General features: G+C 64.6%; 52 protein-coding genes (3 of these 52 only partly in view). 22 read left to right on the plus strand and 30 right to left on the minus strand.

Features of this window, described 5'->3' with window-relative positions:
- Positions 1 to 1,179: the start of an XrtA/PEP-CTERM system TPR-repeat protein PrsT gene (gene prsT / locus CLU90_RS04495; protein ID WP_100427296.1), read on the minus strand. 1,605 nt of this gene lie to the left of the window's left edge; 1,179 of the gene's 2,784 nt are visible here — the first part of the coding sequence; its start codon is at positions 1,177 to 1,179; its stop codon lies beyond the left edge, outside the window.
- Between the two features lie 241 nt (positions 1,180 to 1,420).
- Between prsT and CLU90_RS04500 the strand changes: the two genes are divergently transcribed.
- Positions 1,421 to 2,728: a nucleotide sugar dehydrogenase gene (locus tag CLU90_RS04500; protein WP_100427297.1), complete on the plus strand. Its 1,308-nt coding sequence runs from the start codon at positions 1,421 to 1,423 to the stop codon at positions 2,726 to 2,728.
- Positions 2,728 to 3,951, plus strand: coding sequence for an SDR family oxidoreductase (locus tag CLU90_RS04505; RefSeq protein WP_232731070.1), 1,224 nt, complete (start codon positions 2,728 to 2,730; stop codon positions 3,949 to 3,951). The genes CLU90_RS04500 and CLU90_RS04505 overlap by 1 nt, the downstream gene beginning before the upstream one ends.
- A 144-nt stretch (positions 3,952 to 4,095) precedes the next feature.
- On the opposite strand, the gene CLU90_RS04510 is transcribed toward CLU90_RS04505, so the two are convergent.
- The 3 genes from CLU90_RS04510 to CLU90_RS04520 are packed head-to-tail and all read right to left on the minus strand — an operon-like array spanning position 4,096 to position 8,740.
- Positions 4,096 to 5,565, minus strand: a complete 1,470-nt coding sequence (locus CLU90_RS04510; RefSeq protein ID WP_092707974.1) for a SpoVR family protein — start codon at positions 5,563 to 5,565, stop codon at positions 4,096 to 4,098.
- Positions 5,562 to 6,779: a DUF444 family protein gene (locus CLU90_RS04515; protein WP_100427298.1), complete on the minus strand. Its 1,218-nt coding sequence runs from the start codon at positions 6,777 to 6,779 to the stop codon at positions 5,562 to 5,564. Before CLU90_RS04515 ends, CLU90_RS04510 begins: the two co-directional genes overlap by 4 nt.
- A 2-nt stretch (positions 6,780 to 6,781) precedes the next feature.
- Positions 6,782 to 8,740, minus strand: coding sequence for a serine protein kinase (locus CLU90_RS04520; protein WP_092707980.1), 1,959 nt, complete (start codon positions 8,738 to 8,740; stop codon positions 6,782 to 6,784).
- A gap of 278 nt (positions 8,741 to 9,018) precedes the next feature.
- Between CLU90_RS04520 and CLU90_RS04525 the strand changes: the two genes are divergently transcribed.
- Together CLU90_RS04525 and CLU90_RS04530 are read left to right on the plus strand one after the other, a co-directional pair.
- Entirely contained in the window at positions 9,019 to 10,200 is a 1,182-nt protein-coding gene (locus CLU90_RS04525) for a S1 family peptidase (RefSeq protein WP_232731071.1), read from the plus strand.
- Between the two features lie 170 nt (positions 10,201 to 10,370).
- The gene (locus CLU90_RS04530; protein WP_139178076.1) at positions 10,371 to 10,703 is read left to right on the plus strand and encodes a hypothetical protein; all 333 of its coding nucleotides are present in this window, start codon (positions 10,371 to 10,373) and stop codon (positions 10,701 to 10,703) included.
- Between the two features lie 90 nt (positions 10,704 to 10,793).
- Here CLU90_RS04530 and CLU90_RS04535 read toward each other — a convergent pair whose 3' ends face one another.
- The 7 genes from CLU90_RS04535 to CLU90_RS04565 all read right to left on the minus strand — a co-directional run bounded on the left by CLU90_RS04535 (position 10,794) and on the right by CLU90_RS04565 (position 18,203).
- Positions 10,794 to 12,230 (minus strand): catalase, encoded by a 1,437-nt coding sequence (locus tag CLU90_RS04535; RefSeq protein ID WP_100427300.1) that lies wholly within the window; start codon positions 12,228 to 12,230, stop codon positions 10,794 to 10,796.
- A 282-nt stretch (positions 12,231 to 12,512) separates the two neighbouring features.
- Positions 12,513 to 13,205 carry a tetratricopeptide repeat protein gene (locus CLU90_RS04540; protein ID WP_092707993.1) on the minus strand — a complete coding sequence of 231 codons (693 nt, stop codon included), beginning with the start codon at positions 13,203 to 13,205 and terminating at the stop codon, positions 12,513 to 12,515.
- Between the two features lie 56 nt (positions 13,206 to 13,261).
- Entirely contained in the window at positions 13,262 to 15,358 is a 2,097-nt protein-coding gene (locus CLU90_RS04545; protein ID WP_100427301.1) for a bifunctional 2',3'-cyclic-nucleotide 2'-phosphodiesterase/3'-nucleotidase, read from the minus strand.
- Positions 15,359 to 15,447: 89 nt separating this feature from the next.
- Complete coding sequence (locus tag CLU90_RS04550) at positions 15,448 to 15,897, minus strand: TlpA family protein disulfide reductase (protein WP_100427302.1); 450 nt, start codon at positions 15,895 to 15,897, stop codon at positions 15,448 to 15,450.
- Positions 15,894 to 16,361, minus strand: coding sequence for a DUF3299 domain-containing protein (locus CLU90_RS04555; protein ID WP_100427303.1), 468 nt, complete (start codon positions 16,359 to 16,361; stop codon positions 15,894 to 15,896). The genes CLU90_RS04550 and CLU90_RS04555 overlap by 4 nt, the downstream gene beginning before the upstream one ends.
- Positions 16,362 to 16,371: 10 nt before the next feature.
- The gene (locus tag CLU90_RS04560) at positions 16,372 to 17,550 is read right to left on the minus strand and encodes an ABC transporter permease (protein WP_100427304.1); all 1,179 of its coding nucleotides are present in this window, start codon (positions 17,548 to 17,550) and stop codon (positions 16,372 to 16,374) included.
- Positions 17,547 to 18,203: an ABC transporter ATP-binding protein gene (locus CLU90_RS04565; protein WP_100427305.1), complete on the minus strand. Its 657-nt coding sequence runs from the start codon at positions 18,201 to 18,203 to the stop codon at positions 17,547 to 17,549. The genes CLU90_RS04560 and CLU90_RS04565 overlap by 4 nt, the downstream gene beginning before the upstream one ends.
- A 137-nt stretch (positions 18,204 to 18,340) precedes the next feature.
- Here CLU90_RS04565 and zigA point away from each other — a divergent pair, with 137 nt between their 5' ends.
- Genes zigA through CLU90_RS04585 form a run of 4 tightly spaced genes read left to right on the plus strand, consistent with a single transcriptional unit; the run spans position 18,341 to position 21,933 of the window.
- Positions 18,341 to 19,567, plus strand: coding sequence for a zinc metallochaperone GTPase ZigA (zigA, locus tag CLU90_RS04570; protein WP_100427306.1), 1,227 nt, complete (start codon positions 18,341 to 18,343; stop codon positions 19,565 to 19,567).
- 19 nt (positions 19,568 to 19,586) lie between these two features.
- Positions 19,587 to 20,585: a CobW family GTP-binding protein gene (locus CLU90_RS04575; protein ID WP_092708014.1), complete on the plus strand. Its 999-nt coding sequence runs from the start codon at positions 19,587 to 19,589 to the stop codon at positions 20,583 to 20,585.
- A complete protein-coding gene (locus CLU90_RS04580; RefSeq protein WP_100427307.1) occupies positions 20,582 to 21,370 on the plus strand; it encodes a HoxN/HupN/NixA family nickel/cobalt transporter in 789 nt (262 codons plus the stop codon). The genes CLU90_RS04575 and CLU90_RS04580 overlap by 4 nt, the downstream gene beginning before the upstream one ends.
- 44 nt (positions 21,371 to 21,414) lie before the next feature.
- Entirely contained in the window at positions 21,415 to 21,933 is a 519-nt protein-coding gene (locus tag CLU90_RS04585; RefSeq protein WP_100427308.1) for a GNAT family N-acetyltransferase, read from the plus strand.
- Between the two features lie 6 nt (positions 21,934 to 21,939).
- On the opposite strand, the gene CLU90_RS04590 is transcribed toward CLU90_RS04585, so the two are convergent.
- The 9 genes from CLU90_RS04590 to CLU90_RS04630 form a co-directional block, all read right to left on the minus strand.
- Positions 21,940 to 22,365, minus strand: coding sequence for a Fur family transcriptional regulator (locus tag CLU90_RS04590; protein ID WP_092708023.1), 426 nt, complete (start codon positions 22,363 to 22,365; stop codon positions 21,940 to 21,942).
- Between the two features lie 103 nt (positions 22,366 to 22,468).
- On the minus strand, positions 22,469 to 23,809 hold the full coding sequence (locus CLU90_RS04595; protein ID WP_100427309.1) for an alpha/beta hydrolase: 1,341 nt from the start codon (positions 23,807 to 23,809) through the stop codon (positions 22,469 to 22,471).
- Positions 23,810 to 23,917: 108 nt separating this feature from the next.
- Positions 23,918 to 24,796 carry a peptidase gene (locus tag CLU90_RS04600; RefSeq protein ID WP_100427310.1) on the minus strand — a complete coding sequence of 293 codons (879 nt, stop codon included), beginning with the start codon at positions 24,794 to 24,796 and terminating at the stop codon, positions 23,918 to 23,920.
- 91 nt (positions 24,797 to 24,887) lie between these two features.
- Positions 24,888 to 25,697 (minus strand): transglutaminase family protein, encoded by an 810-nt coding sequence (locus CLU90_RS04605; RefSeq protein ID WP_100427311.1) that lies wholly within the window; start codon positions 25,695 to 25,697, stop codon positions 24,888 to 24,890.
- On the minus strand, positions 25,697 to 26,641 hold the full coding sequence (locus CLU90_RS04610; RefSeq protein WP_100427312.1) for an alpha-E domain-containing protein: 945 nt from the start codon (positions 26,639 to 26,641) through the stop codon (positions 25,697 to 25,699). Before CLU90_RS04610 ends, CLU90_RS04605 begins: the two co-directional genes overlap by 1 nt.
- The gene (locus CLU90_RS04615; RefSeq protein WP_092708032.1) at positions 26,635 to 28,089 is read right to left on the minus strand and encodes a circularly permuted type 2 ATP-grasp protein; all 1,455 of its coding nucleotides are present in this window, start codon (positions 28,087 to 28,089) and stop codon (positions 26,635 to 26,637) included. Before CLU90_RS04615 ends, CLU90_RS04610 begins: the two co-directional genes overlap by 7 nt.
- 173 nt (positions 28,090 to 28,262) lie before the next feature.
- Entirely contained in the window at positions 28,263 to 29,390 is a 1,128-nt protein-coding gene (locus CLU90_RS04620) for a sensor histidine kinase (RefSeq protein ID WP_175539167.1), read from the minus strand.
- Positions 29,391 to 29,474: 84 nt separating this feature from the next.
- On the minus strand, positions 29,475 to 30,350 hold the full coding sequence (locus CLU90_RS04625) for a hypothetical protein (protein WP_092708038.1): 876 nt from the start codon (positions 30,348 to 30,350) through the stop codon (positions 29,475 to 29,477).
- Positions 30,351 to 30,447: 97 nt separating this feature from the next.
- Positions 30,448 to 32,658, minus strand: coding sequence for a TonB-dependent receptor (locus CLU90_RS04630; RefSeq protein ID WP_100427313.1), 2,211 nt, complete (start codon positions 32,656 to 32,658; stop codon positions 30,448 to 30,450).
- A 233-nt stretch (positions 32,659 to 32,891) separates the two neighbouring features.
- On the opposite strand from CLU90_RS04630, the gene CLU90_RS04635 reads away from it, so the two are divergent.
- The 3 genes from CLU90_RS04635 to CLU90_RS04645 all read left to right on the plus strand — a co-directional run bounded on the left by CLU90_RS04635 (position 32,892) and on the right by CLU90_RS04645 (position 36,328).
- Complete coding sequence (locus CLU90_RS04635) at positions 32,892 to 33,563, plus strand: hypothetical protein (RefSeq protein ID WP_100427314.1); 672 nt, start codon at positions 32,892 to 32,894, stop codon at positions 33,561 to 33,563.
- A 574-nt stretch (positions 33,564 to 34,137) separates the two neighbouring features.
- Entirely contained in the window at positions 34,138 to 35,091 is a 954-nt protein-coding gene (locus CLU90_RS04640; protein WP_100427315.1) for a 2-hydroxyacid dehydrogenase, read from the plus strand.
- 46 nt (positions 35,092 to 35,137) lie between these two features.
- Positions 35,138 to 36,328 (plus strand): low temperature requirement protein A, encoded by a 1,191-nt coding sequence (locus CLU90_RS04645; protein ID WP_100427316.1) that lies wholly within the window; start codon positions 35,138 to 35,140, stop codon positions 36,326 to 36,328.
- A gap of 7 nt (positions 36,329 to 36,335) precedes the next feature.
- Here the strand turns inward: CLU90_RS04645 and CLU90_RS04650 are convergent, their stop codons facing one another.
- Positions 36,336 to 36,866: a GNAT family N-acetyltransferase gene (locus CLU90_RS04650; protein ID WP_100427317.1), complete on the minus strand. Its 531-nt coding sequence runs from the start codon at positions 36,864 to 36,866 to the stop codon at positions 36,336 to 36,338.
- An 80-nt stretch (positions 36,867 to 36,946) separates the two neighbouring features.
- Between CLU90_RS04650 and CLU90_RS04655 the strand changes: the two genes are divergently transcribed.
- The gene (locus CLU90_RS04655; RefSeq protein WP_100427318.1) at positions 36,947 to 37,513 is read left to right on the plus strand and encodes a helix-turn-helix domain-containing protein; all 567 of its coding nucleotides are present in this window, start codon (positions 36,947 to 36,949) and stop codon (positions 37,511 to 37,513) included.
- A gap of 2 nt (positions 37,514 to 37,515) precedes the next feature.
- Here the strand turns inward: CLU90_RS04655 and CLU90_RS04660 are convergent, their stop codons facing one another.
- Complete coding sequence (locus CLU90_RS04660) at positions 37,516 to 38,412, minus strand: LysR family transcriptional regulator (RefSeq protein WP_232731072.1); 897 nt, start codon at positions 38,410 to 38,412, stop codon at positions 37,516 to 37,518.
- 63 nt (positions 38,413 to 38,475) lie between these two features.
- Here CLU90_RS04660 and CLU90_RS04665 point away from each other — a divergent pair, with 63 nt between their 5' ends.
- From CLU90_RS04665 to CLU90_RS04675, 3 genes are all read left to right on the plus strand, one after another.
- The gene (locus tag CLU90_RS04665; RefSeq protein WP_100427320.1) at positions 38,476 to 39,972 is read left to right on the plus strand and encodes an MFS transporter; all 1,497 of its coding nucleotides are present in this window, start codon (positions 38,476 to 38,478) and stop codon (positions 39,970 to 39,972) included.
- Between the two features lie 92 nt (positions 39,973 to 40,064).
- Entirely contained in the window at positions 40,065 to 41,633 is a 1,569-nt protein-coding gene (locus CLU90_RS04670) for an EAL domain-containing protein (protein WP_092708065.1), read from the plus strand.
- Positions 41,630 to 41,983 (plus strand): hypothetical protein, encoded by a 354-nt coding sequence (locus CLU90_RS04675; protein ID WP_139178078.1) that lies wholly within the window; start codon positions 41,630 to 41,632, stop codon positions 41,981 to 41,983. The genes CLU90_RS04670 and CLU90_RS04675 overlap by 4 nt, the downstream gene beginning before the upstream one ends.
- 3 nt (positions 41,984 to 41,986) lie before the next feature.
- Here CLU90_RS04675 and CLU90_RS04680 read toward each other — a convergent pair whose 3' ends face one another.
- The 3 genes from CLU90_RS04680 to CLU90_RS04690 form a co-directional block, all read right to left on the minus strand.
- The gene (locus CLU90_RS04680; protein ID WP_100427321.1) at positions 41,987 to 43,339 is read right to left on the minus strand and encodes a serine hydrolase; all 1,353 of its coding nucleotides are present in this window, start codon (positions 43,337 to 43,339) and stop codon (positions 41,987 to 41,989) included.
- A 124-nt stretch (positions 43,340 to 43,463) separates the two neighbouring features.
- On the minus strand, positions 43,464 to 44,837 hold the full coding sequence (locus CLU90_RS04685; protein ID WP_198511144.1) for a serine hydrolase: 1,374 nt from the start codon (positions 44,835 to 44,837) through the stop codon (positions 43,464 to 43,466).
- A gap of 17 nt (positions 44,838 to 44,854) precedes the next feature.
- Complete coding sequence (locus CLU90_RS04690) at positions 44,855 to 45,820, minus strand: VirK/YbjX family protein (protein ID WP_092708077.1); 966 nt, start codon at positions 45,818 to 45,820, stop codon at positions 44,855 to 44,857.
- Between the two features lie 188 nt (positions 45,821 to 46,008).
- On the opposite strand from CLU90_RS04690, the gene CLU90_RS04695 reads away from it, so the two are divergent.
- Genes CLU90_RS04695 through CLU90_RS04710 form a run of 4 tightly spaced genes read left to right on the plus strand, consistent with a single transcriptional unit; the run spans position 46,009 to position 48,080 of the window.
- The gene (locus tag CLU90_RS04695) at positions 46,009 to 46,617 is read left to right on the plus strand and encodes a hypothetical protein (RefSeq protein ID WP_092708080.1); all 609 of its coding nucleotides are present in this window, start codon (positions 46,009 to 46,011) and stop codon (positions 46,615 to 46,617) included.
- Positions 46,618 to 46,647: 30 nt separating this feature from the next.
- A complete protein-coding gene (locus tag CLU90_RS04700) occupies positions 46,648 to 47,082 on the plus strand; it encodes a DUF1801 domain-containing protein (RefSeq protein ID WP_092708083.1) in 435 nt (144 codons plus the stop codon).
- Positions 47,079 to 47,630 carry a hypothetical protein gene (locus CLU90_RS04705; protein ID WP_139178080.1) on the plus strand — a complete coding sequence of 184 codons (552 nt, stop codon included), beginning with the start codon at positions 47,079 to 47,081 and terminating at the stop codon, positions 47,628 to 47,630. Before CLU90_RS04700 ends, CLU90_RS04705 begins: the two co-directional genes overlap by 4 nt.
- Positions 47,631 to 47,633: 3 nt before the next feature.
- Positions 47,634 to 48,080, plus strand: a complete 447-nt coding sequence (locus CLU90_RS04710) for a GNAT family N-acetyltransferase (protein ID WP_092708089.1) — start codon at positions 47,634 to 47,636, stop codon at positions 48,078 to 48,080.
- A gap of 45 nt (positions 48,081 to 48,125) precedes the next feature.
- On the opposite strand, the gene CLU90_RS04715 is transcribed toward CLU90_RS04710, so the two are convergent.
- Positions 48,126 to 49,148 (minus strand): DNA-binding protein, encoded by a 1,023-nt coding sequence (locus CLU90_RS04715; protein ID WP_232731073.1) that lies wholly within the window; start codon positions 49,146 to 49,148, stop codon positions 48,126 to 48,128.
- Positions 49,149 to 49,369: 221 nt separating this feature from the next.
- Between CLU90_RS04715 and CLU90_RS04720 the strand changes: the two genes are divergently transcribed.
- A complete protein-coding gene (locus tag CLU90_RS04720) occupies positions 49,370 to 50,401 on the plus strand; it encodes a tyrosine-type recombinase/integrase (protein WP_100427325.1) in 1,032 nt (343 codons plus the stop codon).
- A gap of 1,152 nt (positions 50,402 to 51,553) precedes the next feature.
- On the opposite strand, the gene CLU90_RS04735 is transcribed toward CLU90_RS04720, so the two are convergent.
- The 3 genes from CLU90_RS04735 to CLU90_RS04745 are packed head-to-tail and all read right to left on the minus strand — an operon-like array spanning position 51,554 to position 53,752.
- Positions 51,554 to 52,006, minus strand: a complete 453-nt coding sequence (locus CLU90_RS04735) for a PaaI family thioesterase (protein ID WP_070301704.1) — start codon at positions 52,004 to 52,006, stop codon at positions 51,554 to 51,556.
- A 33-nt stretch (positions 52,007 to 52,039) separates the two neighbouring features.
- Positions 52,040 to 52,531 carry a MarR family winged helix-turn-helix transcriptional regulator gene (locus CLU90_RS04740; protein ID WP_100427328.1) on the minus strand — a complete coding sequence of 164 codons (492 nt, stop codon included), beginning with the start codon at positions 52,529 to 52,531 and terminating at the stop codon, positions 52,040 to 52,042.
- 45 nt (positions 52,532 to 52,576) lie between these two features.
- Positions 52,577 to 53,752 carry a citrate synthase family protein gene (locus CLU90_RS04745; protein WP_100427329.1) on the minus strand — a complete coding sequence of 392 codons (1,176 nt, stop codon included), beginning with the start codon at positions 53,750 to 53,752 and terminating at the stop codon, positions 52,577 to 52,579.
- Positions 53,753 to 53,843: 91 nt separating this feature from the next.
- On the opposite strand from CLU90_RS04745, the gene CLU90_RS04750 reads away from it, so the two are divergent.
- A complete protein-coding gene (locus tag CLU90_RS04750) occupies positions 53,844 to 54,386 on the plus strand; it encodes a GNAT family N-acetyltransferase (RefSeq protein WP_100427330.1) in 543 nt (180 codons plus the stop codon).
- Positions 54,387 to 54,408: 22 nt separating this feature from the next.
- On the plus strand, positions 54,409 to 55,433 hold the 5' portion of the coding sequence (locus CLU90_RS04755) for an NAD(P)/FAD-dependent oxidoreductase (RefSeq protein WP_100427331.1). The gene runs 31 nt beyond the window's last position; 1,025 of the gene's 1,056 nt are visible here — the first part of the coding sequence; the start codon lies at positions 54,409 to 54,411; the stop codon falls past the right edge of the window.
- Positions 55,420 to 55,433: the 3' portion of a hypothetical protein gene (locus CLU90_RS04760; protein WP_198511145.1), read on the minus strand. It continues 457 nt past the right edge of the window; 14 of the gene's 471 nt are visible here — the last part of the coding sequence; its start codon lies beyond the right edge, outside the window; its stop codon occupies positions 55,420 to 55,422. The two genes, CLU90_RS04755 and CLU90_RS04760, sit on opposite strands and share 45 nt — an antisense overlap.

The following is a 55,433-nucleotide window of genomic DNA, read 5'->3' on the forward strand; positions in this document are numbered from 1 at the left end:
CGCGGTCGCCTTGTCGTAGCGGCGTGCGCGCAAGTTCGCTTCACCGGCCAGTGACAGCAATTCCACGTCTTCCGGAAAGGCGGCCAGCATCGGTTGCAGCAAGTCGATGGCCGCGTCGGTATTGCCACGCATCAATTCGATCGACGCCATCATCTTGACGGCATACAAGTGTCTGGGATACACGGCGAGGAAGCGCCGCAGGTAGTTTTCCGCCTGGGCCGGCGAGCCGAGCGCCAGTTGCACGGCGCCGGCCAGCAGGATGGACGGCATGTGGTCGGGCGCCGCCTTGAGCACCAGTTGCAAGGCTTGCAAGGCCGCCTTGTTCTTGCCCTGGCGAAAATCGAGCAGGGCCTGAGCTTGCAGCAAGCCCAGGCTGTTGGGCGCCGTCTTGCGCGCCGTGGCCAGCTGCGCGCCCGCTTCCAGATAGCGGTTTTCCACGATATCGAGGTTGGCCAGGTCGATATGGGCCTGGGTATTGTCCGGTTTTATCTTGAGTATCTGCATGTAGGCGAGCCGCGCCGCCGCGTTCTTGCCTTGCAGGCGCAGCAGGTCGCCCTGCAGGCGCAAGGCGTCGAGGCTGGCGGGCGCGCTTTTCAAGGCTTGCGCCAGCAGCAGTTCGGCCGCCGGCACCTGCTGGTCCAGCGCCGCCAGGCGCGCCAGGCCCAGCAAGGCATCGACCTGGTCCGGATGGGCTTCGAGCAGGCGCGCGTACAGGGCGCGCGCCTCGTCCCGGCGGCCCAGCGCCAGCAGGGCGTCGCCGCGCAAGGCCAGCACGCTGGCGGGCTGCGCCGCATCGTCGGTGATCTCGGCCAGGACCTTGTCGAACTGGCCCAGCATCAGCCACGTCTTGCCCAGCAAGGGCATCACCTGCTGCGGCGCCAGGCCCAGCGACTTTGCCCTGCGCAATTCCTTTTCGGCCGACAAGGCCTCGCCCGTGTCGATATAGATGCTGCCCAGCAGCAAGCGCGCGGCCGCGTTGTCCGGCTCCTTTTGCAGCAGGTTCTTCAACTGGATGATGGCGGCCCGCGCCTCGCCTTTCTGCCGGTATTGCTGCGCGTCGGCCAGCAGGGTCTCGCTGCTCTGCGTGCCGTGGCAAGCCGTCAGCAGGGGCAGCAGCAGGGTGCAGCACAGCGCGGCGGCCGGCAGGCTGGGGAAAGGGCGGGGCAGGGAACGGGCCATGGAAGTCTCCGGTAGCGGCGTGCGTGGACGATGAGCCGATTCGCGATGGGCGATGGGCATGGTCTAGCTTAAAAAGATGGCCGCCGCTCTCCTTGATTGCGCTCAACAAGCCGCCGATTGTCCGCGTGCATGCTGGCCGCCGCCCCGTGTTTCTTGTTCCCGCTCAAGAATGGTCAAACCGGCAACCGTAGAATTTCCCGGACGGCGATGCTCGGGCCGCAACCATTCGGAGCACATGCATATGGATAACAAGGCGGATAGCAAGATGGGCAGTGTAGTGGCGGTGGTCGGGCTCGGTTACGTGGGCCTGCAGCTGGCCGTGGCGTTCGGCATGCGCCAGCGCACGATCGGCTTTGATTTGTCGGCACGCAAGGTGGAAAGCTACCGGCGCCATGTCGACCCGACGGGCGAAGTGAGTACGGAACAGCTGCGCGCGGCGCAATGGCTGAGCGTCGGCTGCGACCCGGCCGAGTTGCAACTGGCCGATTTCATCGTCGTGGCCGTACCCACGCCCGTCGACAGCGCGCACAATCCCGATTTTTCGGCCCTGGCCGGCGCCAGCGCGGCGGTCGGCCGCCACATGCGGCGCGGCGCCATCGTCATCTACGAGTCCACCGTGTATCCGGGCGCGACCGAAGAGATCTGCATTCCCATCCTCGAGCAGCAGTCGGGCTTGCGCTGGAAGGAAGACTTCCATGTGGGCTTTTCGCCCGAGCGCATCAACCCCGGCGACAAAGACCATACCTTGCACAGCATCCGCAAGGTGGTGTCGGGCGACGACGACGCCACCCTGGACCAGGTGGCCGCCCTGTACGAAGGCGTGGTCGAGGCTGGCGTGCACCGGGCGTCGAGCATCAAGGTGGCCGAGGCGGCCAAGGTGATCGAAAACACGCAGCGCGACCTGAACATCGCGCTGATGAATGAACTGGCCATCATCTTCGACCGCATCGGCATCGACACCCTCGAAGTGCTGCAGGCGGCGGGCACGAAATGGAATTTCCTGCCATTCCGGCCCGGGCTGGTGGGTGGGCACTGCATCGGCGTCGACCCCTACTATTTGACGCACAAGGCGGAAATGCTGGGCTACCACCCGCACGTGATCCTGGCCGGGCGCCGCATCAATGACGGCATGGCCAAGTTCGTGGCGGAAAAGACGATCAAGGAAATGGTGCGCGCCGGCTTCAAACTGAAGGGTTCGCATGTCAACGTGCTGGGCCTGACCTTCAAGGAAAATTGCCCGGACCTGCGCAACTCGAAAGTGGTCGACATGATCCACGAACTGCAATCGTACGGCGTGCAGGTGCACGTGCACGACCCCGTCGCCGATGGCCGCGAAGCGTTGGAAGAATATGGTCTAACCTTGGAAAGCTGGGAGCAGCTGCCGCAGGCCGAAGCCATCATCAGCGCCGTCTCGCACCAGGCCCTGCTGGCCCGCCCGCTGGCCGACTTTCAGGCCAAGGTGCTGGAAAACGGCTGCTTCATCGACATCAAGTCGCATTTCGACGCCCGTCCGCTGGAAGACGGCGGCTTGCACGTGTGGCGGCTGTGATGGCGGCCGATACCTTCGAGCGGGCGGCCAGCATGGCGCACTCCGTTGGCGGCCCCGCTTCCGGCGCCTACGCGCAAGCCTGCGCGCAGCTGGCGCAAACGCCGCGCCGCTGGCTGGTGACGGGCGTGGCCGGCTTCATCGGTTCGCACCTGCTGGAAACCTTGCTGAACCTGGGGCAGGAAGTGCGCGGCCTCGATAATTTCATGACGGGCCACCGCCACAACCTGGAACAGGTGCGCGCCGGCGTGGGGGAGCAGGCGTGGCGCCGCTTCACCTTCATCGAAGGCGATATCCGCGACCCGCAAGCGTGCGCGCGCGCGTGCGGCGCGCCGGCGCAGGCCGCCAGCGTGGGAGGTGGTGAGGCAGACGGCAAGGCGGACGCTGCCGATGGTGGCGGGGGGAGCGGGGGCAGCCTGGCCGAGCGCGGCGGCCGTGACTATCCGGGCGGGCCCGTCGCCGTCGACTTCGTGCTGCACCAGGCGGCGCTCGGTTCCGTCTCGCGCTCGCTGGAAGACCCCTTGCTGTGCCATGCCGTCAATGTCAGCGGCTTCCTGAACATGCTGGCCGCCGCGCGCGCGGCGGGCGTGCAGCGCTTCGTGTATGCGGCCTCGAGCGCCACGTATGGCGACCATCCGGCCTTGCCAAAAGTGGAACAGCACATCGGCGCACCCCTTTCGCCGTATGCCTTGAGCAAATATGTCAATGAACTGTACGCGCAAGTGTACGCGCGCTGCTACGCCATGCAGACGGTGGGACTGCGCTACTTCAATGTCTTCGGCCCGCGCCAGGATCCGCTGGGCGCCTACGCGGCCGTCATTCCCCGCTGGATCGCCGCCATGCTGGACAACGAGGCCGTGCATATCCATGGCGACGGCGCCACCAGCCGTGACTTTTGCTTCGTGCACAATGCCGTGCAAGCCAATATCCTCGCCGCCACCGGCACCGACCCGGCAGCCGTGAACCAGGTCTACAACGTGGCCGTCAACGCCCGCACCAGCCTGACCGAGTTGCACGCCACCATGCAACAGATGCTGCTTGCGGCCCGCCCGCAGCACGTGCCGCTCGCGCCGCGCTATGGCGAGTTCCGCGCCGGCGACGTGCGCCATTCCCAGGCGGACATCGCCAAGGCGGCCCGCCTGCTCGGTTACGCTCCCACGCACACCCTGGCGCAAGGCTTGCGACAGACCATCGCCTGGTACGTGGCGCAGGCTGGCCGGGCCTGAGACCGGCTGTGACTGGCCTGACACTGGCCTGTGACTGGCAGTGAACCACTGTCGTGCCACATATGCACGCTCGAGCCCGATACACGCACCCGCGGCCAGGCACAGACGCCGTACATTTGCCCCAAGACTCCTGGCGGGCGCCGTTTAACGCCGCACGGGTGGCGCCGTAGCTGCCGGCGGCGCAGGCGGTTCGGGCACGCCATCGCTCTTGCTGCGCAGAACCCGGGGCGTGCCCCGGAAATCGGCCGTATGCAGGGTGACGGGACGGCGCCAGACGCGGGCGATGTAGGCCAGTACCTGTTCCGCCCGCTCCAGGTCGAGGCCGCGCCCATCGCGCTGGTGATCGTGGCGCAGCACGAGGCTGCCGTCGTCGTTGAGCAGGGTGACGGCGATGCACGGCGCGCCATAATTGTATTTGGGCGCCAGGATGGCGTCCCGGATGGCCAGCAAGTCGCGGCTGGCCATCCGCGTTTCGCCGTCGAGCCGGCTTTCATGCACGAACAGGCCCAGGCGGTCAGCCAGTTCCCCGTCCAGGTAGTTGCGTATGAAACTGCAGTCATCGTCATCGCGGCAAATCTGGCGCGCCCGCGCCAGTCCTTCGCGTTCGATGATGTGTTCCCACATGCAAAAGCCCAGGTGATAAGGGTTGACGGCCAGCGCCTGCTGGTGCTCGCCCGCGTAAGGGCGCACCACGTCCGAGTGCGACTTGATGGCGGCCAGGTACAGGGCAGGCGGCAGGAAGTCGGCTTCGCGCAGCAGCCGCGCATGCCAGTACGATGCCCAGCCCTCGTTCATGATCTGGCAGGCGTACACGGGATAGAAGTAAAACGATTCTTCGCGCACGGCCAGGAAAATATCGCGTTCCCAGTCGGCCAGCTCCGGCCCATGTTGGGCGATGAACCATAGCAAATCGTATTCGGGCTGCGGCGGCAGGAGCGGGCGCTGCGCCACGCGTGCCCGGGCCGCCTCGTGCGCCGCCAGCGCCGCCGCTTCACCGGGCAGGCGCCGGTAACGCCGCGCGAAAGGATCGTCCACACCGGCTCCGCCTTGCGTGCCGGCCAAGCTCGCTGGTCCGGATGGCGCGGCATAGGGTGGGCGGTGCAGCTCGGCGTGGATGTCCACGTGCTGTTCCAGCGCCAGTGCCGCGTCGAGCACGGCTTCCACCTGTTCCTGCCCGTGCCGCTGCAGCGCCATTTCGAGACGCTGCGCCCGGGCCGCGCTTTGCTCCAGGATGTGCTGGCCCGCCATGGCGCCGAAACGCAGGAACAGGGTATTGCGGCTGGCAAAGTCGGCATGGCCCAGCACGTGGGCCGTGACGAGGGTGTTTTCCGCCACGGAATTGTGTTCGGCCATATAGGCATGGCAAGGGTCGCCGGGAAACATGACTTCGAATATATGCGAGTTGCCCATCTTTTGATGCACGAGCTGGTGGATGTAGCGCACGCCGAACGACCAGTGGCGCATGCGCACGGGCAAGCCATAAATGGCGATCTCGGCCATGAAACTGTCGGGCACCAACTCGAACTCGACGGGGGTAAATTCGAGCCCCAGTTTCCGCGCCAGCGCCTCGATGCGCGCCGCGTAGCCGTCCAGGTCGGCGGTGTCAGGCGTCATGCCGCTTGCTCCGTATCGGCCACCTCGTGCTGGAAAAAGGTGCGGATGGCCGCCCAGATATCGTCATTCCTGCTGAGGATGCTGCTATGCATGGGCAAGCCGCGCCGTTCCTGCTCGGCGCACAGGCTGTGCATTTCCGTTTCCAGGCTGCGCGGCACGCCGGGCAAGGTTTCCACATAGCCCATATAGTTGAGCAAGGCGGCCAGTTCCCCCAAGGCCAGGCTGGCCGCGGTCCGGTCTTCGCTGAAATTCTCGCCATCGGAGGCATAAAACAGATAGGCGTTGTAGCGGCCTGGCGGATAGTGTTCCTGCAGCAGTTCACGGCTCAGGCGAAAGGCGGTGGAAGCCATGGTGCCGCCCATGCCATTGACCTGGAAAAATTCTGCTTCGGAAAATTCCCAGGCCCGCGTCGTATGGGCGATAAAGCGTGTTTCCACGCGCGCATACCTGCGGCGCAAGCCTTGCAAGGCAAAGAAAAAGAAGGATTTGGCCAGCTTGCGCTCGGCCTGCGCCATGCTGGCCGACACGTCCAGTACGAAAAACACGACGGCATTCGTGCTGGGCCGGGGCTGTGGCAGCACCTGGCGGTAGCGCAAGTCCTCGTTGGTGAAGGGTACGGGCTGCGCTTGCAGGGCGCGCCGCTTGATCGCTTCCTTGACGGTGCGCCGGCGGTCCAGGCGCGAACGGGCGCCGTGCCGGTCCAGGCCGCTACGCACGAACCGTACGTCGTCGATGGCGCCCAGGTGGCGCGGTTTCAGGTGCGGCAGCTCGAAGGCGTCCCACAGCCAGTCGAGAATATCGTCGATGGGAAACTCCAGCAGCAGGCGCACGGCCCCCTCGCCATCGCCGCCTTCGCCTTGCTCCCCCGTTTCGCCCGTGGTGGCGGGGCGTGATGCGCGCAGGATGTCGCCGGGCTGGCCTTCCCCCTGGCCCGCGCCCATGCTGTTGCGCGCTGGCGCCAGGCGGAAACGCGCATGTTCGAGCAGACGCATGGGTACTTGCACCGTGCGCTGCTGCGGCCCGCCGATCAGATCGGGCGTGGCGATCAGCTCGGGCAAGTGCGCCTGCACGGCGTCGCGCACTTTCTGGTTGTGGCGCAGCCAGTCGCGCGCCCCGCGCGAGAACAGCCCGTACCAGGGCTGGGCCAGGGCAGGCGCCGATGATCCCGCCGAGTTATCCTGCTTGCCGCCGCCTGGCGAGATCGTGGCGGACATGGCTATTCCTGCGCCAGCAAGGTGGTCACGTAGTTGAGCGCTTCACGCGCGCTATGAGCGTCATAGCCATATTCGTCGACCAGGCGCTGCTCGACGGCGGAGATCCTGGCCCGCACGTCGTCGTCGGGGCGCTTGGCCGAGCCGACCAGACGCAGCACGTCGCGCCGCTGCTCGAACAAGTATTGCTGGATGGCGTCGTGCAATTGCGCATGGCTGCCAAGCCCGAAGGCTTCACCCCGTTTGAAGGCGCTCATGGCCTTGCGCACCACTTCTTGGCGGAAAGATTGCTTGCCCGAGTCGCTGATGTGGATTTTTTCTTCCACGGCGCGCAGGAAGCGCTCGTCGGGACGGCGCTCTTCGCTGGTGATGGGATCGTGGATCTGGCGGTTGTCGAGCATGGCTTCGACTTCATCGAGATATTTATTCAGCAAGTCTTGCGCTTCCTGCTCGAACGACACGAACAAGGCCTTGTGTACGTCGGCCTTGACCCAGCGGTTATAGAAATCCTTGCGCGTGAGCACCAGGTAATCGACCCACTGGCGCTTGCGCCGCGGTTCGATGCGCGCATCGTTCTCGATACCGTCCTTCAGGGCCAGCAGCACGTCCATGGTGGACAGGCTGTTGCGCTGGGCGGAAATGATGGCGTGAGACAGGGCATTGATGACGAAACGGGGCGACACGCCCGACAGGCCCTCGTCGGGCGCCTTGTCGCGCTCGCGCAGGCGGCGGATGTCGGCATGCTGCAAGTCGTCGACGTCTTCGTCCGCGTACACGCGCAGTTTCTTGACCAGCTCGGCTTCCTTGTCCTCGCCTTCGGACAAGCGGCTCAGGATGGCGAACACGGCCGCCGCATGCAGCACGTGCGGATCGAGGTGCACGTCGCGGAAAGCGGGCGCGGCCGACTGGATCAGCTTGCGGTAGATGCGCGCCTCCTCGCGGTAGTTGAGCGTATATGGCACTTGCACGATAACCATACGGTCGAGCAAGGCCTCGTTTTCGCTTTCTTGCAGGAATTTGCGAAATTCGGCCAGATTCGTGTGGGCGAGGATGGTTTCATCGAGGTAAATCAGGGGGAAACGCGACACCTTGACGTTCTTTTCCTGCGTCAATGTCAACAGCAGGTAGAGGAATTCCCGCTTGACCTTGAGGATTTCGATCATTTCCAGCATGCCGCGGCTGGCCGCATACACGGCGCCGGACCACGACCAGGCGCGCGGATCGCCTTCGTCGCCGTACTGCGCCACTTTCGACAGGTCGACGGAACCCACGAGGTCGGCCAGGTCGGCCGTGGTGGGATCGTGCGGCGCATACGTGCCGATGCCGCAGCGGCCCGCCTCGGACAGGTGGATGCGTTCGACGGGCATGCGCAGGAAGTCGCCCGCGTACTGTTCTTCCAGGCGGGCACGGCAATGGGGACACAGTTCGCCGTGCAGCTCGGCGTCGTAAGTGGCGCGAAAGTCGGCGCGCATGCTGTGCGGCACCAGATGCAGCGGCGATTCGTGCACGGGACAGCCGGCGATGCCGTACAGCGCGCCTTCGCTGCTGTGGCTGTATTCTTCCAGCCCCCGCTTGAGCAGGATCACCATGGTCGACTTGCCGCCCGATGGCGGGCCCAGCAACAGCAGCATGCGCCGGCCCACTTCGGAGCCGGCGGCGGCCGCCTTGAAGTAGGCGGCGACCCGGTCGATCGCCTCGTCGATACCGAACAGTTCATCGTCGAACAGGCGGCAGCGGAAGCGTCCCGCATCGTCCGTCTGGCCGTTCCAGCGCATCATGTCCCACAAATACTGGTGCGCGCTGCGCGTGAGCAGGGCCGCGCGGCCGGGCAGGATCTGCTCGATGAAGTCGCCAAAACTGCCGCGCCAGGGACTGATGCGGTGTTTTTCCGCCCAGGCCGCCATGCCATGGACAAAACCGGCGTGCTGGCCCGCAGGCGCGTCGTCGTCGGGTTGGCGTGTCATTTGGCTTGTCATACCAGGGCTCGTCATTGTTTCCCCATCCATACCGTTGCTGGCCTTGCCGCCGTGGAACTGGCCCGGTTCCAGCCTGTCAGGGCCAGTATACGGCGCCGCCTCTGCCCGCACGCCTGATCTCGCTCAACGTTGACGGGGGAACTATTTTTATCCTTGCTGGCGCCTGTTGGGATACGCCGCCCTGCCTCAGCGCGGTTCAATCCAGATCAATACCTGCCCGTGCACCCAGCCCACACTGGTGTTTCGGAACGACCCACGAGGAGAGCATGATGATCGGCAACGAGAATGGTTTCAGCGCCCCACCTGGCGGCAGCGGCAGGGGACAAAGCGCGGACGATGAAGAGGCCGTCGGCCAATTCTCGGCACCCGGCGAAGACGACAATATGATCGAGAGCGCGTCCGTCTCGGACGTGCCCGACGCCTTGAGCGGCGTCAGCATGGAATTGCTTGAAATCAAGTGCAGCATCGAAAACGGCATGCGCCAGTCCATCTCACAGGCGGGCGGCGTGCGGGCGGCCGATGCCTTCAGCGACGGCGGCAATATCCAGGGCGTGTCCATCGGCCTGGGCGAGGGCGCCAGCGACAGCTCGTCCGGCGAGCCTGGCTTGCCGGCCCTGACCCTGTACGTGGCCGAGCCCACTTCCGTCGACCGGGCCAAGGCTGCCATCGTGGGAGCCATGGGCGTGCGCGCCGTGGCCAGCGACCGGGTACCCGTCAACATCGTCGTCACGGGCGTGATCGATGCGCAACCGCACCGTTTCCGCTTGCGCCCGGCACCGGGCGGCGTGTCGGTCGGGCATTTCCGCATCACGGCCGGCACCATCGGCTGCCTGGCCGTGGGCCGCAGCGCACCGCGCAACAGCCGTTTGATGATTCTTAGTAACAATCACGTGCTGGCCAATTCCAACGGCGGCGTGTTCAACGATTGCATCGTGCAGCCTGGCCCCATCGACGGCGGCCGCTGCCCGCAAGACCAGGTGGCCGTGCTCGAGCGCTTCGTGCCCATCAATTTCAGCGGCGGCGTCAACTTTGTCGATTGCGCCACCGGCTGGGCCTGGCCAGACCGGGTGCGCCCTGAACTGGTGTACCTGAGCGGCGGCGTGCCCGCGTACTTCCGCATCAGCAATGCGCTGGTGGCGCCCGCGCTGGGCATGATGGTCGGCAAGTCCGGCCGCACGACGCAATTGACGCAGGGCCGCATCACGGGCCTGGGCGCCACCATCAACGTCAATTACGGCGGCGGCAGGATCGCGCTGTTCCAGGACCAGATCGCCATCACGGGCGTGAGCGGAGCGTTCAGCGCGGGCGGCGATTCCGGCTCTTCCATCTGGACCTGGAACCAGCAGCGCAATCCCGTCGGCCTGCTGTTTGCCGGCGGCGGCAATATCACGTTTGCCAACCAGATGCGGCGGGTGGTGGTGGCGCTCGACATCAATTTGTACACCTGAGTACGTTCCCACGAGCAAACAGGGCGGCCTTGCGCCGCCTTGCCTGGCGCTGTTTCTTGCACGACAATGATGTCAATCAGGGGGAGCAGCCACGCATGGACGTGCCCGGCGAAGCGTGCTGCAACGCCGGAGGGCCGGGTGTATCATGGAAGGCATCAGGAGGGTGTGTCATGTCAAACAGTAAATTCGCACAATCGCCATTTGCCGTCTTCGAGGACGCCGCCATGCCGTATTTGCCGGATGAGACCCCTGGACAGGGTATGGGACAGTACGCCCCTGCCGCGCCACCGGGCCGCCTGGAAGCGGCGAAGCGTCGCAACGAGCGGGCGCTGATGGCCATCGACGGCGTGGAAGGCGTCGGCGTGGGGCAGACGGACGTGGGCAAGGACGCGCTCGTCGTGTACCTGCGCGACTCGTCCGTCAAGCGGCGCGTGCCGTCGCAGGTCGACGGCTATCCGGTGGAAACGAGCATCACGGGCCAGATCGATATCCAGCGCTGGTAGCAAGCCGGCCCGGCCGCTTGGTCCTCGTGCCGTGGATCGCTGCGGCGGAAGGCCTGTTGCCAGGCCTTCCATACCGTCTTTCAGCCGGCCTTATTTGCTCAGGCGGCCGATCGCTTCGGCCACGCCCGCGCCATAGGCGGGGTCGCACAGGGTGCAGTTGCCGATGTGGCGTTGCTTGACTTGTTCCGACGCGCCCGAGATGGCGCGCGCCGTGTTGTCGAACAAGGCTTGCTGCTGCGCCGCGGTCATCAGACGGAACAGGGCGCGCGGCTGCGAATAGTAATCCTCATCGACCCGGTGGTTCCAGTGGTCGGCCGCGCCTTCGATGCTCAGTGGCGGCTCGCGGAAGTCAGGCTGCTCGGCCCATTCCTGCTCGCTGTTCGGTTCATAGCCCAGGGTGCCGCCCATGTTGCCGTCGACGCGCATCTGGCCATCGCGGTGGTAGCTGTGGAACGGGCATTTCGGCGCGTTGACGGGGATATGGCTGTGATTGACGCCGAGGCGGTAGCGCTGCGCGTCGCCATACGAGAACAGGCGGCCTTGCAACATCTTGTCCGGCGAAAAGCTGATGCCGGGCACGACGTTGGCGGGGTTGAAGGCCGCCTGTTCCACTTCGGCAAAGTGGTTGTCCGCATTGCGGTTCAGTTCCAGCACGCCCACTTCGATCAGCGGATAGTCGCCGTGCGGCCATACTTTCGACAGGTCGAAGGGGTTGAGGTGATACGTGCCCGCTTCTTTTTCCGGCATGATCTGCACGTACAGGGTCCAGCGGGGGAAATCCTTGTTTTCGATGCTTTCGTACAGGTCGCGGTGCGAGCTTTCGCGGTCCTTGCCGACCAGTTCTTGCGCTTCCGCATCCGTCAGGTTCTGGATGCCTTGCTGGGTCTTAAACGTGAACTTGACCCAGAAACGCTCGTTTTGCGCATTCAGGAAGCTGAAGGTATGGCTGCCGAAACCATGCATGTGGCGGAAGCTGCGCGGCAGGCCACGGTCGCTCATTACCACCGTCACCTGGTGCAGGGCTTCGGGCAGCGAAGTCCAGAAGTCCCAGTTGCTGTTGGCGCTGCGCAAGCCCGTGCGCGGGTCGCGCTTGATGGCGTGATTCAGGTCGGGAAACTTCAAGGGGTCGCGCATGAAAAAGACGGGCGTATTGTTGCCGACCAGGTCCCAGTTGCCTTCTTCCGTGTAGAACTTCAGGGCGAAGCCGCGGATGTCGCGTTCCGCATCCGCCGCGCCCCGTTCGCCGGCCACGGTGGAAAAGCGCGCGAACATCGGCGTTTTCTTGCCCACTTCGCCAAAGATTTTCGCCCGCGTGTAGCGCGTGATGTCGTGCGTGACGGTAAACGTGCCGTGCGCGCCGGAACCCTTGGCATGCATGCGGCGCTCGGGGATGACTTCGCGGTCGAAGTGGGCCAGCTTTTCCAGGAACCACACATCTTGCAGCAGGGCAGGGCCGCGCGGGCCGGCCGTCTGGATATTCTGATTGTCGGGAACAGGCGCGCCAAAGGCGGTGGTCAGCTTTTTCATTGGACTCTTTCTTTCATGGCTAGGCAGAGCAATGGACGCACCGGCGCTACTCAAACACTGGCTGGGTTGAATGAACACTCACCGGGGCTGGTCCAGAGTAAAATTTCTAAAATGCAAACCAGTGTAAACTTTTTTGTGCGGGATGGCTTGCCGCGCCGCCCGAGCAAGCTCAGGCGTCGTCCTTGCATCATAAGCGCTGAATAGCTGCCGTTCCCGCACGCTTGCAAGTTGCAAGTATATAAAGGCAGGCTTCGATCGCGCCACTGGCCTTTTGCCCAGTTTTTAAAACTTGTTCCAATTGTTATGCCGATGCTCCGTCGCTTCCTTCATCAGGTGGCCGGCGCGCAAGGCGTCGTCGGCTTGCACCGTCATGGCCAGTTCCTGGATGGCGGGCGGATATTCATGGTGGGCCGATTCTTCCAGCAGTTCGCGGCCCTTGGCCAGATCGCGCGGCACGCCGCGGCCTTCGCGGTAGGCGTTGTAGAGCAAAAACATGGCGTGTGGATTGCCCAGCTCGCTGGACTTGGCCAGCCAGTGCGCGGCCTTTACGGGATCTTGCGGCACGCCTTCGCCATTCGCCGCCAGCAGGCCCAGCATCAGGGCCGCCTTCGCATGGCCTTGCTGCGCCGCTTGCCGGTACCATAGCCAGGCTTGGCCGGGCGTGGCCGCGCGCAGCATTTGGCCCAGCTCGAAGGCCGCTTCCGTGTCGCCGGCGCGGGCCGCCTGTTCGAACAGGCTCAGGGCCTCGGCGCGGCGTTCGGGACGGGGCTGGTAAATCAGCGCCAGTTCGCGCTCGGCGACGGGCATGTCCTTGCTGGCCCAGCCGCGCACCTTGCGTTCGGCCTGGTGGTCGCCCGCCTGGCGCGCATGCATGGCCACGGCTTCGATTTCCGCCGGCGTGGGCGGTGGCGACGCCTGGCAAGCGGCCAGGACCGTGGCCAGCACGACGGCAGGGAGGGAAAGTGCGTGTTTCATCTTGACTAGCTTTCATCAAAACGGGCCGGAACTGCCGCAGTCCCGGCCCATGGACCTTATTTGCTCAGGTCGATGCGGTATTTGGCGAAACCGCTGGCGTCGAGGCCGCCTTCTGCCGCCACGTTGGCGATGCCGCTGCCTTGCGCCAGCGCCAAATGGCCTGGCGCCGAGCGCAGGATCACGGGGCCTGCCGTGGCCGTCTTGACGAAGCTCCAGCTACGCGCGCTGCCATTGGCCGCCAACGTCACCTTGCCGCCCTTGTTGCTCAGCGACGCCAGGTAGTTGCTGACCACGGCCTGGTTCGCATCGGGCGACTTGATGATGGTCTTGCTGCCATCGATGCCAGGCACGGCGCCGCCGCCGCCGGCGCGGTAATCGTTGGTGGCGACGATGAAGTCATCGCCGTCGGCCACGGGCGCGCCCTTGTAGGTGAGGTTGACGATGCGGCTGCCCGGCTTTTTCGTCACGTCGATCTGGTACGTCAGCGCATTGTTTTCCGCGTAGAACACGTCATAGTTATAGATCGTGCCATACGACGGCACCAGGTCCTGCTCGGCCGTGGCGCTCGGGTCGATCTGATTGAATTGCTTGGCCGACGTTTCCAGCCATGCTTTCAAGTCAGATCCCTTGATCTTCACGGCTTGCAGGTTGTTATTGCTGTACAAATACAAGTCGCCCGGATTGCGCACTTGCAAGCCGACCGGTGCGGCCGGCGTTGCGCCAGCCGCCACGTCCGTGAAGTCCGATGGCCCGTTGCGGCCCGCCTTGAATGGCGCGCTGCAGGAAATGACAGGGATATTCTTGTAGCTGGACAAGGTGGCGTCCGTGCTGGTGGCGATGAAGTTCTTCACGTAGTCGAGCTGCGCCTGGTTCACCAGCTGGATGGCGCTCACGTCGCCGACGAGCGCAAAATAGGCCGACATCTCGAAATCCGTGCTGATGCCCAGCGGCTGCTTGGCGTAGGCAATGGTGGCCGCGTGCTCGGTAGCCACGAGCGGCGCGATGGCCGGGTCGGCTTTCACGAGGGTCGTGCCATCCGTATACTTGAAGCCGCGCGATTCCACCGTCGTCTTGGCCGGCTGCACCACCCACTTGCCGCCCTGATACACCATCGTCAGCTTGATGATGCCCAGGCGGCGACCCCAGCTTTGCGCCATGACGGTCGGCACGCCGTTCACGAAGCCGTTGACGGCGTCGATCTTGGCGCTGGCGGGGAAGGCGGCAAACGAGGCATCGAGCGCGGCCGCGCCGACTTCCTTGCCTTTCGGGAAGATCAAATGGGAATGGCCGATCATCAGGGCGTCGATGCCCGTGCTGGTCAGGTGATAGCTGCCGTTTTCCATCTTCGGGCTGTAGGCGCTCGTGTCCAGGCCGCCATGCGACAGGGCCACGACGAGGTCGGCGCCCTTGTTGCGCAATTCCGGCACGTACTGTTTCGCCGCTTCCTGCACGCCCGTCACGCTGACCTTGCCAGCGAGTACTTTTTGATCCCATTCGAGGATTTGCGGCGGCACAAAGCTCAGCACGCCCACATTGATTTTCACGGTCAGCTTGCTGCCATCGGGCGCCGTGGCGGCGAAATCACGGGGCAGCAGCGTGTAGGGCTGGAAAATCGGCTTGCCGCTGGACACGCCGACGACGTTGCTCAGCACGGAAGGGAAGGCGGGCGCGCCGCACGTACCCGTCGGCTTGGCCACGCCGGGTATGCCGAAATCCGTGTTGGTGATCTGGCTCAGGTAAGGCAAGCCGTAGTTGAATTCATGGTTGCCCATGCCCCCCGCATCGTATTTCAGCGCGTTCATGGCCTTGTGCACGGCCAGGGTGCCGGAGCACGGTACGGGCACGGCCACGGCCTGCAGGTCGGCCAGCAAGGTGCCCTGGATGACGTCGCCATCGTCGAGCAAGACGTTGTTCGGGTTTTCCGCGCGCGCCGCCTGGATCAGGGTCGACGTGCGCTCCAGGCCCAGGCTCGTGTCTTCGGCCAGCGCATAGTAGTTATAGCTCAAGACGTTCGAGTGGATGTCTGTGGTTTCCAGCAATGCCACAGTGACCGTCGTGCCCTCGGGAATGGCCGGCGCCGTGTTTGAACTGCCGTTACAACCGACGAGACCCGCACTTGCCAGCGCCGCCAGCATGACCCAATTTGTTTTCATTACCGCCCTCGGAAAGATTCAAAGGACGCGACTGTAACGCCGCCATGTGACGCGGCGATGACAGCCGTGCAAGGCGCATGGATACAGGCTTACGCGCAGGCGGCCACGGCCTTGGCCAGCCAGGCCGCATCGACGGGACCCAGGCGCCGCGCGCAGATACAATGTTGAGAAGTTAGAATCACTGTGTATGGCAAGCCCTTGATTTGATTGCCAAAGATGGGCAGCAAGGCGGGTAAAGCCAAGGCTTGGGGATAGCTGGCCCGGTGCTGCCGCAGGAACGCTTGCGCGGCCGCCCGCGTGTCGATGGCGATGCCGATGAAGCGGAGTTTTGGCTGCTTGGCGGCGTGGGCATGCAATATCGACAACTCCCGGATGCAGGGCAGGCAGTCGCTGGCCCAGAAGTTCAGCACCACTGGCTGGCCCTGGAACTGGCCGAGCTTCATGCGGCCTTCGCCATCGACGCGCGGCAGGTCGAAGGACAATGGCGCGGCGTTCGCCTGGCAGGCGAGCACCAGCAATAATGCCGGCCAGCGCGTCATTGTGGCACCACGGCCGCGTCCGTCATGCGGTAGTACAAGCCCATGGGATCGCTGGCCAGCACCTTCAGCTTGCCTTGCACGATGAACGGCGCATAGCTGAATTTCACGGCTGTGCGGCTTTTGATCTCCACCACGCCTTCCGGGCCGGCCGGCAGGCAAAAGGGGCAACTGGCCGAGGTGACGGTCAGCAGGAAGTGTTTCTGCTTTTGCCCTGGTTCGAGGGGCATCATGAAGCCTTGCACTTTCACATCCGTGTTGTCGAGTGCACTGATTTCCGGCGTGTATTTCGGCACCATGCGGCCTTTTTTTGCCTTGACCGTGGTGGCCTGTCCCAGCAGTTTCCACGACACGACGCCGGGCAAGTCCGTCAAGGGAGCGAAGAACGAGGGCGGCTCGTCGGCGGGGGCGGCGCAGGCGCAGCCGGCCAGCAGCAGTCCAGCGCTCAAGATCATGATTTTCAACATGTATTTCCTTTCAGGGGCGCGCCAGGTTGGCGGCGATATCGGTGCGATAGGCGCGCACGGCGGGAATGGCGGCGGCCAGCAGGCCGACGGCTACGGCGATGAAGGGCAGCCACGCTTCGCCGGGCGCGACGCGCCACGCTTGCAGATTCAGTTGCTGCATCGATTCCAGCAAGCCAATACCGGCATGGCCCAGCAGCCAGCCCAGCGCCGCGCCCGTCAATGACAGTAGCAAGCCTTGCGCCAGCAGCAAACGCAGCAGTTTGGCGGGCGAGGCGCCCAGGGTGCGCAGGATGGCCAGGTCGGTCTTGCGCTCTTCCAGCGCGCCGTACAGCGCCACGAACAGCGACAGGGCCGCCACCAGCAGCACGCCGGCGCCAATTGCCCGCAACACATCGATGCCGACGCCCAGCAGATTGAACAGCCGTGCCGATTCGAAAGCGGGCTGGGCCGCCTGCAGGCGCGGCTGCCCATTCACCCAGCGCGGCAGGCTGATGGCGGCCAAAGGCGTCGCGTGGCGCACCAGCACGGCCGTCAATTCGCGCTGGGGCGCAGTTGCCGTCGGTTCATCGGGGTCCGTTTCATGCACTCGCCACACGGAAGCGACGGGCGTGACGATCAATCGGTCGAGCACGGTGCCTGTGGGCGCCAGGATACCCGTCACCGTGTAGGGGGCGTGCTCGTGCACTTCGCCGCCCGCCGCCAGCCCGTGCGAACCGGCAAAGCGGGCGCCGAGGGTGGCGCCCGTTTCGCGGGCCGCCTGGGCGCCAAACACGGCTTGCATCGGCTGCGTGAACAACTTGCCTTGCGCCAGGCGCGCGCCGTAATGGTCGAGCAGCGCCGTCGTGCTGCCGACGATGCGCACACCATGGAAATTGTCGCCCAGCGCCAGCGGGATCGCCGATTGCACCAGCGGCTGCTTGGCCAGTGCCGCCAGCGCGCTCTCCGGGATGTTGCCGGTCGGAATATCGGCGTGATACACGGATGACAGGATCAGTTGCAAGGGCGAGCCTTTCGCGCCCACCACGAGGTCGATGCCTTGCGCATCGCGTTCGGCGCGCTCTTCCAGCTGGCTGGATATGCCGAGTATGAAGGTCATCATGGCGATGCCGATGGCCACCAGCAGCACATTCAAACTGGACGCCAGCGGCTTGTGGCGCAGGGCGCGCCAGGCCAGGGTGGCCGCGTTCATGCCGCCTCCCTGGCGCGGGGCAGGCGCAGCACGGCAGCACCGGGCAAGGCGGCCAGCACCCTCGCATCGTGGCTGGCAATCACCAGCGAGGCGCCGGCTTGCGCGGCTTGCCCGGCCAGCAGGTGCACGACGGCGGCGCAGGCGTCGTCGTCGAGGTTGGCCGTCGGCTCGTCGGCCAGGATCAGCCGTGGGCGCATGAAGACGGCGCGCGCGATGGCGGCCCGTTGCCGCTGGCCGCCGCTCAGTGCATACGGATAGGCATCGAGCTTGCCAGCCAGGCCCAGCTGTCCCAGCAGGCTGGCCGCGCGGGCCGGATCGGGCCGCCGGCCGCTGGCGTAGGCGGGCAGCAAGACATTATCGAGCACGTTCAAGCTGGGCACGAGCGCCAGTTGCTGGGGCAGCAAGCCGATGACGCGGCCGCGCCAGCTGTCGCGCTGGCGCGGCGTGAGGCCGGGCAGGGACGTGCCCGCCACGTCGAGGCGGCCAGCTTGGGGCGCCAGGATGCCGGCCAGCAAATGCAGCAAGGTCGATTTGCCGGAACCGGATGGTCCCAGCAGCAGCGCATGCTGCCCGGCGGGCAAGTGGAAAGCGGCGATATCGAGCACGGGGCTGGCCGGATCATAGCCGTAGGTCAAAGAGGCGAGGTGAAGCATGGAATTCTTTCGAAAGTCAGGCTGGCAAAGATTGCCGCACAAATGCAACTGAGCTGCATTATAATTCAAACGCAATAGACTTGCATTTAAAATGCGGCACCCATAGCCTCCCTTAATTGTTGATCCGAAAGATACCCATGACCCAGCGCAAACTCCCCGTCACCGTCCTGTCCGGCTTTCTCGGCGCCGGCAAGACCACCTTGCTCAACCACATACTGCGCAACCGCGAAGGCAAGCGCGTGGCCGTCATCGTCAACGACATGAGCGAAGTCAATATCGACGCTTCACTGGTGAAAGACAGCGCCGAAGCGGCCGGCGCGGCCCTGTCGCGCACGGAAGAAAAACTGGTCGAGATGTCGAACGGCTGCATCTGCTGCACCCTGCGCGACGATCTGTTGCTGGAAGTGCGGCGCCTGGCAGCGGAAGACCGCTTCGATTATTTGCTGATCGAATCGACGGGCGTGAGCGAGCCGATGCCCGTGGCCGCCACCTTCGACTTCGAAGACGAGCACGGCGACAGCCTGAACGACGTGGCGCAGATCGACTGCATGGTCACCGTCGTCGACTGCGCCAACCTGCTCAACGATTTCCATAGCGAAGACAGCCTCGAGCAACGGGGCGAGACGGCGGGCGAGGGCGACGACCGCCAGCTGGCCAATTTGCTGACGGAACAGATCGAGTTTGCCAATGTCATCGTCCTCAACAAGGTCGACATGGTCAATGCGGCCGAGCGCCTGCGCGTGCTGGCCGTTATCAAGGCCCTCAATCCAGGCGCGCGCATCATCGAAACAAACCAGTCCGTCGTGCCGCTCGACGCCATCCTGGGCACGAATCTGTTCGACCTGGAGCAGGCGGCCGCCATGCCGGGCTGGGCGCAGGAGCTGGCCGGCGTGCATACGCCGGAGACGGACACGTATGGCATCAGCAGCTTCGTCTACCGGGCGAAGGCGCCGTTCCACGCGCAGCGCCTGCACGACTACTTTGCCCAGCCGATCAAGGGCGTGGTGCGCAGCAAGGGATATTTCTGGCTGGCCAGCCGCCCCGAATGGGTGGCCAGCCTGTCCGGCGCGGGCAAGCTGATGAATATCGAACCCGTGGGCTTGTGGTGGGCGTCCGTGCCCAAGGAGCGCTGGCCAACGGATGCGGCCTCGCTGGCGGAAGTTAAGGCGGGTTGGAGCGAAACGTATGGCGACCGCTACCAGGAACTGGTCTTCATCGGCCAGGACATGGACCAGGCCGCCATCGAGGCGGACTTGAAGAAATGTCACCTTAACTACACGGAAACGCGCCTGGGCATGGCTGCCTGGCGCAAGCAGCCCGACCCGTTTCCGCAATGGCAGCGCATGGAAGAATTCGAAGATTAACCTTGAACAGGAACACAATATGACAGAACTGATCCCCGTTACCATCATCACGGGTTTTCTCGGCAGCGGGAAAACCACCTTGCTCAAGCGCATATTGCAGGGCGATCACGGCGTGCGCATCGCCGTGATCGAAAACGAATTCGCCGCCGAAAGCATCGACCATGGCTTGCTGGTGCAAGACAGCGACGAGCAGATCGTGGAAATGAACAATGGCTGCATCTGCTGCAGCGTGCGTGGCGATTTGATCCGCATCCTGGGTGAGCTGCACGCCAAGCGTCAAGCCGGAACCATCGCATTCGACCACGTGATCATCGAAACGACGGGCCTGGCCGCGCCTGGCCCCGTGGCGCAAACCTTCTTTGCGGAACCCTCCGTCAGCGAGTACTACATGCTTGACGCCATTTTGACGGTGGTCGATGCGCGCCACGCGCAGCAGCAATTGACGGCGCACCAGGAAGCGCAGGAGCAGGTGGGCTTTGCCGACCGCATCCTGCTGTCAAAGACGGACCTGGTCAGCAAGGACGAGCTGGCCGCGCTGCGCCAGCGCCTGGTCGCCATCAATGGCCGCGCCAGCATACAGAAAGTGCGCTTTGGCAATGTGCCGCTGCGCGACATCCTGAATATTCGCGGCTTCAACCTGAACGCCATCGTCGAACTGGAACCGGATTTCTTGGGAGAACTGGGCCACCGCCATGGCGATGGCGTGCAATCGTTCGTCTACCACCAGTCCCAGCCCCTCGATCTGCTGCAGGTGGAAAATTTTCTCGACGCCGTGGTGCAGCTGTTCGGCACCCAGTTGATGCGCTACAAGGGCATTTTGCACGTGGCCGACCTGGATTGCCGCGCCGTGTTCCAGGGCGTGCACATGCTGATGGGCTCGGAGCTGGGCGCGCCGTGGCGCGATGAGGAAGCGCGCGCCAGCAAGATCATCTTTATCGGCCGCGACTTGCCGCAGGATATGTTGATACGCGGCCTGGACCGCTGCGTGGCGGCCAGTGCCACCGAGGTGGCGGCATGAGCGTGGAAGCGGGCTTGCCCGCCCTGGCGCTGATTTTCCTGCTCGGCATGCGCCATGGGCTGGAACCCGATCACCTGGCCGCCGTCGATGGCCTCACCCTGCGCAGCCAGGCCGCCGCGCCGCGCTGGGCACCATGGATGGGTGCGCTGTTTGCGCTGGGGCATGGCGTCACCGTGCTGGCCATCGTCGCTATCGCCGCCGTGGCGTCGCAGCAATTTACACCGTCGGAGGCCGTGTTCGGCTGGCTGGAATGGCTGCCCATCGCCTTGCTGTTGTTGATCGCCGCCATGAATGCGCGCAGCTTGCTGGCCGGGGCGCAACTGGCCGAGGTGCGCGGCCGGCTGCTGCCGCGCTGGCTGCGGCGCGCATCCGGGCCGTTCGCCGCCATCCTCGTCGGCATGCTGTTCGCGCTCGTCTTCGACACGGCCCTGCAGGCGGCCGCCTGGGGCTATGCGGCCGTCGCGCTGGGCGGCATGCAGCCGGCCTTGCTCACGGGCCTCGTGTTTGCAGTGGGCATGGGCGTGACCGATACCTTCGACGGCTGGGTCACGGCAAAGGTCATGCGCACGGGCCAGGCAGAGATCGTGCGCGCCTTCCGGCGCCGCCTGGGCTGGCCCATCGTCGCCATCTGCGTGGCGATGGCCGGCACCCTGGCGGCCGGCAAGTTTGATTCCGCGTGGTCGTTGCCGGAAAGCTGGACGGCGGCCCTGGGCGCGGCCATGGTATTGCTGATGGCGGTGCTGTACGGCTGGACTTTGCTGAGCTTGCGCCGCGTGCGTGCATGAGGCGGGGGCGTGGGTATAATGGAAAAAAACCGCCGGATTCCACCATGCCCGCACCCGAGATCGTCATCCGCCTGCTGACGCCAGCAGACACCCCCGCCTTTTGCGCGCTGCGCCTGCGCGCCATCCTCGATTCACCCAGCTCGTTCTCCTCGTCACGCGAGGACGAGCTGGCCCGCACGCCGGAAGAACATGCGCAGCGCATTGCCGGCGGCCCGCAGCATCGGGCATTCGGCGCCTTCGATGGCGAACGCCTCGTCGGTTTTGCCGGATTGCGGCGCGAACCCATGCGCCAGTTGTCGCACAAGGCCCTGCTATGGGGTGTGTTCGTCGACGTGCCCCAGCGGGGCAAGGGCGTGGCGCGGCGCCTCGTGAATGCCTGCATCGAACAGGCCGAGACGGATCCTGCCATCATGCAGGTCCACTTGAGCGTGAATGCGGAAAACAATGCGGCGCGCCGACTGTATGAATCGCTGGGATTTATCGCCTATGGCACGGAGCCGCGCTCGATGCGTGTCGGTGAGCTGTTCTATGACGAGCATCACCTGGCCTTGCTGCTCAAGTGACGCCCGCTATTTGCAGCGCGGGCACAGGCCCTTGATCAGGTAATCGACTTCGTCGCCGCTGAAGCCTTCCGGCAACAGCACGGGCGGCGGCAGCTTGACTTCATTGAAACAGGTGACGTTCGCGCACTTGGTGCACTGGAAATGGGCGTGCTCGTGCGCCTGGTGGCCGGCGCCCGCGCTGAAGCGCCACACCTGGTCGGCGCCCGCGATGCGGTGCACGAGCTCATTTTCCGTCAGCCATTCCAGCACCCGGTACAGGGTGACGGAATCGATATCGCTGTCCTGCGACAGCGCTTGCTGGATTTCATGGTGGGTCAGCGAACGGCTTTGCGCCATTAAAAAGTCGAGCACCTTCACGCGCGTCTTGGTGACGCGGGCGTTGGTGTTGCGGATCAGCGATTCGGCGTGCGGTGTAGAAGATGATGTCAACATGATAGGCCTGCTTGCGGGGGATCGGCTGGCGGCGTCATCGCCGTGCCCGTTGCCTCCCTATGGGCCGTATCTTAGCATGCGTGCCGCCGCAGATGAAACGGCGTCACGGTTTGAACGTCCAATAGCGGCCGGCCGCCGTATCGACGGGGTCGAGAAAGCGCTGGTCGGCGCGGGCATTGTTGCGTATCAGATAAAACATGTCGGACAGGGCCGAGCGTTTTTCCGCAAAGTACGAGTGCTTCATGAAACTCGTGTCGACCCCGGTGGCGTCGATGGTTTCCACGCCCGCCACGATCAGCATGCCCGCGCCGCTGTCGCCCGCGCGCGCGTAGCCGTGCACGGCTTTCGAGGCGGCCAGGGCCAGGTCTTGCGAGGAGGCATACAAGGTGACGGGGTTGCGCGCGCCGGCCAGTTTCGGCGCGATATCGTGCTTGAAGATGGCCGCATCGATATCGGGTGCGGACAGGATGATTTCCGTGATTTTTTGCGCCAGCTGCGGCTGCGCGGCCAGCAAGTCGGCCACGGCCCGTGTCAGGCCCCGGCTGCCCATGCTGTGGCCCACCAGATACACCTGCGCCGCGTCCGTGCTGGCGAGAAAGTCGGCCAGGAAGGCCGTGAGGTGGGGCGTGCTCCATTCGATATTGTTTTCATCGATGGTGTAGCCGGCCACTTCGCCGCGCGAGGGCCAGCTGTAGAACACGGGCGCGCCATCGAAACCGAGGTCGTAGGCCATCTGTCCCGTGCGCCGCGCCGCATCCTCGAAACTTACGTTATAGCCATGCACGAAGATAAAGGCGCTCTTGCCGGCCGAGGCGCGGATCTGGGTTTTGAGTGCGGCAAAGAAATTGTCGCGGTCCCGCACCTCGGCGGACAGCACCACCACGTGCTTGGCCGGGTCGTCGCGAAATTCCAGGCGCCACAGCGACGGCGATTCCAGCTGGCCCATGCGGTGGTCGCGGGGGATGCTGATGTCGCAGCTGCCATAGCTGAGCGGGCCATTGCCGCCCATGATGTTGCGTTCGCCGCTGAAGCGCTGGGCCGGCGGCTTGCCCACGTCGCGCTGGCGGTCCGTGGCGAAATACACCTTGACGACGGCATAATTCGACACGACGGCGCTTTTATCGGCCGGGGCGGGCACGGCTTCCACGTCGGGGACCTGGGGAAAGGGGCGCTGCAGCGCATCGAGCAAGCCTTGCGCGGCAAACAGGGTTTCCATGTCGTCCGGCACTTTCGCGCTGGACAGGGCGGCCGACAGGGCTAGTTGCAGCTGGGTATTGCCAGGCTCGGCTTCCAGCGCGGCGATGGCGGCCAGGATGACTGCGGCGCTGTCGAACTTGGCGATGGCCTGCTTGAGCCGCTCATAGTGGCTGGCGACGGCTTCGGGAGCGTGGCCGGGCGCGCCATGTTCGATGGCCGCCACGACAGCGGAAGTGATCAAGTCCATGCGCTACCTGCCTTTCAGGTCAATCTGGATTAAATGTCAACCCATATTGCCATAAAAGCACGCGAAAAGCGACTTGTCCAGCGCCGCGCGCAGCCGGTGCGCGGCAGATCAATGCTGCTTGTCGTCGCTGAACTGCTGCGCCAACGATTGCAGGGGCGCCACGGTCAGGCCGCCGCGGCTCACGTGCTCGGGGATGGCCACGCGCACGGGCTTGCTGTGCATGTTGGCGGACGACAGCACGTTCGTCGTCGTTTCCGGCGCCGCGTTCCACACGGGATCGACGATGCCTTCGAACACCTGTTTCAATTGTTCGCCCCAGGTGTCGCGGATCATGCGGAAATACTGGTTCTTTTCATCGATGGTGACGAAGCGCGTGACGGCCAGGCTGCCCGTCTCGTAGACGAGCAGGTCGAGCGGCAAGCCGACGGAAATGTTCGAGCGCAGGGTGGAATCCATGGAAATGAGTGCGCATTTGGCCGCCTCGTCCAGGCGCGTGAACGGATTGACGACCCGGTCGATGATGGGCTTGCCATATTTGGCTTCGCCGATCTGGAAATACGTGTTTTCATCGTGCGATTCGATGAAATTGCCGGCCGAATACACCTGGAACAATCGGCAGCGCTCGGCGCCTATCTGTCCGCCCAGGATGATGCTCACATTGAAATCGATGCCGCAGTCGGCCAGGGCCTTCGCATCGCGCAGGTGCACGGTGCGCACGGCTTCGCCCACGATGCGCGCCGCATCGTACATGCTGGCCACGTTCCAGATGCTGCGGCCATCCGCATCGACGTGTTCGGAAACGATCTGGCGGATCGCCTGCGAGATCGACAAATTGCCGGCCGTCATCAGGACCAGCATGCGGTCGCCCGGGTTTTCAAACACGCTCATCTTGCGGAAGGTGCCCACCTGGTCCACGCCGGCGTTGGTGCGGGAGTCGGACAGGAAGACCAGCCCTTCGTTCAGGCGCATGCCTATGCAATAAGTCATCGTCGTAAATCAAGTCAAAAGGGGAAGCATTTTACACCAGCCGGGCCCCGCATACCGCTGGCAAGGCCCGGCCAGCCTCATTCCGGCCTGTTTATACAGGCACGATTTGCACATCGACGCTCAACGTTTCCGTGCCGCCACCCTGGCGCACGCCGCGCACGGGAGCCGCCGAATCGTAGTCGCGCCCGATGGCCAGGCGGCAATACGCGTCCGTCATCAGGCGCGCATGCGTGACGTCGATGCTGACCCAGCCCGCGAAATCCGTGTCTTCGGCCCAGGCGTCGACCCAGGCATGGCTGGCCGCATGGCCCGTCGTGCCCGGATCGATATAGCCGGACACATAACGGGCCGGGATGCCCCAGGCGTGGCAGCAGGCGAGGAACAGGTGGGCGTGGTCCTGGCACACGCCGCGCCCCAGGGCCAGGGCGTCGCCGGCCGTCGTGGTGACCATGGTGGCGCCGCTTTCATAGGCGACCTTGCCGACGATGTGCTCGGCCAGGCGCAGCAAGTGCCCGGTGCCCGCCGTCACTGTGCGGTCCGGCAAGCTGGCGGCCGCCAGGTCGAGGATGGCGGAATCGGCCTGGGTCAGCGGTGTCGGCATGGTAAACAACAGCGGCGACAAGGTGTCGACCAGGTTCAGCCGTCCCTTGTGCGGGTAGATGGTTTCCACCACGCCGTGCGCCACCAGGCTCAGCGATTGATGGCTGCCGCTAATCGTCAGCATGTGCGACAGGTTGCCGTAGGCATCCGTGTAGGCGTGGCATCGGCCCGGCGTCGTGATTTGCCAGGACAGGGCCCGCTGCTGCGGTTCGATACGCGGCGTCAGGTGCAGCTGCTGGATGGTGTAGGCCAGCGGCGCACTGTAGGCGTACGCGGTTTCGTGGCGGATGGTGAGCTGCATCAGGCCGCCAGGGGAACGAGGAAGTCGCGGCTGACCCGGTTGCCCAGGTCATAGATGTTTTCCAGAAACTCCGTCAGGGTCAGGTGCAGGCCCGCCTTCATGATGTCGTCGATATGGCCGAATTTCAGTTCCGCGTGCAACTTGCCCGCGAAGCGTTCCGTATCGGCCGACACATCGTTGCGGATGTGCCTGAGGTTTTCCACCACGTCATCCATGCAGGCCAGGAGCGACCTGGGCATGTCGCCGCGCAGCATCAGCAATTCCGCCACCCGCGCCGGGGTGATCACGTCGCGGTAGACCTTGCGGTAGATCTCGAAACCGGAAACGGAGCGCAGCAGGGCCGCCCAGTAGTAAAAATCGCGCTGGGTGATGTCTTTCGACGTGTCGCGCGCGCCGTGGAACTTCACGTCGAGGATGCGCGCCGTGTTGTCGGCCCGCTCGAGGAAGGTGCCGAGGCGAATGAAGTGGATGGCCTCATCCTTGAGCATGGTGCCCAGCGTGACGCCGCGCGACAGGTGCGAGCGGTACTTGACCCATTCGAAGAACTGGCTGGGGTCCGTTTCCAGCAGATTGCTTTTCAGGCGTTTCTGCATGTCGAGCCAGGTGGCGTTCTGGATTTCCCACACTTCCGTCGTCAAAGTCCCCCGCACGGCGCGGGCGTTTTCGCGCGCGCCCGTCAGGCAGGCGAGGATGGACGAGGGGTTGTTCGGGTCGCGCACCATGAAGTCGAGCACGTCGCGTGTATGGAAGCGGCCATATTTATGGTCGTACGCGCTTTGCAGCTCGGAAATACCCAGGGTGGCGCGCCAGCCTTGTTCCGCGTCCTGTTCGGACTGGGGCAGCATCGAGGTCTGCATATTGACGTCGAGCATGCGCGCCGTGTTTTCCGCCCGCTCCGTGTAGCGGGCCATCCAGAACAAATGATCGGCGGTGCGGCTCAGCATGTTTTCTCTCCTGCAAAAGCGGATGTGGCTTCCAGTACCCAGGTATCCTTGGTGCCGCCCCCTTGCGAGGAATTGACCACGAGCGAACCTTCGCCCAGCGCCACGCGGGTCAGGCCGCCGGGCACCATGGAAATCGTCTTGCCCGACAGCACGAACGGACGCAAATCGATGTGGCGCGGCGCGATGCCCGATTCCACGTAGGTGGGACAGGCGGACAGGGCCAGTGTCGGCTGGGCGATGTAGCCGCCCGGATTGGCCAGCAGGCGCTGGCGGAAGTCCTCGATCTGCGCGGCGCTGGACGCGGGACCCACCAGCATGCCGTAGCCTCCCGCGCCATGCACTTCCTTGACGACGAGCTGCGCCAGGTTCGCCAGCACGTAGGACAAGTCGGCGCTCTTGCGGCACTGGTAGGTCGGCACGTTGTTGAGTATCGGCTCTTGCGACAGATAGAACTTGATCATGTCGGGAACAAAAGGATAGATCGACTTGTCGTCGGCCACGCCCGTGCCGATGGCGTTCGCCAGGGTCACCCGGCCGGCGCGGTAGACGGACAGCAGGCCCGGCACGCCCAGGGACGAGTCCGAGCGGAAGGCCAGCGGGTCGAGGAAATCGTCGTCCACGCGGCGGTAGATCACGTCGACTCGCTTGGGGCCGCGCGTCGTGCGCATGTAAACAGAGTTGTCGTTGACAAACAGATCCTTGCCTTCGACCAGTTCCACGCCCATCTGCTGGGCCAGGAACGCATGTTCGAAGTAGGCGGAGTTGTACATGCCCGGCGTCATGACGACGACCGTGGGGTCATCGACGCCCATGGGCGCGACGGAGCGCAAGTTGTCGAGCAGCATGTCCGGGTAATGGTCGACGGGCGCGATGCGGTTGCGCGCGAACAGTTCCGGGAACAGCCGCATCATCATCTTGCGGTCTTCCAGCATGTAGGACACGCCGGACGGCACGCGCAGATTGTCTTCCAGTACATAGAATTCGCCCTGTCCCGCCCGCACGATGTCGACGCCGGCGATGTGGGCGTAAATGTCGGAGGCGACGGAAATGCCCTGCATTTCCGGGCGGTACTGGGCATTCTTGTAGATTTGCTCGGCAGGAATGATGCCCGCCTTGATGATGTTTTGCTCATGATAAATATCATGGATGAACATGTTCAAGGCTTGCACCCTCTGCACCAGGCCCGTCTGCATCTGCGCCCATTCGGCGGCGGGAATGATGCGCGGGATGGTGTCGAACGGAATCAGGCGCTCCGTGCCGGCATCGTCGCCGTAGACGGCGAACGTGATGCCGACCCGGCGGAACGTCAGGTCGGCCTCGGCCCGCTTGCGGGCGATGGTCTCGGGGGATTGCTGCGCCAGCCAGCTGCTGAATTCACGATAGTGTTCACGTACCTTGCTGTCCGTACCCACCTCATTTGCAGTCATTTCATTGAAAAAATTTGCCATGTTGTGATTTCCCTTGAGCCGTGTCTGACTATAGCTCAGCAGGAAGCGTGCCAATGGCGCACACCTGAAAGTGTGTAAAAAATGACCATTTTTGTGGCATAAATCCGTCATCCGCACCGTTTTGGTGCGTTACTGCTCGGAAAGTGCCGGTGTTGGGGCAGGTAGCGGCGAGCTCAAGCGTCCGGCGTGACGAAGGGCCGGCAATCGATGGGCAGGTCGATGGTAAACGTGGTGCCCGTTTCCGGCGCGCTGTCGACCAGCGCGCTGCCGCCATGGCTTTCCGCCACGTTTTGCACGAAGGGCAGGCCGATGCCCCAGCCGGGCGCGCTGCCCTGGTGTTCGCGGCGCAGGTACTCGAAGATGCGCTCGGCCTGGTCGGGGGCGATAGTGCTGCCCGTGTTGTGCACGGTGAGTATCATACGTTCGCGCAAGGTGTTGACGTGGATATGGATGGGGCCGTCGTCGCCGTACTTGAGGGCGTTGCCGACCAGGTTTTCCAGGGCGCGGCGCAGCGAATTCTCGCACCACCAGCCCGTCACGGACGCGCCCGTCACCAGGCATTTGCCCGGATGGCCGGTATTGACGCTGTCGCCCACCTGGCGCGCCAGCGGCAGGATGTCGAAGCGCTGCAGCACCAGCGGCAGCTTTTGCCCGCGGTGGTAGCTGAGCGTATCGAGCAATTCCTGGATCATCTCGTCGAGACGCTTGCCGTGTTCGATGATTTTCGACGCCAGGGCCGGCACGTCGAGCTGCTGCGCGCGCCGCTGCAGCAACTGGGCGCTGTTGAGCATGACGGACAGGGGATTGCGCATGTCGTGCGACAGGCCGGCGGCGATGCGCCGCTGGAAGCTTTCGTGCATGGCGGTAAATTCCAGGATGGCTTCGCGGATGCCCGTATCGATCGAGGCATTGATCACCTGCCAGTCGCGGCGCCGCAGCGGCACGCCCGCTTCGAGGGCCGCATCGGCGAAACAGTCGCGGAAGATCTGGTATTCCTGGATCACCTGTTCCGGGCCATAGCTGGTCATGCGCGCCCGTTCGTTGCCGTGCACGGCAGGGGCATTGGTATGGCTGGTGGCATTGTCGCGCGGATAGCCTGGCGTCAGCGCTTCGGCCAGGTTGTCGAAGAAGGCGGGCAAGGTATTGATCAATATCGGTGTCAGCAGGGCATCGGCGCCGCGTACCTTGGCGCGCACCTCGTGTTCCCATTGCGTCAGCACGGCATCGCGCATGCTGAAGATGCGCCGCGTGCGCGCGGGCATGTCCAGCACGTGCATTTTCTGGTCAGAGGCATAGGTCATCGCAGCTCTCCATCGACAGCTCGGCATCCGCGCCGTGCAACGGCGGGAGCTAAAGTATCCTCCAAATCGGCGTGCGGGTGGTGTTCAATTTGGCGCGTCGGCGCCGGTCATGACGGCGCTCAAATGACCGAGGGCCGTATCCCATTGCTCCAGCGAAAAGTTCTGCGGATCGTCATGGCCATTCGCAAAGCCCGTATCGAGCACGGCGTGGAAGGCGGGGATCAGCCACGTACCCTTGCGCACGCTGGCGGCGATGTACAGCAGAGCCAGGCGCGCATATTGGGCGGAGGTGAAGCCAGGATCGGGCGCCAGCCCGTCGTTGCCCTTGCCGCCGCCGGGTACGGAGTTGCGCGGCTGCACCAGTTCCACGTGCAGGAACAGGCCCGTCAGCGAGGGCTTGTCTTTTTCCAGCTTGCTGGCGTAGCCGGCCGTGCCGAAGTCACGCACCTGCAAGGAGTTTCCCTGGCGGTTGACGTAGACATGGCCTTTCGGGCCGCCGCCCAGCGCGGGGTTGCGTAGATTGAAATCGTTGAAATCCCAGCTGGCGTCGTTGATGTGGCCGGGAATGGGCTCGAGCAGGAAATTCGGGTAGCTGGTGTCGTGGATGACGAAATAGCGGGCCATGGGCGCGGCCAGCCGGCCCACGGCGCGCGACAATGGCGCATCGACGGCGCCGCCCACGTCCGCCTCGCTGATCGATTGCTGCGCCAGCCACGCGCGCAGCTTGGCCGGCGCGATGCCCGTGCGCTGGCCGACGTGGGCGGCAAGAAAGTCCGGCAGCGGCGCGCTGTCGCCCAGGCGCGCATACAGTTTCACTGGACGCAGCAAACAGGTGGCTTGCGCCCGCGCATCGCCCTTGAAGCCGCTTTTCCAGGCGGCATACGGGCAGGCCGTTTGCTTTTGGGCGGCGGCCGGCAGGGACAGGCAGAGTAACAGCAGCAGGGCAGGGTATCGTTTCATGCCGCATTGTCGCCGAAGCGCCGCTTGCGGCACAGGCGCGCACGCGAAAAAAAGCTGCCAGAAGGCAGCTTTCATGAAGGCAGGGGCTGCCGGCTCTTTAAAACGCCACGCTGCCCGACACGACGAAGGTGCGCGGCGCGGCCAGCACCAGGCTGCCGGCGTCGAACGAGGAGACGGCCGAGGCCCAGTAGCTGCGGTCGGCCAGGTTGTCGATGCGCGCGCGCAAGGTCACGTCATGACCGGCTACCTGCGTCAGGTAGCGCGCGCCGATGTCGACGCGGGTCCACGATGGCAGTTGCTTGCGGTTGGCCAGGTCCGCATATTGCGTCGACGTGTAGACGGTACGGGCGTTCAGGCTCAAGCCGGGCGCGCCGGGCACGTCCCATTCGCCGCCCACGCTGAGCTGTGTCTTTGGCGCGCCGATGGCATTGTTGCCATTGTTGGCCGGCTTGTCCGTCTTGCGCTGCTCCGTATCGAGCCAGGTCAGGCCGCCCAGCAGGCGTACGCCCGCCATCGGCGTGCCGAAGATGGACAGTTCCAGCCCTTGGTTGCGCTGTTCGCCCGACAGGGTGGCGCGTGAACCGACCACGGCAGGCAAAGGCTTGGCCGTGGAAAACAGGGCGGCGCTCATGCCCAGCCTGCCGCCGTCGTACTTGACGCCGATTTCCTTCTGCTTCGACTTGTAGGGCGAGAAGACTTCGCCTTTGTTGCTCAGTGGCACGTCGTTCTGGCCATCAAAGTAGGTGCCGCTGGCAACGGGACCCTTGACCAGCGCCTCGATGTAGTTGGCGTACAGCGACACGCGCTTGCCGGCCTTGTAGACGATGCCGGCCACGGGCGTCGTGGCGCTCTTGTCATAGCTGGAATACTGGACGGCCGTGCCGTAGGCATACGCGGCGTCGCGGATCTGCTGGCGCCGCAGGCCCACGGTCAGCAGCAGCCGGTCGTCGAGGAAGGCCATGGTGTCGGCCACGGCGTAGCTGCTGAGGATGGTTTTTTGCGTCAGGCGTGGGTCGCTCATCACGCCGCCCGAGTTCGCCGCCAGGGTGGGCGGCATGGCCACGTCCAGCGGACGGTAGATATTCGTCGGCAAGCCCGCATAGTCGCTGATCGCATACGCATTCTTCGCCTCGTTCCAGTGGCCGGACCAGCTGGCCACCAGGGTGTGCCGGACGGCGCCCGTCGTCAGCTTGCCGCGTATGCCCAGTTCGCCCGTGCGGATTTCCTGCTTGCGCGCATTGTCGAAGCGGTACACGCGCGCATCGCCATTAAGCGAGGTCAACGTCGGTTGCGCCAGGCTGTTCGATTCCTTCGTCGAGCGGCTGCCGAACGCGGCCCAGGCCACCACATCCTTGGCCAGGTCCACTTCGGCGCGCGCCGTGCCGAACACATCGTGCTCCTTCGAATAGCTCCACGGCTGGGCAAAGTTTTTCGAGGCATCGGGCGCGCCCGGCAAGGCCGTCAGGCTGCCCGTGTTGACGGAAGGGCGTGGCGCCGCCAGGTCGAAGTTCTGGTAGCCCGCATCGGCCGACAGGCGGTAGCCGCGGCCGCGATAGTCGAGGCCGACGGAAAACATGCCCACGTCGTGGTCTTCGCGCTGGATGCCGGTCTCGCCCTGGCGCTTGGCGGCGTTCACGCGCACGCCGAATTCCTGGTGTTCGCCAAAGCGGCGCGCCACGTCGATGGCCGCGTAGGCGTGGCCACCCGATTCCACGCCCACCGTCAATTCCGTCAACGGCGTGTTGCCGGCGCGCTTGGGCATCAGGTTGATGGCGCCGCCGATGCCGCTGCCGCCCGGCGCCGCGCCGTTCAGGAAGGCGCTGGCGCCACGGAATACTTCCACGCGCTCGAGCAATTCCGGCGACACATATTGACGCGGCAGCACGCCATACAGGCCGTTATACGCCACGTCGTCCGAATCGAGGGCGAAACCGCGGATTACATACACTTCCTGGAAATTGCCATAGCCGCGCGACATGCGCACGGCCGCATCGCTCTGCAGCAAGTCGCCCACGCTGCGTGCCTGCTGGTCGGCAATGAACTGCTGCGTATAACTGGTGCTGCCGAATGGCGAATCCATCATGTCCACGGACCCGAGGATGCCCATGCGCCCGCCGCGCGCCACCTGGCCGCCCGCATACGCCCTCGACAAGCCTTCCGCCGACGCATCGGCCGAGGCATTGACGACAACGGTAGGCATGGTTTGCGCGCCGCTGTCCGTGGGTGAGTTCTGGGCATGGGCGGCGGCGCTGGCCAGCAGGAAGGCGGCCAGGGCAAACGGGGTAGGGACGAGGTGGAAGGAGCGCATGGTGTTATCTGGATATTAATGAGAATGATTATCATTATATTCCAGCGTGGCGCCATGCGTGGGAAAGTGTGAGAAAGCGGTCAAAAAGTCGCCATTTGTACAACACGGCGCAAGTGAGGGTGGCGGAATCTGGCGCAAAAAGGCGCGCCAGACGGTACCTTGTGGATTTATTAATGCCTACGGTCAAGTTTCGCTAAAATAAACCACCGCGCCCGGCGCCCACAGGAAACCGCATGCCATTGCTCCGCCATTTACAGTCCGCTGCCACGCGCATGCGGCGCTGCCTGAGCCTGAAAGGCGCGGCCGTCGCGCTGATATTGTCCATGCACGCGCTGGGCCTGTATTTCCTGCTGCTGCCGGCGCGGCAGCTCAAGCAATACACGGAAGTGGCCTTCATGACCTTGTTGCCGCCCCGGCCAGCGCCGCAGGCGCCACCGGTGGCCTTGCCCGTGCCCATGCAGGTTCCCGTGCCGCGCGCGCGGGCTACCTTGCCGCCCGTCATCCTTGCGCCTCCGGCCGTGGCGGCGGAAGCCATCACGGCTCCCGCCGAGGATTCCCCTGCCGCATCCGCCACGACGCCACCTGCGGACGACTTGCGCATGCGGGCCCGGCTGGCCGCGGGCGCCGCCGACAAGGCCCTGCGCGGCGAGCTCAAGCAAGAAAAGCCATGGCTGGCCACGGCCGAACTCAAGAGTGACAGCACCTTCCAGAAGCTGGTCGCCTCCGCCTGGCGCGGCGGCCCCGTCATCCGCGTGGAGGAATACCTGACGGCTGATGGCCGTCCCGTCACGCGCATCGTCAGCGCCGGCGGCGCCACGTGCTTTGGCCTCGACGCGAACCCGGGCGCGGGCGCCGACCCGTTCAAGACGGGCGGCAAGGTCAAAAGAGTGCCTTGCCCGGGTTGAGGCGATCTGACAATCTTCTTGGCGTCGCCTGTCGGCTTACGCCCTGCGGGCTAAGCCGACCTACGCATGGCGTACGGGTGATACATCCCAGGTCAAGATCACGTGCCGGACCGCGTTCTAGCTGCGTAGGTCAGATTAGCGCAGCGTAATCTGACTATCTTTGTGGCGTCGCCTGTCGGCTTACGCCCTGCGGGCTAAGCCGACCTACGCATGGCGTACGGGTGATACATCCCAGGTCAAGATCGCGTGCCGGACCGCGTTCTAGCTGCGTAGGTCAGATTAGCGCAGCGTAATCTGACTATCTTTGTGGCGTCGCCTGTCGGCTTACGCCCTGCGGGCTAAGCCGACCTACGCATGGCGTACGGGTGATACATCCCAGGTCAAGATCGCGTGCCGGACCGCGTTCTAGCTGCGTAGGTCAGATTAGCGCAGCGTAATCTGACAATCTTTGTGGCGGCGCTTGTCGGCTTACGCCCGTTGGGCTAAGCCGACCTACGATTGAATCGTCACCCCCGCCATGGCATCAAATATGCTAAGTTGCGTCTGCAAATCTTGCCGACACCAACAGACGCCCATGCCACCCGACCTCCTTATCCTCGCCCGCAGCCCTTCGGCCGCCGTCAACGCCCAGCTGGAACAGCACTACACCTGTCATCACGCCTGGCAAGTGCCGGCGGACGAGCGCCAGGCCTGGCTGGCCGAGCGGGCGCCGGCCATCCGCGCCGTCGTGACGACGGGTGCGCTGGGCTTGAACGCCGCCGACATGGGCTTGCTGCCGAATCTGGAAATCATCGCCGTCAATGGCGTGGGTCTCGATGGCGTGGCGCTTGACGTGGCGCGCGAGCGGGGCATCGCCGTCACCACCACGCCGAACGTGCTGACCGACGACGTGGCCGACGTGGCGCTGGCCTTGCTGCTGGCCAGCGCGCGGCACATCGTGTCGCTCGACCGTTTCGTGCGCGACGGCGGCTGGGAGCGCCGCGAAGCCATCGCCCCCGCATCTAGCCTGCGCGGCAAGACGGCCGGCATCTTCGGTTTCGGCCAGATCGGCCAGGCCATCGCGCTGCGCCTGGCCGCTTTCGGCATCCACGTCCGCTACTTCCAGCCGCGCGCCATTGCGGAGACTCCTGTGCCGCGCGCGGAATCGCTGCTGGCCCTGGCGCAGGAAAGCGATTACCTGATCCTCTGCGCGCCCGGCACGCCGGCCACGCGCAAGATCGTCGACCGCACCGTTCTGGATGCGCTCGGTCCGCAAGGCACCCTGATCAATATCGCCCGTGGCGCACTGATCGACGAGGACGCGCTGATCGCCGCCTTGCAGGATGGCCACCTGGGCGCTGCCGGCCTCGACGTGTTTGCCGACGAACCGCGCGTACCAAACGCCTTGCGCGCCTTGCCGAACGTGGTGCTGACACCGCACGTGGGCAGCCTGACCGTGGAAACGCGCCATGCGATGGGGCAACTGGTCGTCGATAACCTGGCCGCGCACTTCGCCGGCTTGCCCTTGCTGACACAAGTAACGCTATAACGTCCACGATCCACCGTTTTAATCAAGCATGAATGAAAGAGTAGCTATGGAATCAAGAAAATCGCTGTTGCGCACGCGCGGCGGACTGGACAGCGGCAAGGTGGGCATGATCGAGCTGTTCTTCGATCTCGTGTTCGTGTTTGCCGTCACGCAGCTGTCGCACGGCTTGTTGGCCCACCTGAGCGCCATGGGCTGGCTGCAGACGGGCCTGCTGCTGATGGCCGTCTGGTGGGTGTGGATCTTCACGTCGTGGATCACCAACTGGCTCGATCCCGAACGCATTCCCGTGCGCATCAGCCTGTTCGCGCTGATGCTGGGCGGCCTGATCATGTCGGCCTCGATTCCCGAAGCGTTCGGCACGCGTGGCCTGGCCTTTGCCGGCGCTTACGTCGCCATGCAGGTGGGGCGGCCCCTGTTCGCCTGGTGGGCCGTGCGCCATGAAGCGCTGTCGCGCCGCCGCAATTTCCAACGCATCGCCCTGTGGGCCGTGTTGTCCGGCATCTTCTGGATCGCCGGCGGCATCGCGTCGCCCGAGCAGCGCATCTTCTGGTGGGGGCTGGCACTGGCAATCGACCTGGCCGGTCCCTGGATGCAGTTCGGCCTGCCTGGCCTGGGCCGCTCGACGACGGCCGACTGGGACGTCGACGGCAGCCACATGGCCGAGCGCTGCGGCCTGTTCGTCATCATCGCCCTCGGTGAGTCCCTGCTGGTGACGGGCGCCACGTTCGCGGGCCTGGAATGGACAGCTGGAAACTGGCTGGGCTTCCTGTCGGCCCTGGTCGGCAGCATCGCCATGTGGTGGATTTATTTCGACACGGGCGCCGAGGCGGGCCACCACCGCATCGCCCACTCGAAGGACCCGGGCCGCATCGCCCGCAAGGCCTACACCTATATCCACGTGCTGATCGTGGGCGGCGTGATCGTCAGCGCCGTGGCCGATGAACTGGCCCTCGTGCATCCGGACGAAGCGAGCTTCGCCGGCATCAGCGCCTTGCTGGGCGGCCCGATCCTGTATCTGCTGGGCAATGCGCTATTCAAATGGGTCAGCAGCGAGCGCGCCGCGCCGCCGCTGTCGCATCTGCTGGGCATTCTGATTATCCTGGCCCTGATCCCGATGGCGTATGGCCGCCTGTATTCGCCCTTGACCCTGGCCTGCATCACCAGCTGCGTGCTGGTACTGGTGGCCGTGTGGGAACATATGGCGCTGCGCCGTCCGCCGCCGGAGATCGATCCCTGATGCTTGCTTAGCCGGGCGGCGCGATGCCGTCCGGATCGCTGCGCGCATCGAGCTGCAGTTGCAGGAAAGCCAGGTCCAGCCAGGCGCCGAACTTGGTGCCCACCTGGCGCATCAATCCCACTTCCTCGAAGCCCAGCTGCTTGTGCAGGGCGATCGAGCCGGCATTGCCCGCTTCGATACCCGCCACCATCACGTGCTTGCGCAAGCCGCGCGCCCGCGCTATCAGTTCCACCATCAAGGCCTTGCCGACGCCGGCGCCCCGGCGATCGGCGCGCACGTACACGGAATGCTCGACCGTGTGCCGGAAACCCTCGAACGGGCGCCAGTCGCCGAACGAGGCGTAGCCAGCCACATTCTGCTCGGCATCGATGGCGACGAGCACCGGGTAGCCGGCCCGCTGGCGGTCGGCCAGCCAGGCGGCGCGGTTGGCCGCATCGACCGTCCGTTCATTCCAGATGGCCAGCGTATTGCTGACGGCATCGTTGTAGATGGCCGTGATGGCCTCGATGTCGCCCGTGTGGGCGTCGCGTATCTGCATGTTGCTCTCCTCGTCAAGCGTCTACTATAATGGACAAATCATAGATTGCCGTCCACCGCTTGTCCAATAAAATCACATAAATGTCCACTAAACCAGACGAATTGAACCAGCGCATCGGCGCCAGGGTGCGCCTCGAGCGGGAAAACCTGGGCTGGTCGCTGACGGAGCTGGCGGCCCGCTCGGGCGTGTCGCGCGCAATGGTGCACAAGGTGGAGCGGGGCGACTGCAGCCCCACGGCCACCTTGCTGGCGCGGCTGTCGGGCGCCTTCGAGTTGAGCATGTCCGAGCTGATCGCGCGTGCCGAGATGCGCGCGGGGCGCTTGCTGCGCAAGGCGGAACAACCGGTGTGGATCGACCCGCAGAGCGGTTATGTGCGGCGGCACGTGTCGCCCGCGTCCGACATGCCGCTCGACCTCGTGCATATTACCTTGCCGCCGGGCGCCGTGGTGGCGATGCCGGCCGCCGCCTATGTGTCGCGGCGACAACTCATCTGGTCGCTCAGCGGCAGCCTCGTCTTCATCGAAGGAGACACGCGTCACGTGCTGGACGAGGGCGATTGCCTGGAACTGGGTCCGCCCGCCGACTGCGTGTTCCGCAATGAGACGGCCACTGCGTGCACCTACGCCGTGGCGGTATTGAAGAACTGAGGTCAATCCAGCGCCGCCGCGCGCAGCTGGGCAATGAAGGCGCGCGCGGCGGGCGCCTGTTCGTGGCGGCGGAAGGCCACGGCGATTTCCGAGCTGATCTGCGGCCCTGCCAGCTCGCGGAACACCACGCCCGGCAATTGCACGCTGGCCATCACGGAGTGGGGCACGATGGCGCAGCCGACGCCCAGCGACACTTCCGTCAGCACGGCCACCAGGCTGCCCGGGCGCGACACCACCTGGGCAGCAAAACCGCCGCGCCGGCTCACTTCCAACGTTCCCAATTCCTGTTCCGGCACGATAAACGCCTGCTGTGCCAGCGCGGCCGGCGCCGCCACGTCAGACAAAGCCAGCGTGCTGTCGGCCTGCACGGCCAGCACGAAGCGGTCGCGCAGCAAGACCACGCTGTCCAGTCCGTCCGGCAAGCGCAGGGGCGGGCGCACGAATGCCAGGTCCACGCGGCCCTGGTCCAGCAAGCCGGGCAGGGTATCCATCGCGTATTCGCGCGCACCGATGTGGATGCCGGGGTGGCTGGCGCGAAAGCGGGCAAACTGGTCCTGCAGCACGCCGGAGTAGGCGGCCGACGCCACGTAGCCGATTTCCAGCCGCCCCAGTTCGCCCCGCCCGGCGCGCCGCGCCACTTCCTGCGCCTGCGCCAGCTGCCCCAGCGCGCGCGTGGCTTCGATGACAAACAATTCTCCGGCGGCCGTCAGGGACACGGCGCGCTTGCTGCGCTGGAACAAGCGCGTACCCAGCAGCAGCTCCGTTTCCTGCACCTGCTTGGTCAGCGCGGGCGGCGAAATGCCCAGTTCCGCGGCCGCCCGCGCGAAGTGCAGGCTGTGCGCGACGGCCAGCACGCAGCGGAAATGCCGCAGTTCCATCTCTTTATCTGTATTCACCATGAGTAAATTATAAGGCGGCTGTCTTATAACAGGAAATAATACTAAGTTGCTTACAATCGGGGCATGAAAAATACCAACTGGACTTTATATACGTGCTCGGGCGTGTGCGCGCTGATCATGCTCGACACCAACGTCGTGGCCGTTTCCTTGCCCTCGATCGCCCGCTCGCTCAACGCCAGCTTCGTCGACGTGGAATGGGTGGTCAGCGCCTACATGCTGGCGTTCGCCTCGTTTTTGCTGCCCGCCGGCAGCATCGCCGACCGCCTGGGACGGCGCAGGGTCATGCTGTTCGGCCTGGCCGTGTTCGCGCTGGCGTCCCTGCTGTGCGGCCTGGCGTGGACGCCGTTCGTGCTCAACGTGGCGCGCGCCGTCAAGGGACTCGGTGCGGCGCTGCTGCTGACCTCCGCCCTGGCCGTCATCGGCCACACCTTCCATGCGGAAAAAGAGAGGGCGCGCGCCTGGTCCGTGTGGGGCGCGGCCATGGGCGTGGCCATGACGGTGGCGCCCCTCTTGGGCGGCCTCGTCACGAGCACCATCAACTGGCGCTGGATTTTCTACCTGAACCTGCCCGTCGTCGCCATCCTGATGTGGCTGGTAGGCAAGCACGTGGATGAATCGAAGGACGCGTCCAATGCCAGCTTCGACCCGCTCGGTGCGGCATTATTTTCCGCCGGCCTGTTCGCCATCATCTGGGGCTTGATCGACGCCAGCGTGGCGGGCTGGTCCAGCCGTGCCACCGTGCTGCGCTTTGTCGCGGGCGCGGTGCTGCTGGCCGTGTTCGTGCTGGTGGAACGGCGCCAGCGCGCACCGATGGTCGATTTGTCCCTGTTTGGCCGGCGCGTGTTCGTCGGCGCCGTGCTGGGCATGTTCGGCTACGCCATCGCCGCGCAAGTGATGATGACCTTTTTACCGCTGTATCTGCAGAACGGCTTCGGTTTTTCCGCCGTGCTGGCCGGCTGCGCCATGCTGCCGTTTGCCGTCGCCATGGTCGTGCTGTCGCGACTGGCGCCGCGCGCCATGCGCCATCTGGATGACCGCGGCATGTTAGTCACGGGTTTGCTGATCGTTGCCGTCGGCAACGTTGCCACGGCACTGGCCGCCGCCAGCCTGCAGTATGGCTGGGTGGCGGCGGGCATGGTCGTCACGGGCGCGGGCGCCGGATTGCTTAACGGCACGACGCAAAAAGCCATCCTTGCCTGCATCCCGCGCGAGCGCACGGGCATGGGCTCGGGCATCAGCACGACGACGCGCTTTGTCGGCATCGTGCTGGCCGTGGGCGCACTGGGCGCCGTGCTGGCCATGCGCACGGCCGCCTCGTTCGACAAGCTGGCGTGGCTGCACGGCTTGAAGGCCTCACCTGAAATGATAGGGCGCATCGTCGCCGGCAACGCGGCCGAGGCCTTCGGCCAGCTGCCGCCCGCGATGCAGGCCGTGGCGCAGGAAGCGGCGCGCCACGCCTTCATCGACGGTTTTGCCAGCGTGCTCTACCTGGCTGGCGCACTGGCGGCCGTCGTGGCGGCGCTCGTGTTCGTGCTGGCGCGGCCGCTGGAAAAGATGTAACTGTTCAGCAATATCCGCGTGCGCGGCCTGCACTTGTAATATGATGCCATCGAGCAATACATAGCAATCATATAACTACCGCAGGTAATCCTATGCGCAGAAAACGCATTATCGTCACGAGTGTGCTGGTGGCAGTCATCGGCGTGGCCGCCCCCCTGAGCCTGGCCTTCTATCTGTCGTCCGTGCGCGCCGAGCAGGGCGAGCAGGAACGCCTGCGCCTGCTGGCCGGCTACGCGCTCGAGCGCGCCCACCGTTCCATCGCCTCGGCCAGCATGGCCTTGCGCAGCGCCGATGCGTTGGACCTGGCGCCGTGTTCGGAAGCGCACGTCCAGCAACTGCGCCGCATCACCATCACCACGCGCAGCATCGACGATATCGGCTATGTGGAAAACGGCTTGCTCAAATGCACGTCCACGGGACTAGAGGAAGAACGCATCGCCGTCACGCCCGCCGACTTCACGCTGGACAATGGCATGGGCCTCGATTTCAACCTGCGCCCCGTCGTCAGCGGCGGCAAGCGCATGGTGGGCTTGTCCTACCGCGCCTATAAGGTGCTGATCGATCCCGTGCGCTTTTCCGACGTCATCGTCGACAACGATATCCAGATGGCCGTGGCCATCGGCAAGGGCGGCGTGCTCGACACCTTGCATCATCCGGACCCGGCCCTGGTCAAGACCCTGCTTGCTGGCAAAGGAGCGATGGGTAACTTTGCCCACGAGGACAGCATCCATGCGATCCTGTACCGCGATGGCTTGACGGCCGTCATGATCGAGCCGCGCAGCAAGCTCGGCGAGAGGCTGCGCCGCGAACAGCTGCTGCTCTTGCCGCTGGGCCTGCTGATGGCCGCCTTCATCGTCGGCATCGTCGTGTGGCTGTCGCGCCGCCGGCTGTCGCTGCGCGGCGAACTGGAAACGGCGGTCGAGCGGCGCGAATTCTTTGTCCACTATCAGCCCATCATCGCGCTCGACACGGGCGTGTGCGTGGGCGCCGAAGCGCTGATACGCTGGCGCCGCCCCGACGGCAGCATGATACGGCCCGACCTGTTCATCCCCGTGGCCGAGGAGGCCGAACTGATACTGCCCATCACGGACCAGGTGATCGCTTGCGTGATCGCCGACATGCGCGCCGCGCTGCTGGCCGACCGCGATCTGCACATCGCCATCAACCTGTGCGCCAGCGATATCGAAACGGGCCGGGTGCTCGACGTGCTGGAACGCGCGCTGGCCGGCACGGGCATCGAGGCGCAGCAGATCTGGCTGGAAGCGACGGAGCGGGGCTTCATCAACGTGGAAGCGGCCCGCGCCACCATTGAAAAGGCCAGGGCGCGGGGCCACGCGGTCGCCATCGACGACTTCGGCACCGGTTATTCCAGCCTGTCCAGCCTGCAAAACCTGCCGCTCGACGCCTTGAAAATCGACAAATCCTTCGTCGACACCATCGGCACGGACGCGGCCACCAGCAGCGTCACGCCGCACATCATCGCCATGGCCCGCACCTTGAACATGCTGATCGTCGCCGAAGGCATCGAAACGCAGCAGCAAGCCGATTATCTGCTGGAACGCAAGGTGGAGTTCGGCCAGGGCTGGCTGTTTGCGAAAGCGCTGCCGGCCGCGGAATTCCTCACCTTTTACCGGGCGCGCCGCGCGCCGTCGTCCACATGAAACAGCCACGCTTTCCCTATCCCTTGCAGCCGCTGCGCGTTCCCGGCGGCTGGCACATCACCGTCAACACCCTGTTCGAAGTCGACCCGGGCCCCGATACGATGGAGTGGTTCAGCAGCGCATTGCTGCTGTGGGGCAGCTGCCGCGACAACGGTTACTGCTTCAACTCGCACTTCGAGCCGGAAGACGATCCGCAGGGAGAATTCGTGCTGGAAATGGGGCGAGTGGAATATGACCGCCACGGCAAGATTGTCCAGGGCAGCGACGCTTTCCTCGGTGAATTTCGCACGCGCAGCAAGGCGGAGTTTGTCGCGCGGGTCGAGCAATTCATGCAAGACCCGGCAGCCTGATTTTTACGGCTTGCGGGGCAAGACGATGTCCTGTCCGCCTTGCTTGAGCACGGCGCCGGCGATCTTGCCCGCCGCATCGCGTGTAAACGCCAGTTCCGCCTCGATGGCGCGGAAGAAAAACTGGTCCTTGGCGCTGGCAAACAAGGGGGCGGACCCGACGCCCGTGCCGGCCGCCTCCAGGCCCTGCTTGCCCAAGGTCACCGTCAACGCGAATTCCGCGCCCAGCGGATACACGCCCACGTACTCGGCCAGCGCGACGCGCGGCAGCGCGATGGCGGCCTGCGGCTTTTTCAGCGGAGGCAAGGGCGTGCCGGGCAACAAGGCGGACAAACCCAGCGCATCGACCTCGCGCACCGTGTTGGTCAGCACTATCACGCCCCGCTTGCCGTCCGTCGTGAACGCCGCATAGCTGGCGTAGCCGCCCGTCTGGCCGTCGTGCCAGGCGTAGCTGTGTCCCTGTTGCTGTTCCAGCAGCCAGGCCAGACCGATTTTCGAGCCGCTGTCGGGCGCCAGCGGACGTTGCGGCTCGATGGCCAGCGCATACGGGCGCAGCGGTTTATACATGTGGGCTTGCAGATAGGCGATCATGTCGCGCGCGCTCGAATACACGCCGCCGGCCGGCGCCACCACGTTCATATTCCATGCCGGCGCCGGTTCGCCCGACAGCTGATGGCCGGGCGCCAGGCGCGCCAGCATGCCGTGCGTGGGCTTGTTCGAGGTGGAACGCATGCCCAGCGGCACGGCGATGCGCTTTTGCAGCAGCGCCTCAAAGCTGGTACCGGCCTGTGCCGCCAGGGCCGTGCCCAGCACGGCGTAGCCGATATTGGAGTATTCAAGTTTCGTGCCCGGCGCGTACGGCAGATGATAGGCGGCGAGAAACTGCCGTTGTTTGGCTTCCGTGTAGTCGGCGTACGGATTGGCCGGGTCCTTGGGCGCGAAGTTGTCGGGCAGGCGCGGCAGCGAGGAATAATGCGTGGCCAGGTCGAGCAGGCTGATCGTCTTGCCCTCGAACGCGGGCACCGTATAGCCGGGCAATAATGCCGCCACGGGTTCCTCGAGTTTGACCTTGTTTTCGGCGACGGCGTCGGCCAGCAGCAAGCCCGTCATGGTCTTGGTGACGGAACCGATCTGGTAGACGGTATCGGCGCCCGGCTTGATGTTCTTGCCGGCGTGTATGCTGCCAAAGCCGTACACGGCGCTGTCCTTGCCGTCGATGATGGCGATGACGATGCTCGCGTGCATGCCCGTGCGCGTGAGTTCCTCGGCGCGCTGGCGCACGGCGTCGTCCAGCACGGGTGCGGCCAGGGCTGCGCCGCCGACGAGGCAAAGAGGGAGGAGGGTAAAAGTGGGTGTCATGGCAACCTTGTCCAGGGTGGGCCGTATGCGTGCCAGCGCCTGGATGAGGTGTCTGGCATGCCTGGTCAAGGATACGGCGCCAACATGAAGGTCATCTGAATTTTATGTCACCTTTGCCATTGTGCTAAGGTTTGCGTTTTCCCGGCAGGGCTTGGCCGTTCTGGTGCAGGACGAGGCCCGTGATGACGCCTTGCGCATCGCGCTGGAATACCAGCTGCGCCTCGACCACCTTGTAAAAGAAGCTGTCCTTCGCGCTGGCGTACACGGGTACTTCGGGCTGGCCCGTGGCGCCCACCAGCAAGCCATCGGGACCCTGGCGCACGCTGAGGATAAACGTGGGCGCCAGCGCATACTGGCCCGCATATTGCGCCAGTTCGGCCGGCGCGATGGCTATTTCCTTGGGCGCCGGGGCGTTCGGCGGCGACAGGCTGCCGGGCAGCAGCACGCCTACGCCCAGGCCGTCGACGTCGCGCGCCGTGCTGCTCAGCACCACCACGCCCCGCTTGCCGTCCAGGGTGTAGCCGGCGAAGCTGGCATAGCCGCCCGTCTGCCCGTTATGCCAGGCGAAGGGCCGGCCCTTGACCTGGTCGAGCATCCACGCCAGGCCGATCTTTTTCACGCCATCGCCGTCGCCTTCGCCGGCCAGCACCCGCTGCGGCCGCACGGCCAGTTGGTGCGCGGGACTGGTCGCCCGCATGTACGACTGCATGTAGGCAATCATGTCGCGCGCGCTCGAACGCACGGCGCCGGCTCCCGCGATGGCCTGGAAATCCCAGTTCGCGGCCGGCTTGCCATCGGCCAGGTGGCCAGGCGCCAGTCGCGCGCGCAGGGCGGGCGTGCCTGCCGTGAAAGTCGAGACCATGCCCAGCGGACGGAAAATGCGGGCTTGCAGCAGTTCCTCGTAAGACATGTTTGCCTGCGTGGCCAATGCGGTGCCCAGCAAGCCATACGCGAGGTTCGAGTATTCATACGCGGCGCCGGGCGCGCGCGTCAAGGTATGGCCGGCCAAAAAGCTGCGCAGCTGCGCCTCGCCAAAGCCGGCGTAGGGATTGGCCATGTCCGCCGGCGCCAGGTTGGCGGGCAGGCGGGGCAAGCCGGAAAATTGCGTGGCAAGCTGGCCCAGGGTGATTGGCTGGCCCGCGAGCGCGGGGATGGCGTAGCCGGGCAGCAGCTCGGCCACCGGCTGCTCCAGCCTGGCCTTGCCCGCCACGACGGCGTCCGCCAGCAGCAGGCCCGTCATGGTTTTCGTCACGGAGCCGATTTCATATACGGTGTCGGCATCGGGCACGCCCGCATCGCCTGGTCGCGCGCGGCCGAAGCCGTACACGGCGCTGTCCTTGCCATCGATCACGGCGATGACCAGGCTGGCATGCTTGCCGTCACGCACCAATGTTTCCGCGCGCTCCCGCATGGCGGCATCGAGCGTGGGGGCGGCCAGCGCGGCGGCGCCGGACAGCGACAAGATGGGCAACAGCAGGGTACGCAGGCGTGGGGGCATCGTGTTTCCGTCGTCAGTTATTGATGGGAATGCAGCATAACATCTTCGCTGGAAAGATGGCTGTTTTGGCAAGATGCCATCGCCAGCAACGCCGTCAGTTGCGCGCGCATGCCGTTGCTCATACATTGCAGCAATTCGCCGCGCCGGCGCGCATCGGCGCGTTTCTTGGACGGTACGTCGGCCAGGTCCGGTAGCCGATAGGGCGCGCAGGGCAAGTGATAATTGCCATCGCGCATGCGCAGGGCGTGCAATTCCTGCCACGCCTGGTCGTAATCGGCGGCGATATGGCGGCGGCGCCGCGCATTCAGGGCGATGCGGTTGTCATTGCTGATCAAGAACAGGTTATTACAGGCAAAAAAATCGCCGAAATCGCGCAAGGCCGTCACCATCAGGTTCTTCGGGCGGCAACCGTGCAGCGCCCGCGTGGCTTCCTTGACGGCCAGCTTGCCCGCTTCCGAGCGCAAGCCTTGCAGCGCGCCCAGCTGCAGCGAGACGCCATCGGCGCGCGGCACGAACAAAAAACTGGCCAGGTACAAGGGCTGGCCGTCGCGCGTCAGGCGCAGACACAGTTCGCCTTCGCGGTAGCTGTCGTGGATGGCCGTCAGTTGCAAGCGGTACAGGGCCGCGTCCTTGCCTTCGAAGGCGGCCAGCACGACGGGCCCACGCGCCGCCCGCTCGACCAGCGCGCGCGCGCCAGCCTGCCACAGGAAACGGTAATGTCCTTCCAGCAATGCCCGGCGATCCGCGCAACCGAGCTGGCGCGAGGCGTATGGACGGTAAATCTTGAAGCGCAGGCACGGGTGCAGCTGCGCCAGCGAGTGCAAGCCCGGCATGCTGCCCAGGAAAGCGTGCCAGCGCGTGCGCTGGCGGGGAAAGAAGAGGGCGCCCAGCGCCGCTTTCAGGCGGTGGCCACTGGCAGGAAGCGGTGTCACTGCGGGCGGCACGGCGGCGCCGTGGCGCAGGGTTAACGCGATGTCATTCATGATTCAGCCGGAAAAGGGCAGGCGCTGCACAATGAGAGCCTTGCCAACATGAATGCTACGTGGGCCAGGTGAAGTTCATATTAAGAAGCTATCCCATGGGTATTTAGAGGATGGCAACTAAACATTTGCCTTCTGGCAATATAGACGGTTATGCTCGCCGCTCCTTGACTCGATGACTGACGCCTTTCATGAACCACCGCCATTTGCTTACCATCCCCGTATTGCTCGCGACACTGGGCGCCCACGCGCAAGACCGCACGGCCGATCCTTTGGCGCCCTTGGCGCAATGCATCAACCGCAGCCAGTTCCAGTTCAAGACGCAGGACCGGCTGCCGGCCGGTGCGACCACGCGCGTCGTCAAGATGGCGGCGGGGGATAGGCAGATATCGACGGCCGATGGCTATCGGCTGATGCTGTTTCGCAAGAGCAGCTTGCCTTTCGTGAATTTGAAGATCGAACGCAGCGCCGAAGGCCAGTTCGCCGCCGACCGCGACACCATCGTGGCGCAGATGCGGGAAATGGCCGCCAGGGGCAAGCTGCCGCAGCAACTGCCGCTGGAAACGGACGCGCGCGATGGCGTGGAAGTGCTAGGATTGAATAACGCCAGTATCGCGCAAGCGCAAGGCATCATCAGTTTGTATACACTGTTGCACGCCGCCAGCGGCACGGTCGCCACCGCCTACATACTGAACCAGCCGGCCGATCCGCGCGACTTTGCGACGGATGCGCAATACCAGGCGCTGCGCGCACAATTGATTGCCTCGCTTGCCAGCTGCATGGCCGATCCTGCGCAGTAAGGCAAGCGGGCAGGGAAGGAAATGTCAGCCATGAAAAAAACAGTACCGGGCACGGCGCCCGATCATGACGCCGAAAACGCCGAGCCCGCCGCCAGCCAGATCGACGCGAAAATCGCCTCGCTGGCGGACTGGCGCGGCAAAACCCTGGCCGCCGTGCGGGCGCTGATCCGCCAGGCGGACCCGGACGTGGTCGAGGAAGTCAAATGGCGCGGCGTGCCCGTCTGGTCGCACGCGGGCATGATCTGCACGGGCGAAACCTACAAATTGGCCGTGAAACTCACCTTCGCCAAGGGCGCCGCCTTGCCCGATCCGGCCGGCCTGTTCAATGCCAGCCTGGACGGCAACACGCGCCGGGCCATCGATATCCACGAAGGCGCGCATCTCGATGCCGCGGCGTTCAAGGCCCTGATACGCGCCGCCGTGGCGCTCAATACGGCCCCGAAACCAAAGCGAACGAACTCTTGAGACATTATCTGTACCTCTGGCACGACCCGGCCCAGCGCATGCTGGTCGCTTCCGGCATCGAATTCAAGGATTTTATTACTGCCCTCGGCCAGGCTGACGGCATCGTGCTGCGCAAGGGCAGTGCCGGGACAATCAAAAAACCTGCCGCCTTCCAGACCTTGGCGCGGCAACATTTGCCAGCCCTGGCGTTCGAAGACATGCATGCGTCGGGCAGCCACGCCTGGGCCGATTGGCAAGGCGCGCCGCCGGCTTCCAGCGATGCGGCCGTGGCCGCGATGCTCGATCACCGTGCCGCATTGGCACCGCTGCCTGCCTTGCGGGGCCGCTTTCTCGCCTTTGCCCACGACGACGGCTGGTATTTGAAACTGTTTTACGGGCACTGGAACGACGTGGCGGATTTGTTTGCCGGCGCCATCCCGCCAGCCTTGGGTGCGCTCGACATGGGTTTGCTGGAGCAGGGAGGCGATGGCTACTGGCTGCGGGACGGAGTGGTCCAGGTGGAACTGAAAACCCATGATGTCGACAGCGTGCTGAATCGCCGCCTGTAAGGAATGGATAGCGCGCCAGCCATGTGCCTGATTCGTCCTTTCTCCAGCGCGGACACGCAGTCCTGCACCGCCATCCTGGCCCTGGCCGGACGAGACGCCTTCGGCCCTGTTGCCGGCAGTGCCGCTTTCACGGCGGCGACGCAGGGCGAAGCCGTCCTCGTTGCCGAGCGCGGCGGCATCGTCACCGGTTTTGCCGCCGTGTACACGGGCGATGCCCCCGATTACTTCCTGCACCACTTGTACGTGCACCCGGCGCACAGCGGGCAGGGCATCGGCGCGCAACTGCTGGCGGCCGTCGTTGCGTGCTACGGTCCCCATCTGAGCCTGAAAACGCAGCTGGCCAATACGGGCGCGCGGCGCTTCTATGCGCGCGCGGGCTGGGTCGAAGATGCGGCGGACTGCGGCGTGGACGCCATCGGCGCGTGGATACGGGTGCGCTACCGGCAATAAAACGTCAGATTCAGCGAGGCGCGCAAGGCAGCCATATAGACAGGTTCAAACATCGCGCTTCTCCTTGCTATCCGAAAGCAGGGCCAGGCGCGCCGCCATGCCGGCATTCTCGCGCAGCAAGCCGTCACGCTCCTGCGCCAATGCCTCCATTTTCTGCTGCGATAATTGCCCGCTTTCGGCCAGCATGTCGAGCTGGCGGTCTTGCGCGGCCAGCGCCACCTTGGCGTCGTTCAGCGCCAGCAGGGCCGTGTCCAGCTTGGCCAGCAGGGCGTCGGCCGACGCGGCTGCCTGCAGATATTGAAATTCGAACTGGTCGCGCTCGGGACGCACGGTGGCCAGCGCCTCGCGGTCTGCGGCCGCTTCCGCTGTCAGCCGCGTTTGTTCCGCCTGCAGTTGCGCCAGGCGCATGTCTTGCTGCACCAGGGTCGCTTGCTGGCCTTGCAGACGCTGCTGCAGCTGCGCGTTATCCTGTTCCAGCCGGCTGATCCGCTGCTGCGCCTGGGTCCGTTCTTCGCTGCGCTGGGTGGCGGCCGCTTCCTGATAATGGTCGAACTGCGAGCGCACCTGCGCCAGCTGGCGGTTCAGGGCCGCGATTTCCTCGCCCCGGTCGGCCAGGCGCTGCGTCAGGCCCGCGTTATCGCTGTGCAGGGTAGCCAGGGTGACGGCGCGAAAATGGTGCTCTTCCTTCAATTGCGCCAGCGCGTGCTGGGTGGCGCGCAATTCCTGGGTGAGGGCGGCGCGCGCCTCCGTCAGTTTCAACCGTTCCGTTTCCGTCTTCTTCAGCTTTTCCAGCGCCGCGTCGCGTTCGGCGCGATTTTGCTGCATGCCCGTTTCCAGCTGCTGCGCCACGTCGCGCTGCTGCTTTTCATAGACCCCGCGCATCGCTTCCATCAGTTCGGCCGGCAAGCCCGCTTCCGTTTTCACGGCGCCCGCGCCCTGGAACTCCTCCTTCCAGCGCTTGAGCAGGGGGGCGATGGTGCTCTTGCTGCCCGTGCTGCCCAGCGCTTCGCGCACGCTGTCGACCGTGGGATTGCGCCCATCGGCGGCGACGATTTGGGCTGCTTTCATAACATCAGAGTACAAAATGCCGGTGCGGGCCATAAAACCACCTATGAACGAAATTTAGTAACGTATTACATAATACGTAATATCGAATAATATTACGATATAAATTTGATGATTTTTTGAAAAATATAATTCGCGATAAGATCGCTTATCGCGTGTTATGGGGGTGGTTTGCATGCTATTCTGCGTATCTCCCAGTACAAAACCGCGATTTCGCCGCCGCCATGCCCGATTTGTCCCTTACCAAACGCCGTGCCGCCGCGTCCAAAAGCACCACCGTCGCCCCCGCGCCATTACACGGCGCCCTGGTCGACGCCGAGCTGGCCGCGCGCCACCAGGCGTTTCTCGCCGCCGCCACGTCGGACAACACGCGCCGCACCTACCGCTCCGCCATCCGCCACTTCCAGGCATGGGGCGGGGCGCTGCCCGCAGACGAGCCCACCGTCATCCGCTACCTGATGGCGTATGCGGACAGCTTGAACGCTCGCACCCTGGCCCTGCGCCTGACGGCGCTGTCGCAATGGCATGTGTACCAGGGCTTTGCCGACCCGGCATCCACGCCCACCGTGCGCAAGACCCTGGCCGGCATCGCCCGCCTGCACGGCAAGCCAAAAAAGAAGGCCAAGGCCCTGCCTCTGGAAGACCTGGAGTTGATCGTCGCCAAACTGGCCGCGCTGGGCACGAACAAGGCCTTGCGCGACAGCGCCTTGCTGCAGCTGGGATTTTTTGGCGGCTTCCGGCGCAGCGAACTGGCGGGATTGATGGTGGAAGATGTGAGCTGGGAGCCGCAGGGCATGGTGATCACCTTGCCCCGCTCGAAAACGGATCAGCTGGGGGAGGGCATCGTCAAGGCGATCCCGTTCGGCGACGGCATCTGCTGCCCGGCCACGGCCTTGCGCACGTGGCTGGCCGCAGCGCACATCCGCACGGGCCCGCTCTTGCGCACGGTGAACCAGTGGGGACACGTGGGCGCGAAGGGTCTGCACGCGAGCAGCATCAACACCATCCTGGAAGCTTGCGCCAAGCTGGCGGCGCTCGATTACGTGCCGGAACTATCGAGCCACAGCCTGCGCCGCGGCATGGCTACCAGCGCGCACCGCGCGGGCGCCGATTTCCAGGCCATCAAACGCCAGGGCGGCTGGCGCCACGACGGTACCGTGCATGGCTATATAGAAGAGGCGGGCCGCTTTGAGGAAAATGCGGCGGGGAGTTTGTTGAAGGGGAGGAGGAAGGTGCCCGGTCAGCGTCCGAAATGACATGCACAAAACCAACAAGTTGGCCATCAGCCGGACAGTCGTGTCGTACAGTGCCGTGAACGCCTTGGCGCATGGCTGATCGGATGCGTCCTTAATATTCAACGGCTAGTAAGATGGCTGCTTGCCGTCGCTGGAAGGCTTGCCCCGATTGCACGCTCTATTGACTATTTGCAAATTTCGCCCAGTCATGGCTTATCAGCAGTTCGACGGCGGCGAACGAACTCATGGCAAATTAAGCGTCCAGGAACGTCATCGCGGTCGACAATGCCAGCAACTGAAAAAATGCGAGATACAAGGCTCGCGATATCGGCGGCATGAACTTCCATTGCAAGCTCTTCGTCGGTGAAAGCAAAGCAGACTTGTTGGTCCCTATGCAGGAAAATAGTGCCAATAGTGCCAGGGAAAAGAATCTTACATGAGCTGCTAGATCAGGAGCAAAGGCGCAGCCAAAGAAAATTAGCGAGAAAAGAAATAGAGAAAAGCGGGAAATCTTCTGTCCCAATTGCAGTTGTATTCCATATGCCATCATTTTTATCATTGTTTTTAGTTATGCATGTTTCGCTTCAACGACTGCTCCCGGTAGACAGGCCGCAATTCGACAATGCGAGAAAGCCCAGCTCCGTCTTCAGCGCATTGCCATGGAGAGTAACAAATTACCAAACGGGAAAAATCACACATTGTCACACTGGTGCGGGTTGCGTCTGCCCGTTTATCTATCAAGTGCCTTGTTGGCCGGATAAAAGCTATTGTTGAGAAAAATATAGCGATAAAGACAGCACGCCCCGATCAAACTCATGAGCTACCCCAAGGACGCGGGTGCAAAGCAATGTTCCCCTGGCCTAGGAACGGTGACAGCTTTTTCTGAGCCGCCTGGATGCCAAACCATACTGCTGAATCTGCTGCGCGCAAGCGCAGGCATACAGGAGCGTTTCAAGACGGGGCTTGATGAAGTCGATGCGCTCCCTGGCCGGGTCGCCAAAGTGCTCCGCCAGCCGAATCTGGTATCCATTGCGTATCAGCAAACGCAGCATGGCGGGCAGCACGCCGCCGAGCCGGGCAGCCGCTCCTGCAACTGCGCCAGGCTGCGCCGCTGGTCGAATTCGGGAATTGCCTGCAGCACGTGCCAGGCTTCAGCGAGTGTGCCGGGCCGTATCATGCGGCCGCTTGTTCCCGGGGGCGGATGATCATGCAGGTGGCCGTCGCGTGGGCGTAGACTTTACCGGCTTCGTCGCGGATCGTGCCTTCGGAAATGACCAGGTTGCGTCCCGCATTGATGACTTTGCCTTCCGCGTAGACCGTCACGTTGAAGGGCAGGGGACGGCACATCTTGATGTTCAGGTCCGTCGTGCCGTAGCTTTCGCCGGCCGGCAAGACCGTGTGCGTGGCGCAGCCCGTGACCGTGTCGAGCACGGTGGCGGCGAAACCGCCATGCACGCCGCCCATGGGATTGGTGTGCGTTTCATTTGCCGTCGCCGTGAAGATGACGCGGCCATGCTCCACGGTTTGTGCATCCATGGGCATGGTCTTGGAAATGCCGGGCCGTGGGAACAGGCCTTGCGCGAACGCTTGCATCAGTTGCAAGCCGGTCATGTCTTTCGGGTGCATGGATAACTCCTGTGGTGGTGATGTGGGGATGGGTCAGACGTCCTGCGCAAAACGCAGGCGCGAGGCGTGCAGCAGGAAGCGGGCGACGACGGCCAGTTCTTCCTCGCTGAAACCTTGCTTCAGTTGTTCATTCAGGCTGTCGAGCAGGGGCAGGGCGGCGGCCAGCACCTCGCCGCCCCTGGGCGACATGTGCAGGGTGCCGGCGCGCGCATCGAGCGCAGACTGGCCGCGCACGATCAGGCCGTTTTCTTCCATGCGCGCCACCAGGCCCGTGACGGCCGAGTTCTTCAGTTGCAGCGCCCGCCCCAAGTCCTTGAGCTGGCAGCCTTCCTCGCCCTTCAGGGCAAACAGGGCGACCACTTGCGTGCCGGAAAAGCCCAGTTCGCTGGTGAAGACGGCGTCTGCCGAACGAAACAGATTCTGGCGCGCCAGGTTGAGCAGATTGAACAGCCGCGGCGAACGCTCGCCCAGCGGGCAGGCTGCGGCATCGGGGACGTCTGAAGTAGGAGAGGTATTGGTACGCATGCGAAGTATACTACTACGTATGCGTAATAAATCAAGCGTCGATTTCTAATCTTGCTGGTGGCGTCCGATATAGCGTGCGCGTGGACGGATCAGCGCCGCGCTGGCGGCTTGCTCGTTGGCATGCGCGATCCAGCCAGCCGAGCGGGCCAGCGCAAACACGCTCATGCCTGCGCCCTCGGGCCAGCCGAAGGCCAGCTCCATGGCGGCCAGCGCCAGATCGGCATTTGGCTTGGTGTCTAGCAGTTCACCCGCCGCCGCGCAGACGAACAGGATGGCGTGCAGTCGCGGGTGCTCGTGCGACAGCGCTGCCAAACGGTCCAGCAGATATGCGGCGCGCGGGTCGCCTCGTGGATACAGCGGGTGGCCAAAGCCGGCGAATTCCGGCGCGATGGTCATGTAAAAGGCGCCGATGGCGTCCCTGGCGTCCGGCGCGGCCAGCGCCTGCGTCAACATGCACCTGGCCGCTGCGCTGCCGCCGCCGTGTCTGTCTCCGGACAAGGCCGCCAGCCCCGCACTGAGCGCCATGGGCAGACTGGCGCCCGTCGACGCGACGCAGCGCACGGCAAAGGTGGATGCGTTCAATTCATGGTCGGCCAGCAGCACCAGCGCCGCGCGCAGCAATTCAGTCTGGTCCGTATCGGCCTGCCACGCCTGGGCCAGCTGCCGGTGCAGCGGCAAGGCGGACGGTGCCGTCTGGAGCAAGGCGGCGGCCAGGATGCGCATCAAGGCGGGGCCGGACTGCAGCATGTCGGCAGGCGCAGGCAGGGACGACAGCATGGCCATGGCCAGCATGGCGCGCGCCAGCGGCGGCGCATCGGGCGCGCTGGCCAGTTCCTGCGGCAGGGCAGGAACATCTTGCTGGAAATAGTCGCGCGCGTTATCGTCCCACAGCAGGCCGGCGGCCGTCTCCAGAGTCGCGGACTCGGCCAGCGCCGCCGCGTCGCAGCCCCGGTACAGCAGCCGGCCATCGAGAATGTGGGAAATTTGCGTTTCCAGCACGGGCAAGCCCCAGTGCATGGCGGCCACGGCCGTCTGGCCGCCCCGCTTGGCGTCCTTCTTGCGCGCCGCCAGGCGCAGCACGTCTTCCTGCGGATAGCGCTTGCGGCGCGATTGCCCGTTGCTGACGGACGCCAGCAAGCCCCGGCTCACGTAGGAATACAGGGTGGGCAGGCTGACGCCCAGCAGGCGCGCCGCGTCTAGGGCGGATAAGTCGATTTTCATGGCGGCGATTGTATCTGTATATTGATTCGTGGAATCAAGATTGACGGGCCGCGTGGCGCTTCACTAGACTCATGCCTTTGCAGGAGTCTCCATGAGTACACACACGATTCGCACCCTGCGCCTTGATGACGCCGCGCCCTTGCTGGCTTTCGAGCAAGCTAACCGGGCCTGGTTCGAGCGCCATATCGACCGGCGCCCGGACGCTTTTTACAGCGTTGACGGCATCCAGGCGCACGTCGCGCAATTCCTGGACGAGCACGCACAGGGACGCATGCACCCCTGCGTCATCGTGGACGAGCGCGGCGAGCTGATCGGCCGCGCCAACCTCAAGGATATCGACAAGCAGGCCGGAACGGCCGAAGTCGGCTACCGCATCGGCGAGCAGCAAGCGGGCAAGGGCCTGGCCACGTCCGCGCTGCGCCACCTGATCGCCCTGGCGCAAGACGAATGGCGGCTGTGTAGCCTGTGCGCCTACGCCATCGACGGCAATGCGGCGTCGATCCGCGTGCTGGAACGCTGCGGTTTCGTGCAGGGAATGGCCGTGCCTGATATCGCCGTGGTGGAAGGCAAGGTCGTCGATGGCCATGCTTACGCGCTGGATTTACGGGCGGCTGGGGTAGAATCTGTCCTGTAATAAATAAGCAAAGTTGGCAGATATGAATCATGGAACCCCAAAACGCATCGTCGTCATCGGCGCAGGCATCGTGGGCGCGTCGCTCGCCTACCACCTGGCCAGCAAGGGGGCACAAGTCACCGTGGTCGAGGCGGGCGGCATCGCTTCCGGCGTGACGGGTACCTCGTTTGCCTGGATTAACACGTCCTGCGCCGGGCCCGACCCCATTGCGGCCCTGCGCGGCGGCGCCATCGCGGCCTGGCGCCGGCTGGAAACGCAGGTGCCTGGATTGAAAATGCGCTGGCATGGTGCCTTGTGGTATGGCACGCAGGATGGGCGGGTGTCGTCAGAATCCCTATTGATTGACCGCGCGCGCATCGCGCAGCTCGAACCGCATCTGCGGCGGCCGCCGGAACAGGCGATCTTTGAGCCGGAGCAGGGCGCCCTCGACGCCGTTGCCGCCACGCATGCCTTGCTCGCAGCGGCCCAGGCGCTGGGCGCGACCGTCCGCACGCACACGCCCGTGCTGGGCTTTGCCGTCCAGGGGGCGAAGGTAACTGGCGTGGAAACGGCCGCTGGCCTCATCGAAGCGGACGTGGTCGTGCTTGCGGCAGGTACGGGTACGGCCAGACTGGCTGAGCAGCTGGGCGCCAGCCTGCCCATCCACGCCTCGCCCGCCATTTTTCTGCGCTACAAGGCGCCGCCCGGCCTGGTGCGCGGCATTATTTCCAGCGACACAATGGAAGTTCGGCAAGACGAAGACGGCACCATGCTGGCGGCGGAAGACTACGTGGACGACGCGCCGGACAACCAGCCCGCCGCCATCGCGCAGCGCACGGCCAGCGCGATCCGCGATGAACTGGAAGGAGCCGAGGCCATCGCGCCGGCATTCGCCTGCGTTGGCTTGCGCCCCATGCCCTTAGACGGCGTGCCCATCATCGGCTACTTGCCGCAGGTGAAAGGCGCCTACGTGTGCGTCATGCATCCGGGTGTCGTGCTGGCAGCCATCGTGGGCCAGCTTGCCAGCGAGGAAATCGTCACTGGCCAGCCGGCATCAGCCCTGGAAGC

It is taken from the genome of Janthinobacterium sp. 67 (genome assembly GCF_002797895.1).
Lineage (GTDB): Bacteria > Pseudomonadota > Gammaproteobacteria > Burkholderiales > Burkholderiaceae_D > Janthinobacterium.

Excerpts from the sequence above, each read along its gene's own strand:
- CLU90_RS04625 (WP_092708038.1), bottom strand. The coding sequence starts at position 30,350 with ATGAAACGATACCCTGCCCTGCTGCTGTTACTCTGCCTGTCCCTGCCG.
- CLU90_RS04585 (WP_100427308.1), top strand. The coding sequence starts at position 21,415 with ATGCCCGCACCCGAGATCGTCATCCGCCTGCTGACGCCAGCAGACACC.
- CLU90_RS04600 (WP_100427310.1), bottom strand. The coding sequence starts at position 24,796 with ATGACTTATTGCATAGGCATGCGCCTGAACGAAGGGCTGGTCTTCCTG.
- CLU90_RS04535 (WP_100427300.1), bottom strand. The coding sequence starts at position 12,230 with ATGAAAAAGCTGACCACCGCCTTTGGCGCGCCTGTTCCCGACAATCAG.
- CLU90_RS04515 (WP_100427298.1), bottom strand. The coding sequence starts at position 6,779 with ATGTCCGCCACGATCTCGCCAGGCGGCGGCAAGCAGGATAACTCGGCG.
- CLU90_RS04525 (WP_232731071.1), top strand. The coding sequence starts at position 9,019 with ATGATGATCGGCAACGAGAATGGTTTCAGCGCCCCACCTGGCGGCAGC.
- CLU90_RS04750 (WP_100427330.1), top strand. The coding sequence starts at position 53,844 with ATGAGTACACACACGATTCGCACCCTGCGCCTTGATGACGCCGCGCCC.
- CLU90_RS04510 (WP_092707974.1), bottom strand. The coding sequence starts at position 5,565 with ATGACGCCTGACACCGCCGACCTGGACGGCTACGCGGCGCGCATCGAG.
- CLU90_RS04745 (WP_100427329.1), bottom strand. The coding sequence starts at position 53,752 with ATGAAAATCGACTTATCCGCCCTAGACGCGGCGCGCCTGCTGGGCGTC.
- CLU90_RS04545 (WP_100427301.1), bottom strand. The coding sequence starts at position 15,358 with ATGAAAACAAATTGGGTCATGCTGGCGGCGCTGGCAAGTGCGGGTCTC.
- CLU90_RS04620 (WP_175539167.1), bottom strand. The coding sequence starts at position 29,390 with ATGACCTATGCCTCTGACCAGAAAATGCACGTGCTGGACATGCCCGCG.
- CLU90_RS04675 (WP_139178078.1), top strand. The coding sequence starts at position 41,630 with ATGAAACAGCCACGCTTTCCCTATCCCTTGCAGCCGCTGCGCGTTCCC.
- CLU90_RS04650 (WP_100427317.1), bottom strand. The coding sequence starts at position 36,866 with ATGCAGATACGCGACGCCCACACGGGCGACATCGAGGCCATCACGGCC.
- CLU90_RS04565 (WP_100427305.1), bottom strand. The coding sequence starts at position 18,203 with ATGCTTCACCTCGCCTCTTTGACCTACGGCTATGATCCGGCCAGCCCC.
- CLU90_RS04685 (WP_198511144.1), bottom strand. The coding sequence starts at position 44,837 with ATGCCCCCACGCCTGCGTACCCTGCTGTTGCCCATCTTGTCGCTGTCC.
- CLU90_RS04505 (WP_232731070.1), top strand. The coding sequence starts at position 2,728 with ATGGCGGCCGATACCTTCGAGCGGGCGGCCAGCATGGCGCACTCCGTT.
- CLU90_RS04550 (WP_100427302.1), bottom strand. The coding sequence starts at position 15,897 with ATGACGCGCTGGCCGGCATTATTGCTGGTGCTCGCCTGCCAGGCGAAC.
- CLU90_RS04695 (WP_092708080.1), top strand. The coding sequence starts at position 46,009 with ATGAACCACCGCCATTTGCTTACCATCCCCGTATTGCTCGCGACACTG.
- CLU90_RS04500 (WP_100427297.1), top strand. The coding sequence starts at position 1,421 with ATGGATAACAAGGCGGATAGCAAGATGGGCAGTGTAGTGGCGGTGGTC.
- CLU90_RS04680 (WP_100427321.1), bottom strand. The coding sequence starts at position 43,339 with ATGACACCCACTTTTACCCTCCTCCCTCTTTGCCTCGTCGGCGGCGCA.
- CLU90_RS04665 (WP_100427320.1), top strand. The coding sequence starts at position 38,476 with ATGAAAAATACCAACTGGACTTTATATACGTGCTCGGGCGTGTGCGCG.
- CLU90_RS04715 (WP_232731073.1), bottom strand. The coding sequence starts at position 49,148 with ATGAAAGCAGCCCAAATCGTCGCCGCCGATGGGCGCAATCCCACGGTC.
- CLU90_RS04610 (WP_100427312.1), bottom strand. The coding sequence starts at position 26,641 with ATGCTGAGCCGCACCGCCGATCATTTGTTCTGGATGGCCCGCTACACG.
- CLU90_RS04710 (WP_092708089.1), top strand. The coding sequence starts at position 47,634 with ATGGATAGCGCGCCAGCCATGTGCCTGATTCGTCCTTTCTCCAGCGCG.
- CLU90_RS04595 (WP_100427309.1), bottom strand. The coding sequence starts at position 23,809 with ATGGACTTGATCACTTCCGCTGTCGTGGCGGCCATCGAACATGGCGCG.
- CLU90_RS04555 (WP_100427303.1), bottom strand. The coding sequence starts at position 16,361 with ATGTTGAAAATCATGATCTTGAGCGCTGGACTGCTGCTGGCCGGCTGC.
- CLU90_RS04605 (WP_100427311.1), bottom strand. The coding sequence starts at position 25,697 with ATGCAGCTCACCATCCGCCACGAAACCGCGTACGCCTACAGTGCGCCG.
- zigA (WP_100427306.1), top strand. The coding sequence starts at position 18,341 with ATGACCCAGCGCAAACTCCCCGTCACCGTCCTGTCCGGCTTTCTCGGC.
- CLU90_RS04580 (WP_100427307.1), top strand. The coding sequence starts at position 20,582 with ATGAGCGTGGAAGCGGGCTTGCCCGCCCTGGCGCTGATTTTCCTGCTC.
- CLU90_RS04615 (WP_092708032.1), bottom strand. The coding sequence starts at position 28,089 with ATGGCAAATTTTTTCAATGAAATGACTGCAAATGAGGTGGGTACGGAC.
- CLU90_RS04720 (WP_100427325.1), top strand. The coding sequence starts at position 49,370 with ATGCCCGATTTGTCCCTTACCAAACGCCGTGCCGCCGCGTCCAAAAGC.
- CLU90_RS04740 (WP_100427328.1), bottom strand. The coding sequence starts at position 52,531 with ATGCGTACCAATACCTCTCCTACTTCAGACGTCCCCGATGCCGCAGCC.
- CLU90_RS04560 (WP_100427304.1), bottom strand. The coding sequence starts at position 17,550 with ATGAACGCGGCCACCCTGGCCTGGCGCGCCCTGCGCCACAAGCCGCTG.
- CLU90_RS04640 (WP_100427315.1), top strand. The coding sequence starts at position 34,138 with ATGCCACCCGACCTCCTTATCCTCGCCCGCAGCCCTTCGGCCGCCGTC.
- CLU90_RS04630 (WP_100427313.1), bottom strand. The coding sequence starts at position 32,658 with ATGCGCTCCTTCCACCTCGTCCCTACCCCGTTTGCCCTGGCCGCCTTC.
- CLU90_RS04575 (WP_092708014.1), top strand. The coding sequence starts at position 19,587 with ATGACAGAACTGATCCCCGTTACCATCATCACGGGTTTTCTCGGCAGC.
- CLU90_RS04670 (WP_092708065.1), top strand. The coding sequence starts at position 40,065 with ATGCGCAGAAAACGCATTATCGTCACGAGTGTGCTGGTGGCAGTCATC.
- CLU90_RS04530 (WP_139178076.1), top strand. The coding sequence starts at position 10,371 with ATGTCAAACAGTAAATTCGCACAATCGCCATTTGCCGTCTTCGAGGAC.
- CLU90_RS04655 (WP_100427318.1), top strand. The coding sequence starts at position 36,947 with ATGTCCACTAAACCAGACGAATTGAACCAGCGCATCGGCGCCAGGGTG.
- CLU90_RS04520 (WP_092707980.1), bottom strand. The coding sequence starts at position 8,740 with ATGACACGCCAACCCGACGACGACGCGCCTGCGGGCCAGCACGCCGGT.
- CLU90_RS04660 (WP_232731072.1), bottom strand. The coding sequence starts at position 38,412 with ATGGTGAATACAGATAAAGAGATGGAACTGCGGCATTTCCGCTGCGTG.
- CLU90_RS04635 (WP_100427314.1), top strand. The coding sequence starts at position 32,892 with ATGCCATTGCTCCGCCATTTACAGTCCGCTGCCACGCGCATGCGGCGC.
- CLU90_RS04590 (WP_092708023.1), bottom strand. The coding sequence starts at position 22,365 with ATGTTGACATCATCTTCTACACCGCACGCCGAATCGCTGATCCGCAAC.
- CLU90_RS04700 (WP_092708083.1), top strand. The coding sequence starts at position 46,648 with ATGAAAAAAACAGTACCGGGCACGGCGCCCGATCATGACGCCGAAAAC.
- CLU90_RS04645 (WP_100427316.1), top strand. The coding sequence starts at position 35,138 with ATGGAATCAAGAAAATCGCTGTTGCGCACGCGCGGCGGACTGGACAGC.
- CLU90_RS04540 (WP_092707993.1), bottom strand. The coding sequence starts at position 13,205 with ATGAAACACGCACTTTCCCTCCCTGCCGTCGTGCTGGCCACGGTCCTG.
- CLU90_RS04735 (WP_070301704.1), bottom strand. The coding sequence starts at position 52,006 with ATGCACCCGAAAGACATGACCGGCTTGCAACTGATGCAAGCGTTCGCG.
- CLU90_RS04690 (WP_092708077.1), bottom strand. The coding sequence starts at position 45,820 with ATGAATGACATCGCGTTAACCCTGCGCCACGGCGCCGCCGTGCCGCCC.